The organism is Streptomyces sp. NPDC102451 (genome assembly GCF_044765485.1).
Lineage (GTDB): Bacteria > Actinomycetota > Actinomycetes > Streptomycetales > Streptomycetaceae > Streptomyces.
The window spans coordinates 1-55,770 of record NZ_JBIWKD010000003.1 but is presented as its reverse complement, the minus strand read 5'-3'; the positions used below and the strand labels follow the sequence as shown (position 1 = coordinate 55,770).

The 55,770-nt window shown below is 71.6% G+C and carries 56 protein-coding genes (1 of these 56 only partly in view); 29 read left to right on the top strand and 27 right to left on the bottom strand.

The genetic code is table 11. The annotated features are described in order from the left end of the window. The 3 genes in view from ACIRD8_RS07205 to ACIRD8_RS07195 are tightly spaced (at most 50 nt apart) and all read left to right on the top strand, a layout consistent with a single transcriptional unit that may run on beyond the window. Positions 1-500, top strand: partial view of a hypothetical protein gene (locus tag ACIRD8_RS07205; RefSeq protein WP_403987446.1) — the 3' end only. Its footprint begins 784 nt before the window's first position; the window shows 500 of its 1,284 coding nt (coding positions 785-1,284); its start codon lies off the left edge, out of view; the stop codon is at positions 498-500. Further along, on the top strand, positions 497-2,854 hold the full coding sequence (locus ACIRD8_RS07200) for a polysaccharide pyruvyl transferase family protein (protein ID WP_403987443.1): 2,358 nt from the start codon (positions 497-499) through the stop codon (positions 2,852-2,854). Before ACIRD8_RS07205 ends, ACIRD8_RS07200 begins: the two co-directional genes overlap by 4 nt. Before the next feature lie 50 nt (positions 2,855-2,904). After that, positions 2,905-4,005, top strand: a complete 1,101-nt coding sequence (locus ACIRD8_RS07195) for an acyltransferase (RefSeq protein WP_403987440.1) — start codon at positions 2,905-2,907, stop codon at positions 4,003-4,005. Positions 4,006-4,015: 10 nt separating this feature from the next. On the opposite strand, the gene ACIRD8_RS07190 is transcribed toward ACIRD8_RS07195, so the two are convergent. Both ACIRD8_RS07190 and ACIRD8_RS07185 read right to left on the bottom strand, forming a co-directional pair. Then, positions 4,016-5,347, bottom strand: coding sequence for a polysialyltransferase family glycosyltransferase (locus ACIRD8_RS07190; protein ID WP_403987437.1), 1,332 nt, complete (start codon positions 5,345-5,347; stop codon positions 4,016-4,018). Beyond that, a complete protein-coding gene (locus tag ACIRD8_RS07185; protein ID WP_403987434.1) occupies positions 5,344-6,327 on the bottom strand; it encodes a glycosyltransferase family 2 protein in 984 nt (327 codons plus the stop codon). Before ACIRD8_RS07185 ends, ACIRD8_RS07190 begins: the two co-directional genes overlap by 4 nt. Before the next feature lie 208 nt (positions 6,328-6,535). Here ACIRD8_RS07185 and ACIRD8_RS07180 point away from each other — a divergent pair, with 208 nt between their 5' ends. The 5 genes from ACIRD8_RS07180 to ACIRD8_RS07160 all read left to right on the top strand — a co-directional run bounded on the left by ACIRD8_RS07180 (position 6,536) and on the right by ACIRD8_RS07160 (position 11,536). After that, positions 6,536-7,921, top strand: a complete 1,386-nt coding sequence (locus ACIRD8_RS07180) for a DUF6716 putative glycosyltransferase (RefSeq protein WP_403987431.1) — start codon at positions 6,536-6,538, stop codon at positions 7,919-7,921. A 20-nt stretch (positions 7,922-7,941) separates the two neighbouring features. Beyond that, entirely contained in the window at positions 7,942-9,192 is a 1,251-nt protein-coding gene (locus ACIRD8_RS07175) for a cytidylyltransferase domain-containing protein (RefSeq protein ID WP_403987428.1), read from the top strand. Positions 9,193-9,204: 12 nt separating this feature from the next. Then, complete coding sequence (locus tag ACIRD8_RS07170; RefSeq protein WP_403987425.1) at positions 9,205-10,152, top strand: N-acetylneuraminate synthase family protein; 948 nt, start codon at positions 9,205-9,207, stop codon at positions 10,150-10,152. 11 nt (positions 10,153-10,163) lie between these two features. Beyond that, on the top strand, positions 10,164-11,204 hold the full coding sequence (locus tag ACIRD8_RS07165) for a hypothetical protein (RefSeq protein WP_403987422.1): 1,041 nt from the start codon (positions 10,164-10,166) through the stop codon (positions 11,202-11,204). Between the two features lie 89 nt (positions 11,205-11,293). Further along, complete coding sequence (locus ACIRD8_RS07160; RefSeq protein ID WP_403987420.1) at positions 11,294-11,536, top strand: hypothetical protein; 243 nt, start codon at positions 11,294-11,296, stop codon at positions 11,534-11,536. A 168-nt stretch (positions 11,537-11,704) separates the two neighbouring features. Here the strand turns inward: ACIRD8_RS07160 and ACIRD8_RS07155 are convergent, their stop codons facing one another. The 3 genes from ACIRD8_RS07155 to ACIRD8_RS07145 all read right to left on the bottom strand — a co-directional run bounded on the left by ACIRD8_RS07155 (position 11,705) and on the right by ACIRD8_RS07145 (position 13,864). Then, a complete protein-coding gene (locus ACIRD8_RS07155) occupies positions 11,705-12,523 on the bottom strand; it encodes an SGNH/GDSL hydrolase family protein (protein ID WP_403987417.1) in 819 nt (272 codons plus the stop codon). Then, a complete protein-coding gene (locus tag ACIRD8_RS07150; protein WP_403987414.1) occupies positions 12,510-13,079 on the bottom strand; it encodes a PadR family transcriptional regulator in 570 nt (189 codons plus the stop codon). The genes ACIRD8_RS07155 and ACIRD8_RS07150 overlap by 14 nt, the downstream gene beginning before the upstream one ends. 104 nt (positions 13,080-13,183) lie before the next feature. Continuing rightward, entirely contained in the window at positions 13,184-13,864 is a 681-nt protein-coding gene (locus tag ACIRD8_RS07145; RefSeq protein WP_403987412.1) for a macro domain-containing protein, read from the bottom strand. A 216-nt stretch (positions 13,865-14,080) separates the two neighbouring features. On the opposite strand from ACIRD8_RS07145, the gene ACIRD8_RS07140 reads away from it, so the two are divergent. From ACIRD8_RS07140 to ACIRD8_RS07090, 11 genes are all read left to right on the top strand, one after another. Continuing rightward, positions 14,081-15,697, top strand: coding sequence for an ADP-ribosyltransferase domain-containing protein (locus ACIRD8_RS07140; RefSeq protein WP_403987410.1), 1,617 nt, complete (start codon positions 14,081-14,083; stop codon positions 15,695-15,697). Positions 15,698-16,142: 445 nt separating this feature from the next. After that, the gene (locus tag ACIRD8_RS07135) at positions 16,143-17,153 is read left to right on the top strand and encodes a MarR family transcriptional regulator (RefSeq protein ID WP_403987408.1); all 1,011 of its coding nucleotides are present in this window, start codon (positions 16,143-16,145) and stop codon (positions 17,151-17,153) included. A gap of 153 nt (positions 17,154-17,306) precedes the next feature. Further along, positions 17,307-18,521 (top strand): amidohydrolase, encoded by a 1,215-nt coding sequence (locus ACIRD8_RS07130; protein ID WP_403987406.1) that lies wholly within the window; start codon positions 17,307-17,309, stop codon positions 18,519-18,521. Positions 18,522-18,727: 206 nt separating this feature from the next. Further along, positions 18,728-19,768 (top strand): BMP family protein, encoded by a 1,041-nt coding sequence (locus tag ACIRD8_RS07125; protein ID WP_403987404.1) that lies wholly within the window; start codon positions 18,728-18,730, stop codon positions 19,766-19,768. 253 nt (positions 19,769-20,021) lie between these two features. Next, positions 20,022-21,647 carry an ABC transporter ATP-binding protein gene (locus ACIRD8_RS07120; protein ID WP_403988673.1) on the top strand — a complete coding sequence of 542 codons (1,626 nt, stop codon included), beginning with the start codon at positions 20,022-20,024 and terminating at the stop codon, positions 21,645-21,647. After that, positions 21,644-22,759, top strand: coding sequence for an ABC transporter permease (locus ACIRD8_RS07115; protein ID WP_403987402.1), 1,116 nt, complete (start codon positions 21,644-21,646; stop codon positions 22,757-22,759). Before ACIRD8_RS07120 ends, ACIRD8_RS07115 begins: the two co-directional genes overlap by 4 nt. Beyond that, positions 22,756-24,045, top strand: coding sequence for an ABC transporter permease (locus ACIRD8_RS07110; protein ID WP_403987400.1), 1,290 nt, complete (start codon positions 22,756-22,758; stop codon positions 24,043-24,045). Before ACIRD8_RS07115 ends, ACIRD8_RS07110 begins: the two co-directional genes overlap by 4 nt. Further along, on the top strand, positions 24,042-24,443 hold the full coding sequence (locus ACIRD8_RS07105; RefSeq protein ID WP_403987397.1) for a cytidine deaminase: 402 nt from the start codon (positions 24,042-24,044) through the stop codon (positions 24,441-24,443). Before ACIRD8_RS07110 ends, ACIRD8_RS07105 begins: the two co-directional genes overlap by 4 nt. A gap of 136 nt (positions 24,444-24,579) precedes the next feature. Continuing rightward, positions 24,580-25,857, top strand: coding sequence for a thymidine phosphorylase (locus ACIRD8_RS07100; RefSeq protein WP_403987394.1), 1,278 nt, complete (start codon positions 24,580-24,582; stop codon positions 25,855-25,857). Positions 25,858-25,955: 98 nt separating this feature from the next. Continuing rightward, entirely contained in the window at positions 25,956-26,546 is a 591-nt protein-coding gene (locus tag ACIRD8_RS07095) for a Uma2 family endonuclease (RefSeq protein WP_403987391.1), read from the top strand. A gap of 20 nt (positions 26,547-26,566) precedes the next feature. Beyond that, on the top strand, positions 26,567-26,908 hold the full coding sequence (locus ACIRD8_RS07090) for an STAS domain-containing protein (protein WP_403987388.1): 342 nt from the start codon (positions 26,567-26,569) through the stop codon (positions 26,906-26,908). Between the two features lie 136 nt (positions 26,909-27,044). Here the strand turns inward: ACIRD8_RS07090 and ACIRD8_RS07085 are convergent, their stop codons facing one another. The 3 genes from ACIRD8_RS07085 to ACIRD8_RS07075 form a co-directional block, all read right to left on the bottom strand. Next, complete coding sequence (locus ACIRD8_RS07085) at positions 27,045-28,031, bottom strand: sigma-70 family RNA polymerase sigma factor (RefSeq protein WP_403987386.1); 987 nt, start codon at positions 28,029-28,031, stop codon at positions 27,045-27,047. Between the two features lie 97 nt (positions 28,032-28,128). Next, positions 28,129-28,845 carry a L,D-transpeptidase family protein gene (locus ACIRD8_RS07080; protein ID WP_403987383.1) on the bottom strand — a complete coding sequence of 239 codons (717 nt, stop codon included), beginning with the start codon at positions 28,843-28,845 and terminating at the stop codon, positions 28,129-28,131. Positions 28,846-28,934: 89 nt separating this feature from the next. Continuing rightward, a complete protein-coding gene (locus ACIRD8_RS07075) occupies positions 28,935-30,263 on the bottom strand; it encodes an MFS transporter (protein ID WP_403987380.1) in 1,329 nt (442 codons plus the stop codon). Between the two features lie 62 nt (positions 30,264-30,325). Here ACIRD8_RS07075 and ACIRD8_RS07070 point away from each other — a divergent pair, with 62 nt between their 5' ends. Continuing rightward, positions 30,326-31,279, top strand: a complete 954-nt coding sequence (locus tag ACIRD8_RS07070) for a LysR family transcriptional regulator (protein ID WP_403987377.1) — start codon at positions 30,326-30,328, stop codon at positions 31,277-31,279. A 16-nt stretch (positions 31,280-31,295) separates the two neighbouring features. Here the strand turns inward: ACIRD8_RS07070 and ACIRD8_RS07065 are convergent, their stop codons facing one another. Beyond that, positions 31,296-32,054: an alpha/beta hydrolase gene (locus ACIRD8_RS07065; RefSeq protein WP_403987374.1), complete on the bottom strand. Its 759-nt coding sequence runs from the start codon at positions 32,052-32,054 to the stop codon at positions 31,296-31,298. A gap of 103 nt (positions 32,055-32,157) precedes the next feature. On the opposite strand from ACIRD8_RS07065, the gene ACIRD8_RS07060 reads away from it, so the two are divergent. Together ACIRD8_RS07060 and ACIRD8_RS07055 are read left to right on the top strand one after the other, a co-directional pair. Then, positions 32,158-33,312, top strand: coding sequence for an adenosine deaminase (locus tag ACIRD8_RS07060; RefSeq protein ID WP_403987371.1), 1,155 nt, complete (start codon positions 32,158-32,160; stop codon positions 33,310-33,312). Between the two features lie 134 nt (positions 33,313-33,446). Next, complete coding sequence (locus tag ACIRD8_RS07055; RefSeq protein ID WP_403987368.1) at positions 33,447-33,746, top strand: hypothetical protein; 300 nt, start codon at positions 33,447-33,449, stop codon at positions 33,744-33,746. Positions 33,747-33,823: 77 nt separating this feature from the next. Here ACIRD8_RS07055 and ACIRD8_RS07050 read toward each other — a convergent pair whose 3' ends face one another. The 5 genes from ACIRD8_RS07050 to afsQ1 form a co-directional block, all read right to left on the bottom strand. Next, positions 33,824-34,027: a PspC domain-containing protein gene (locus ACIRD8_RS07050; protein ID WP_403987365.1), complete on the bottom strand. Its 204-nt coding sequence runs from the start codon at positions 34,025-34,027 to the stop codon at positions 33,824-33,826. Between the two features lie 92 nt (positions 34,028-34,119). Beyond that, positions 34,120-34,689: a VanZ family protein gene (locus tag ACIRD8_RS07045; protein ID WP_403987362.1), complete on the bottom strand. Its 570-nt coding sequence runs from the start codon at positions 34,687-34,689 to the stop codon at positions 34,120-34,122. Positions 34,690-34,795: 106 nt separating this feature from the next. Continuing rightward, complete coding sequence (locus ACIRD8_RS07040) at positions 34,796-35,440, bottom strand: hypothetical protein (protein WP_403988671.1); 645 nt, start codon at positions 35,438-35,440, stop codon at positions 34,796-34,798. Further along, the gene (locus ACIRD8_RS07035) at positions 35,440-36,975 is read right to left on the bottom strand and encodes an ATP-binding protein (RefSeq protein WP_403987359.1); all 1,536 of its coding nucleotides are present in this window, start codon (positions 36,973-36,975) and stop codon (positions 35,440-35,442) included. Before ACIRD8_RS07035 ends, ACIRD8_RS07040 begins: the two co-directional genes overlap by 1 nt. Beyond that, the gene (gene afsQ1 / locus ACIRD8_RS07030; protein WP_015578482.1) at positions 36,972-37,649 is read right to left on the bottom strand and encodes a two-component system response regulator AfsQ1; all 678 of its coding nucleotides are present in this window, start codon (positions 37,647-37,649) and stop codon (positions 36,972-36,974) included. Before afsQ1 ends, ACIRD8_RS07035 begins: the two co-directional genes overlap by 4 nt. A gap of 181 nt (positions 37,650-37,830) precedes the next feature. Here afsQ1 and ACIRD8_RS07025 point away from each other — a divergent pair, with 181 nt between their 5' ends. After that, a complete protein-coding gene (locus ACIRD8_RS07025) occupies positions 37,831-38,577 on the top strand; it encodes a SigE family RNA polymerase sigma factor (protein WP_403987356.1) in 747 nt (248 codons plus the stop codon). A gap of 190 nt (positions 38,578-38,767) precedes the next feature. Here ACIRD8_RS07025 and ACIRD8_RS07020 read toward each other — a convergent pair whose 3' ends face one another. Next, entirely contained in the window at positions 38,768-39,472 is a 705-nt protein-coding gene (locus tag ACIRD8_RS07020) for a uridine kinase (protein ID WP_403987353.1), read from the bottom strand. A 63-nt stretch (positions 39,473-39,535) separates the two neighbouring features. Here ACIRD8_RS07020 and ACIRD8_RS07015 point away from each other — a divergent pair, with 63 nt between their 5' ends. Next, positions 39,536-39,961: a hypothetical protein gene (locus tag ACIRD8_RS07015; protein ID WP_403987350.1), complete on the top strand. Its 426-nt coding sequence runs from the start codon at positions 39,536-39,538 to the stop codon at positions 39,959-39,961. A gap of 60 nt (positions 39,962-40,021) precedes the next feature. On the opposite strand, the gene ACIRD8_RS07010 is transcribed toward ACIRD8_RS07015, so the two are convergent. The 3 genes from ACIRD8_RS07010 to deoC are packed head-to-tail and all read right to left on the bottom strand — an operon-like array spanning position 40,022 to position 43,301. Continuing rightward, positions 40,022-40,918, bottom strand: coding sequence for an aldehyde dehydrogenase family protein (locus tag ACIRD8_RS07010; RefSeq protein WP_403987347.1), 897 nt, complete (start codon positions 40,916-40,918; stop codon positions 40,022-40,024). Further along, on the bottom strand, positions 40,911-42,347 hold the full coding sequence (locus ACIRD8_RS07005; RefSeq protein WP_403987344.1) for an aldehyde dehydrogenase family protein: 1,437 nt from the start codon (positions 42,345-42,347) through the stop codon (positions 40,911-40,913). The genes ACIRD8_RS07010 and ACIRD8_RS07005 overlap by 8 nt, the downstream gene beginning before the upstream one ends. A 6-nt stretch (positions 42,348-42,353) precedes the next feature. After that, a complete protein-coding gene (deoC, locus tag ACIRD8_RS07000; protein WP_403988670.1) occupies positions 42,354-43,301 on the bottom strand; it encodes a deoxyribose-phosphate aldolase in 948 nt (315 codons plus the stop codon). Between the two features lie 125 nt (positions 43,302-43,426). On the opposite strand from deoC, the gene ACIRD8_RS06995 reads away from it, so the two are divergent. Then, positions 43,427-44,065 (top strand): PH domain-containing protein, encoded by a 639-nt coding sequence (locus tag ACIRD8_RS06995; protein ID WP_403987341.1) that lies wholly within the window; start codon positions 43,427-43,429, stop codon positions 44,063-44,065. A gap of 62 nt (positions 44,066-44,127) precedes the next feature. Here the strand turns inward: ACIRD8_RS06995 and ACIRD8_RS06990 are convergent, their stop codons facing one another. From ACIRD8_RS06990 to ACIRD8_RS06980, 3 genes are read right to left on the bottom strand one after another with little or no spacing between them, the layout of a single operon-like run. Continuing rightward, entirely contained in the window at positions 44,128-44,523 is a 396-nt protein-coding gene (locus tag ACIRD8_RS06990) for a GNAT family N-acetyltransferase (protein WP_403987338.1), read from the bottom strand. A 15-nt stretch (positions 44,524-44,538) separates the two neighbouring features. Further along, entirely contained in the window at positions 44,539-44,754 is a 216-nt protein-coding gene (locus tag ACIRD8_RS06985) for a DUF397 domain-containing protein (protein WP_403987335.1), read from the bottom strand. Positions 44,755-44,757: 3 nt separating this feature from the next. Continuing rightward, positions 44,758-45,621 (bottom strand): helix-turn-helix domain-containing protein, encoded by an 864-nt coding sequence (locus tag ACIRD8_RS06980; RefSeq protein WP_403987332.1) that lies wholly within the window; start codon positions 45,619-45,621, stop codon positions 44,758-44,760. A 228-nt stretch (positions 45,622-45,849) separates the two neighbouring features. Between ACIRD8_RS06980 and ACIRD8_RS06975 the strand changes: the two genes are divergently transcribed. After that, positions 45,850-46,374, top strand: a complete 525-nt coding sequence (locus ACIRD8_RS06975) for an ATP-binding protein (protein ID WP_403987329.1) — start codon at positions 45,850-45,852, stop codon at positions 46,372-46,374. Between the two features lie 67 nt (positions 46,375-46,441). Beyond that, positions 46,442-47,629, top strand: a complete 1,188-nt coding sequence (locus tag ACIRD8_RS06970) for a cell wall protein (RefSeq protein ID WP_403987327.1) — start codon at positions 46,442-46,444, stop codon at positions 47,627-47,629. Positions 47,630-47,711: 82 nt separating this feature from the next. Here the strand turns inward: ACIRD8_RS06970 and ACIRD8_RS06965 are convergent, their stop codons facing one another. The 4 genes from ACIRD8_RS06965 to ACIRD8_RS06950 all read right to left on the bottom strand — a co-directional run bounded on the left by ACIRD8_RS06965 (position 47,712) and on the right by ACIRD8_RS06950 (position 51,556). Further along, positions 47,712-47,996 (bottom strand): hypothetical protein, encoded by a 285-nt coding sequence (locus ACIRD8_RS06965; protein ID WP_403987324.1) that lies wholly within the window; start codon positions 47,994-47,996, stop codon positions 47,712-47,714. 72 nt (positions 47,997-48,068) lie between these two features. Beyond that, positions 48,069-49,709: a phospho-sugar mutase gene (locus tag ACIRD8_RS06960; protein ID WP_403987321.1), complete on the bottom strand. Its 1,641-nt coding sequence runs from the start codon at positions 49,707-49,709 to the stop codon at positions 48,069-48,071. A 479-nt stretch (positions 49,710-50,188) separates the two neighbouring features. Beyond that, positions 50,189-51,013 (bottom strand): purine-nucleoside phosphorylase, encoded by an 825-nt coding sequence (locus tag ACIRD8_RS06955; protein ID WP_403987318.1) that lies wholly within the window; start codon positions 51,011-51,013, stop codon positions 50,189-50,191. Between the two features lie 105 nt (positions 51,014-51,118). After that, a complete protein-coding gene (locus ACIRD8_RS06950; protein ID WP_033297850.1) occupies positions 51,119-51,556 on the bottom strand; it encodes a gamma-glutamylcyclotransferase in 438 nt (145 codons plus the stop codon). A 251-nt stretch (positions 51,557-51,807) separates the two neighbouring features. On the opposite strand from ACIRD8_RS06950, the gene ACIRD8_RS06945 reads away from it, so the two are divergent. Next, entirely contained in the window at positions 51,808-53,247 is a 1,440-nt protein-coding gene (locus ACIRD8_RS06945; protein ID WP_403987315.1) for an NAD(P)H-quinone dehydrogenase, read from the top strand. 122 nt (positions 53,248-53,369) lie between these two features. Beyond that, entirely contained in the window at positions 53,370-54,335 is a 966-nt protein-coding gene (locus tag ACIRD8_RS06940) for a DeoR/GlpR family DNA-binding transcription regulator (protein ID WP_403987312.1), read from the top strand. 43 nt (positions 54,336-54,378) lie between these two features. On the opposite strand, the gene ACIRD8_RS06935 is transcribed toward ACIRD8_RS06940, so the two are convergent. Both ACIRD8_RS06935 and ACIRD8_RS06930 read right to left on the bottom strand, forming a co-directional pair. Continuing rightward, complete coding sequence (locus tag ACIRD8_RS06935; RefSeq protein ID WP_403987309.1) at positions 54,379-54,966, bottom strand: TetR/AcrR family transcriptional regulator; 588 nt, start codon at positions 54,964-54,966, stop codon at positions 54,379-54,381. Between the two features lie 96 nt (positions 54,967-55,062). After that, positions 55,063-55,770 (bottom strand): biotin/lipoyl-containing protein (locus ACIRD8_RS06930; protein ID WP_403987305.1); only part of this gene is annotated, 708 nt, incomplete at its 5' end.

Genomic DNA, 55,770 nt, shown 5'->3' with positions numbered 1-55,770 from the left:
GGATCACCGACGAGGAACGCGACCCAGGGAGCCCGCTCGGCAAGCTGATCGACGGATACGACCTGGTGGTGCGCTGCGACGCCCTCCCGGCGACCGCCCCGCGCACCGACCTGCACGCGGTCACGCTGGGCGGGGACGCTCCCTGGACGGGACCCGTCTGGCACCGGAAGGCCGGCACCCGGTTGGTCTTCGGCGACCCGCTGCCGCAGTGGCGCAGGTCGCTGCGCGCGCGTCTCGTCGCCGGCGCGCAGGACCACATCGGTGACGCCTCGCTGCGGCATCCACTGGACGATCCGGCGCTGCTCGGCGAGGACGGCTGGGGACCGGGGACCAGCACCGCCTTCACCCTGCTCAGGCTCCTGGACTTCCTGGACGCGGCCGGCCGCCTGGACCTCATCGGCTTCGGACTGCCGGGGCAGCTGCTGCCGCGCGAGCGCGCATGGGTCACGGGCCGCGCGACACACGAGGACGAGACCGAGATGAGGACCGCGCTCCGATGAACACCTCCGCCGCCGCCCCCGCCCCCGACGACCGGCGCGCCGTCACCGGCAAGCGGCGGATCGCCTTCGCCGCCTACGCCGACGAGGACCGGATGCCCGGCCTCCTGGTGCTGCTGCGCAGCCTCGCGCTGGCGGACCCGGCCGTCTGCGAGGACTTCCTCCTCCTGCACCCCGGGCTCCCCGACTCCGCGTTCGACGCCGCCCGCCGGCTGCACCCGCGGCTCGTCCCGCGTACGGTCGAGAGCCGCCTCGACGTCTTCCGGGCCACCGGCTACGACACGGTCGTCGCGCTCGCCCCCGGGATGGTCGTCCTCGGCTCGCTCCAGCCGCTGCTGGCCCTCCGCACCGGGGTGGCCGCCGTGCCGAGGCCCGGCCCCGACGGCGTACGGCCCGTGCGGGACGGCGGGCTGCTGGTGATCCAGCACCAGGACGTGACCGAGGCCGTACGGGACGCCCTGGCCGCGGGTGAGGACGCGGTGGACCGCGCACTGGACGAGGCGGGCGTACTCGAACCGCTCGGCTCCCGTTACGACGTGCCGGCCGGCCCGCTCCACGACGACACCCCCGTACCCGGGAGCACCGTCGTCCTGCGCTTCGCCGAGTACGCCGCCCCCGGCACCCCGGCGCGCGAGGCGCGTGCACGCTACGAACTGGACGACGAGGAGTTCCGCGCCGCCTACTGCGCCCTGCCCGGCCCCAAACACCCCGAACTGCTCCTGCACTGCGCCCTGCCGTTCCCCGAAGGGGGGCGTGCGCCGGTGGACCTGGTCCGCCAGGTCGCGGAGGTGCACCGGCAGCAGGGGCGCTACGACGAGGCCGTCGCCCTGCTGACCGCCGCCGTGGCGGACCGGCCCGACCTGCCGCGCTGCCACGAGACGCTGGGCATCAGCCTGATGGCCCTGTCCCGCCACGAGGAGGCCGAGACCCATCTCCTCCTGGCCACCGTGTCACCGGACTTCGCGGCCCGCGCCTACGGCCAGCTCGCCCGGCTCGCCTGGCTGCGGGGCCGGACCGCGGACGCGCACGCGTACGCCCGCGAAGGGATCGACGCCGACCCCACCGACGGCAACTGCCACGCCTGGTACGCCCGTACGCGCCCTGCTGCGGCCCGCGCCACCGGCACCCCGGGCGAACAGCTCGCCCATGTCGCCCTGTTCGCCGACGGGAAGGAGAACGCGGGCGACAAGGTGCTCCCCGAAGCCGTACGCAGGTGCTTCGGCCCCGACACCGGCCCCGCCCGCTGGCACGAACGGCACGTCCACCGGCTGGTCGACGAACCCGCCCTGGAGGAGCTGAACTCCCGGCGCGGCATCGTCGTCGGCGGGGGCGGGCTCTTCCTCCCGGACACCGCGCCCAACAGCAACAGCGGCTGGCAGTGGAACATCCCCGACGACGTCCTGGCCCGGATCACGGCCCCGCTCGCCGTGTTCGCGGTCGGCTACAACGTCTTCGACGGCCAGCGCTACCGCCGGGAGCGCTTCGCGGCGAGCCTCACCGCCCTGGTCGGGAAGTCGGCCTTCTTCGGACTGCGTAACCAGGGTTCGGTGGAGCGGGTCAGGGAACTCCTGCCGGAGGAGCTGCGGGACCGGGTGCGCTACCAGCCCTGCCCCACGACCGTGGCCCGCCACCTCGACCCCCGCCCGGACGACCTCCCGGGCGGCCCGGACGGCGGCCCGGACGGCGGCCCGGACCGGGACGACACCGTGCTGATCAACTGCGCCTACGACCGTGCGGGGCTGCGCTTCGGCCACGACTACGGCCACTTCCTGGCCGAGACGGCCGCCGCCGTACGCGCCATCGGCGAGCGCGCCGAGGTCCGTTACGCGGCCCATATGCCGGCCGACGAGAAGTTCGTCCACGATCTGCGCCGGGAACACGGCACAGCCCTCCCGGTGGAGCCCCTGTACCTCTTCTCCAACGACCGCATCCGTGAGCTCTACCGGCGCACGCGCCTGGTGATCGGCATGCGCGGGCACGCGGGAATGATCCCCTTCGGCTGCGGCACGCCCGTCATCAGCCTGGTCTCGCACCCCAAACTCGCCTACTTCCTCGCCGACATCGACCGCCCCGACTGGGGCCTGTCCGTCCACGACAGGTCGCTCGGTGCCCGTCTCGCCGAGCGGGCGGCTGCCGTGCTGGACGACCACCGGGCAGCCGTGGCCGACGTGCACGGCCGGCAGGAGCACCTGTGGTCGGTCACCCGCGCCAACCTCGCCGAACTCCGGGACGTCTTCGGGCTGCCGGACCCCTTCGCCGGACGCCCCGGCCCGCACGTTCCCGCCCTGCACGTTCCCGGCCCCCGGGCCGCCGAGCCGGCACGGGGCCTTCACCTGCCCGACACCCGGACGAAGTGACTGTTCACCTGACCGGAGTTCACCCGGGGCCCGCCCGTTCATAGCCTTCGATGACCATGCCTTCCTCTGTCTCCCCGGCCGGCCCGCCCGCCCCAGCGCAGTCCCCGGAGCCCGCCCCCGAACCCCGCCCGCACCGCGAACACCGGTACGACATCGATCTGATCCGGCTGCTCTGCTCCGTCGGCGTGATCCTCTGCCACACGGGCTCCGCCTTCGTGAACACGGCGGGTCGCGAGGCCGCGAACGGGCCAGGCACCTACTGGGCGGGTCTCGCCGCCGACTCGGCGGGCCGCTTCGCCGTACCGCTGTTCTTCGCGATCGCCGGCTGGGTCGTCCTCGTCGGCGCCCCGGTCCGGGACGGCCGGCAGCTGTGGCGGCGGATCGTCCGCATCGTGGTGCCGCTCGCCGTGTGGACGGTGCTCTACGTGGCATGGGGCCGGCTGCGCGGCACCAACGACGCGCCCGCCGGAGAGCTGACCCTCGACGCGCTGTTCGCCTCGGTGCGCCCGGCCTACCACCTCTGGTACCTGTACGCCTACATCCCCGTGATCATGCTCCTGGCCTTCGCGGCCCTGGTGAAGTCGGGCAAGCGCCCCTGGGGCCTGGGCATCGCGCTCCTCGTCCTGGGCGCCGCGCCGGGCGTGTTCGGCGACCTGGCCGAGGTGACGGGCCTGGAACTGCCGCGCTTCGGATGGGGCTTCGGCCCGTACCAGCTGATCTACGCCGTCCTCGGCGCTCTGCTCCTCGCGCTGCCCGCGGGCACCTTCGGCAGGCGGACCCTGTGGTGGCTGCTCCCGGCGGGCGCGTCCCTGGCCGCGATCGTCGCGTACCAGCACGAGGTGCACTACGCCATTCCGTACGCGAGCATCCTGGTGGCCCTCTTCAGCGGCGGCGTGCTGCTCTCCCTGCACCGGCTGCGCGTCCCGGACCGCCTGCGTCCGGCGCTGACCCGGCTGGCGGGCGCGTCGTTCGGGGCGTACATGATCCACGTGCTGGTGCTGGGCGTCCTCACCGACGTACTGGTCGACGCCGACCTCACGCTGCCCGTGGCGGCGGCCCTGGCCCTCGCCGTCACCGCCGCCACGACGGCCCTGTCCTTCGGTGCCGCGCTGCTGTGGACCCGCCTCGGGCTGACGCGGCTGCTGGGCTGAGCCCCGGCGCTCAGCGCCGCTTCAACGCCCGCGCGCGCCGTGCGAGCCGGCGCAGTGCGGCGTTCCGGCGTACGAAGGCGAGACGGGCGGGGACGACGCCGGGGAGGGCCAGGGAGCCGAGGCGGCGGCGCTTGAAGTATCGCCAGGTCCGGGCGTTCAGACGGGTGGAGAGATAGCGCTCGGCGGCCGGGCGGAGATCCGGGCGGACGCGTGGCTGCATGGCGAAGGCGACCGCGGGCAGCAGACCGCCGAGGGCGCCGGCCACCGAGGCCTCGGTCAGTACCGGCCGGTCCGCCACGGCGGCGGGGTCGGCCAGGTCGGGCAGCAGGGCGTCGACGACGGTGACCGGGATCCTCGCCGGGTGCTCGTACGGGGTGAGGCGCTCCAGGAGGGTGCCGGTCCCGGCCCTGGCGACCGGCAGACCGTAGTACAGGGCGGCGGTGAGCAGGGCCGTCGAGAAGGTGCCGACGACGAGCGCGGGGCGCAGCCGTTCATGGAGGACCTCGGCCAGGACCGGGGCGCCGGGGTCCTGCACGGTCAGCTCGACCCCGAGGCGCGCGGCTTCCGCCCGCAGGTCCCGGGTGGCGGGCGCGGGGCCGCCCGGGTGGGGCTGGAGCACGAGGTGGGTGTGGCCGAGGGCGGCCGTGCCTCGGACCATCCGCAGGTGCAGCTCCGCCTCCTCGGCGGCGGGGAGCGCCCCGGGCCCGGAGAGCAGCAGCAGTGCGGCTCCCTGCGGGGCCTCCGACTCCGGTGCCTCCGAGGCCAGTTCACCGTAGACCTTCAGCAGGGCCGGAGCGGGCAGCGGGCGGGCCACGGCGTCGGACTCGCCCAGCAGGAGCGGTGCCAGGCCGGGGAGCAGGTCCGGGTGGAGCAGCTGCCGGACGCGGGTGCCGATCAGCGGCGGGACCTTTCCCCCGGTCGGGCCGTAGCCGGTCAGCCCGTCCGCGTACACGGTCACCGGTCCGCCGGTGAAGATCTGGGCGACGGCCTGGGCGGGGGCGGTGTGCGGGGACTCCAGGGCCAGCTCGACCTCCTCGTCCCCGAGGCCCCAGGCGCGCCGCAGGTGCCGTTCCCACAGGGGTACGTCGTCGGCGCGGGGGGTCCAGGCGCTCGGGTGCAGCGGGAAGACGGCGTCGTTCCACGAGAGCACCTCGTCGAAGCGGGTGCGCAGCCGTGCGAACCCCGGCATCGCCTCGACGGGGACCGCGGCCTCGGGGATCGCGGTGGTGTCACAGAGCAGCAGGACGCGGCGGCCGGAGTCCTCGAAGCACCCCGAGTCGAGCGCCGCGGCGAGCACGGCCGTGCCGTGGAGGCCGGAGGCGACGAAGATCTGGACGGTCACGCGGCAGTCGCTCCCTCGGTGGTGGCGGGCCGGCGGCGCAGCCTGCGCAGCACGGTCGCCCGTTCGGTGTCCATGGAGTCCAGGACGTCGTCGAGCACGCGCCGGGGCATGCCTCTGAGCGCCGCCGCACCGAGTGATTTCAGGGTGCGGGCCACGGCCGGTTCGAATTTCTCGACGGAACCGATGTGATGGGAAATGACGGCGCAATAGGTCCGTACCGCTTTCGGCATCAGGATGGCCGCGTCACGGTCCGCGGCGGTATCCGCGATCACCTGGTCGTAGGCCCGGATGAAATCCAGCTGGCGTTCGTCGCCGATCTGGGTGAGGGAGGACGCGACCCCCCGCCGGTAGAAATGGCTCAGCGTTCCCAGGACCGCGAAGGATTCCGCCTCCCGGTGCAGCCGCCAGATCCACGGCCGGTCCTCGGCGGTGCGCAGTCCGTCCGTGAAATGCAGCAGCCCCCGGTCCAGCAGGCCGCGGTGGTAGAGCCCCGCCCAGGCGAACGCGTAGTCCACCGACGTCGTCCGGTCGGCGGGCAGGATCGCGCCCCGGGGGTCGCTCACCACCCCGCGCGGGCCGTGCGGCACGCGGCGCACCGTGCGCGCCGTGCCGGTGACCTGGACGTGGTCCGTGCGTACGAACGCGCAGCCCAGGGCCTCCGTACGGGCGAGCAGAGCGGCGTAGTGGCCGGGTGCGAGCCAGTCGTCACCGTCCAGGAAGGCGATGTACTCGCCGCGGGCCGCGTCCAGACCTGTGTTGCGGGCGGTGGCCAGACCGGCGTTGCGCTCGTGTCTGCGGACCACCACCCCCTCGATGTCGTCCTGGGCCCGGCGCAGGAGCTCCGCCGTCCCGTCGGTCGAGCAGTCGTCGACGAGGATGAACTCGAAGTCCTCGCGGGTATTGGCCCGCAGGCTTCTGAGCGTGTCGGGGGCGTATGCCTGGACGTTGTAGAACGGCACGATGACGGAGAGCTTAACCACCCGCATCACGCTAGGGGCGGCCCCGGCATTTGCCCTGACCCCCGCCCGTACGGAAAGTGAACGGCACACGGCGGAAAAGTGAACCCGCCCGCATTCGTGGCCGATTCACCCGTCCGGGGAGCGGAATCCCCAAGCGTCGACCGGCTGTTAACCATCTGTTGCCACCGCGTTGGGCCGCGGATCGAAATGGCTTCCTAACTTTTACGACGTGCCCCCTCGTACCGATGACGCGGCCTCTCCGGCCGCCACCCCAGCAGCCGGCCGTGCGGCGCTCCGCATAGCCGTGCTCGCCGACTCCGATACCCGGTGGAAATGGGGCGCGCTCACCGCGCGCCGCCTCTCCGGTTCCACGGAGGCAGACACGGCGGAGCGCCCCGTCGAGATCAGTGGACTGCTGCTGCGCGGCCGGGCCACCCCGACCCCCCGCCAGCTCGCCGAGGTCGGCGAGGTCGGGATCGACACCCGCCGGGTGCGCGAGGTGACCGCGGTCGAGTTCCTGCACACGGTGCGGGACGAGGCGTACGACGTCGTCGTCCTCGCCCTCGTCGGCGGCGCCGTCCAGGCGGTGCTGCACGGCCTGGCCGCACTGGACCTGCCCCGAAGGCCCGTCGTCGTCACCGGTTATGTCGGGGTCGTCTACGAGAAGCTCGCCGACGGGCTCCTGCTGCGCCACGGCGCGGACATCGTCCTCGCCAACTCCCGCCACGACGGGGAGCGTTTCCGCGCGGTCTACGAAGGGGTCGGCGCCGACGCCTCGGCCGTCACCGAGGCCGCCCTGCCGTTCCTCGGCGGCGAGCCCCACCGGCCCCAGGAGGGCCGCGACACCGTCGTGTTCGCCGCCCAGCCCTCCGTGCCGGCGTCCCGCGCCGACCGCATGTACCTGCTGCGCCGGCTCGTCGAGCACGCCCGGCTGCACCCGGGCCGCGAGGTGCTGCTGAAGCTGCGCTCCAAGCCGGGCGAGCACACCACGCACATCGAGGAGCTGCCCTACCAGCGGCTCGCGGAGCGGATCCCCGGCGGCCTGCCGCCCAACTTCAGTCTCGTGTACGGACACATGGGCGAGGTCCTGGACCGCACGGACCTGCTGGTCACGGTGTCCTCGACCGCCGCGCTGGAGTCCCTGCACCGGCGGATCCCGACCGCGGTCCTCTCCGACCTCGGCGTACGCGAGGCCCTCGGCAACCACCACTTCATCGGCTCGGGGCTCATCACGTCCTGGGACCACCTCGACGGCGGCTTCCGCCCCGAGCCCGACGCGACGTGGCTCGCGGGCCAGGGAGTCGCCGCCGACGGGACGTACGGGGCGGCCTACGACACCGCCCGCGCCCGGGTCGCCGCGCTGCTCGCCGCCGGGCCGCTTCCCCGCCTCGCCCCCTACTACACGCCCGCCACCGCGCCCGGATATCTCCCCGGCATCCTCGCCCGCCACCACCTGGGCCCCGACGGCCACCCGCTTCCGGGCGCCGTCGCACCCAGGGAGCCGGGCCGGGTCCGGGGCGCGGTCCGCGACACCGTACGCAACGCGGCGCGCGGCGCCTACCGCCACGGCGTCCAGCGGGTCGCCCCCGTGATCCGGCGGATGGGCGAGCTGTGACCACCACGTCAGGAGCAACCATGACCCCGCCCCCCACCGTGCTCGCCGTGATCCCCGCCCGCGGCGGATCCAAGGGCGTGCCCGCGAAGAACCTCGCCCGGGTCGGCGGCGTACCGCTCGTCGCCCGCGCCGTCCGCGCCTGCCTCGCCTCGCCCGAGGTCACGGACGTCGTCGTCACCACAGACGACCCGGCCATCGCCGCCGCGGCCAGGTCCGCGGCGGAGGCGCTGGGGGAGGGCCCCCGGCTGCACTGTGTGCAGCGTCCCGCCGCCATAGCCGGTGACACGGCCACCAGCGAGGACGCGGTCCTGCACGCCCTGCACACCTACGAGACGACGGCGGCCGGCCGGAAGACGGACGTGGTGCTGCTGGTGCAGTGCACGAGCCCCTTCATCACCCGCGAGGACATCGACGGCGTCGCCACCGCGGTCTCCCGCGGCGGCGCCGACACCGCCGTCACCGTCGCCCCCTTCCACGGCTTCGTGTGGCGCGACGGCAGCGCGGTCGAGGACGACACCTACGGCGTCAACCACGACAAGGCCGTACGCCCCCGCCGCCAGGACCGGCCCCGGGACTACCTGGAGACCGGCGCCGCGTACGCCATGCACGTCGAGGGCTTCCGGACCCACCGCCACCGCTTCTTCGGCCACACCGCGCTCGTGCCCACCGACCCCGCCCGGGTCCTGGAGGTCGACGACCCGCACGACCTGGCCCGCGCCCGCGCCCTCGCGCCGCTGCTGGACCCCTCGCCGTACCCCACCCGGGCGGACATCGACGCCGTCGTCCTCGACTTCGACGGCACGCAGACCGACGACCGCGTCCTCATCGACTCCGACGGCCGCGAGATCGTCTCCGTGCACCGCGGCGACGGCCTCGGCATCGCCGCCCTGCGCCGGGCCGGCGTACCGCTGCTGATCCTTTCCACGGAACAGAACCCGGTCGTCGCCGCCCGCGCCCGCAAGCTCCAGGTCCCGGTCCTGCACGGCATCGACCGCAAGGACCTGGCACTCAAGCAGTGGTGCGAGGAGCAGTCCATCGCTCCCGACCGCGTGCTCTACGTCGGCAACGACGTCAACGACCTGGCGTGCTTCGGCCTGGCGGGCTGGCCCGTCGCCGTGGCGAGCGCCCACGACTCGGTGCGCGCCGCCGCGCGCGCCGTGACCACCAACCCCGGCGGCTCCGGCGCCATCCGCGAGATCGCGGCCTGGCTCCTGGGCCCCACCCTCACCCTCTCCACCTCCACCGAAACGACCCACACCCCCACCACGTAAGGAAGCACCACCATGAGCAGCACCTCCCGCCTGCGCACGTTCGGCACCCGCACCGCCGGCCCCGGCCACCCCGTCTACGTCACCGGCGAGATCGGCATCAACCACAACGGCGACCTCGACAACGCCCTCGCGCTGATCGACGCGGCCGCCGAAGCCGGCTGTGACGCGGTCAAGTTCCAGAAGCGCACCCCGGAGATCTGCACCCCGCGCGACCAGTGGGACATCGAGCGCGACACCCCCTGGGGCCGGATGACGTACATCGACTACCGCCACCGCGTCGAGTTCGGCGAGGCCGAGTACACCGCCATCTCCGAGCACTGCGCCAAGCGCGGCATCGACTGGTTCGCCTCCCCGTGGGACACCGAGGCCGTCGCCTTCCTGGAGAAGTTCGACGTCCCCGCGCACAAGGTCGCCTCCGCCTCCCTCACGGACGACGAGCTGCTCCGCGCGCTGCGCGCCACCGGCCGCACCGTCATCCTCTCCACCGGGATGTCCACGCCGAAGCAGATCCGGCACGCGGTCGAGGTCCTCGGCAGCGACAACATCCTGCTCTGCCACGCCACCTCGACGTACCCGGCGAAGGCCGAGGAGCTCAACCTGCGGGTCATCAACACCCTGCAGCAGGAGTACCCGAACGTCCCGATCGGCTACAGCGGCCACGAGACCGGCCTCCAGACGACCCTCGCCGCCGTCGCGCTGGGCGCCGCGTTCGTCGAGCGCCACATCACCCTCGACCGCGCCATGTGGGGCTCCGACCAGGCGGCCTCCGTCGAGCCGCAGGGCCTCACGCGCCTTGTCCGCGACATCCGCACCATCGAGGCGTCGCTCGGCGACGGGGTCAAGAAGGTGTACGAGTCGGAGCTCGGCCCGATGAAGAAGCTCCGCCGGGTCGCGGGCGTCGTCGCCGAGTCCGAGTCCACGTCCGCGAACGCGCCGGCCGCCGAGCCGGTCGCGGTCTGACGGGCCGACCGGTGAACCTCGCCTTCGTCGAGAGCCCGGTCCAGCTCCTGAACGTCCTGGAGTGGACCCACACCCGGGGAGGACCCGACACCACCGTCGTCGTCCTCCCCCCGGTCGACCCGATGTCGCGCGGACAGCTGCGCAGGATGGCGGAGCTGGCCCGCGACGAGGGCATCACCGTCCGCTGGCAGGAGGCGCGCGGGGAGACCGGCGCGCCTCTGAAGGCCCTGCGGGCGCTGACCGGCCTGATCCGCAAGGCCGACCGCATCGTCATCGGGGACCCCTTCTCCCGGTACGTGCAACTGCTCCTGACCCTGGTCCGCGCCCGTCGGCTCACGGTCGTCGACGACGGCACGGCCACCATGGAGTTCGTCGCCCAACTGGCGCGCGGCGAACGCCTGGTGCGCTGGCACCGCCGGGGGAGCGGCGGCCCGCGCGAGCTGCTCCTGGCCCCGGTCACCACCGCGGCCCGCCGCAGCTTCACCCCGTCGGCGTCCCGCACGGTCGAGGTGTTCACCGCGATGCCGGTGGAGGCCCCGGCCGGCATCGAGGTCACGGCGAACACCTTCGCCTGGACCCGGGAGCGCTTCGGGCCGCCGCTCATCACCAAGGGCGCCGACCTGGTCGGCACCTCCCTGGTGGAGACGGGCGTGGTCGACCCCGTCCCGTACGCGGAGGCGGTCTCCTCGCTGGCCCGTACCCACGGTGCGACCCGCTACTTCGCCCACCGCCGTGAGTCCGCGGACAAGCTCCACGCCCTGGAAGCCGCCACCGGCCTGGAGATCGTCCGGCCCGACCTGCCGCTGGAACTCATCGCCCGCAGAGGCCCCATCGGCCACACGGTCCTGAGCTTCCCGTCCACCGTGGTCCACACCCTCCCGCTGGCCCTGGCGGGCACGGGCGTCAAGGTCGCGGTGTGCGACATAGAGCCGGAATGGCTGCGCGACACGGCGTCCCCGCGCGCCCAGGGCTTCCTGAGCGGGGTCACGGAGACGGCCAAGGACGTTCAACGGCTTGCACCTTGGCGGGTCACGGCGGCCACGGAGGGGTGAGACCCGAGGGGTGCGGCGCGTCCACAGCGGGTCGGCCCCCACCCGCGCCGGCACGCGGCCGGTGCGGGCGCTCACGGTCCTCGCCCCTGTTGCCGCTCACCCTGGTGGCCCTCGTGTTCGGCGGCGGTGGCGGCGGTGGTGACTACCCGCGCGGTCCCCGCCGCATCAAGTGGCGTTCCGGCGGACAGGTCCCACTGGAGTTCAAGTCGTCCGGGAATACGGTCCATCTGCACGCACCGCACCTGGACTGGCGTGTCGGAGCCGCCCTCGCCGCCCTCGTCCCCTCCTTCGACGGCTGGATCGGCGCCCCCTGGGACAGCAGGAAGGACTGACGGGCCGGGGCGGCGTCGCCTCTACCGGGCGGCGTTCCGCCAGATGGTCAGGTCTCCGTGGAGGAAGGCGATCTCCGGCAGGGCGGTGGACTTCGTCTGGAACACCCGGTCATGGGGTCTCCCCCGATGACCGGGCCCGGGGGAGGCCGGGAGGAAGGGCCGCTGCCCCTACGTCAGCTGCTGCTGCCCGGAGTCCGCGGGGGAGTCGGGTATGGCGCGCAGAGGCTGCAGCAGAGGGCGTTTCGCGGTGCGGCCGTCGCCGGAGGACCGGCCGCGCAGACGGCGCCCGAGCCAGGGGCCGAGGAACGCGGCGGCCCAGCGCACTTCGGCACCCGCGGCCTGCCACCGCGAAGGAAGCGGCTGTTCCGGCAGGGGACGGGTCCAGGCGTCGTCGCTTCCGGGCAGCTGGATGGCCTGGGCGACGGCGGCGGCGATCCGCTCGTGGCCGAGGGGGCTGGTGTGGAGCCGGTCCGTACTCCACAGACGTGGATCTGCGGCGGCGGCGTGCAGGTCGATCTCGGCGACCGCGACCCCATGACGGGCGGCCGCGGCGCGGATGCGGTCATTGAGTTCGAACACCCGGCCCCGGACCGGCCGGGCAAGGGGCGCGATCTTCCCCACGTCGGGGAATGTCATCGTCGCCACCCGGGCCCCGGCGGCCGTGAGCTCGGCGAACATCTCCTCCAGGTGCCCGGCCACCTCCGCGGCGTCGAACCGGGGCCGGAGCACGTCGTTGACCCCGGCGACGACGGTGGCCAGATCGGGCCGCAGGGCCAGGGCGGGCCCCAGCTGCTCGGCGTGGACCTGGCCCGCGACACGGCCGCGCACGGCCAGGTTCGCGTACTGGAGACCGGGGTCGACCGCTGCGAGCTGCTCGGCGAGCCGGTCGGCCCAGCCGCGCAGTCCGACGGTGTCGTCCCCGTCGCCGACACCCTCGGTCTGACTGTCGCCCAGGGCGACATAGCGCACGTATTCACCGCTCGGCACGGGTGGACTGCCTTTCCTTGAGGACGGATGCGATCCGCAGGCACCAGTCCCGGTGCTCCTGCTCGAAGGACAGCCCGCGCAGGCACGTCAGATACGGTCCGATCCGCTCGCCGTGGCGGAGGAACTCCTCCTCCGCCACATCACCGCGGAGCTGCCGCAGGAGAGTGCCGAGAAGCTCGATCTTGCCCTCGGCCGCTGACGCCCGCTCCTCCAGCTGGGCGATCACGGACGCCGTGCCGACGCGGTCGGCGGCCTGCACCTTGACGAGCAGATCGTCGCGGATGAACGAGGGCTTCGACGCGGCTGCGGCGAAGTCCTCCAGCTCGGCGCGACCGGCATCGGTGACCTGGAACAGGCGTTTGTTGGGCCGGGTCTCCTGGACCACCTGCCGGCCAGCGATCAGCCCGTCCTTCTCCAGCTTGGTCAGCTCGGCGTACAGCTGCTGCGGCAGGGCGTGCCAGAAGTTCGCGACGCCGATGTCGAACGCCTTCGCCAACTGGTACCCGCTGTACTCACCGTCCAGCAGCGCCGCCAGCACCGCATGTCGCAGGGCCATGGAGGCACCCCCTTCCCTCTCCCGGTCGCATCATACTCAAGAATATGACTAATCAAATCCTTGAGTACGTGTACAAGGGGAAGGGGTGCGCGGGCCCCCTCCCGTCAGCGACGGACCGCGCCCCTCCCGGCCGGGTCGATACGGACCCGCTCCGTGACCGGTGCGGCCTCCAGGTCGTCCAGCTGCGCGACGATCGTGCTGCGCAGGTCGTCGAAGTCCTCGAAGCTGTGGTCGTTGAACAGGGTGTAGCCCGTCCACATCAGGTTGGCGCACACCCGCGCCGGCACCCGGCCCGTACGGGCACCCATGCCGACCAGGGCCACCGACCGGATGCTCCCCGGCGCCTCACTGTTCTGCCGGTGGATCGCCTGGAACGCGGCGGCGCAGGCCAGGGCCACATTCAGGGTCTCGCTCACGTTCTGCGAGGACCCCTCCATCGTCGGCGTCGATATGAGGAACTTCGGGTTGACCGCCCCGGACGGCACGCACACCGCGCTCCCGACCGGAAGGCTCCCGCCGAACCCGTCGCGGATCGCCCGCTGGACGCGCAGCTGGATCCCGGCGCCGAGGTGCCGCTTGATCGCCGCGTCGGTGCCACCGTCCATACGCCCCCGGGAGTTGGTCGGACCGACCCAGGCGTCCACCTTCTCGTCGAGGATCGATCCCTTGCGGATCTCGACCTCAGGGGTGTCGGCGAACGCGGCCCGCCACGCCTCCACGACGTCGGTGCTGAGGTCGGTCAGGACCACCCGGACAGGCGGCGGCTGCATGCGGTTCGCGGTCATCGTCCACTCCGATCGAGAGGTGGTTCCTCCACTGCTCAGGACGCTACAGCGCACCACTGACAACGCCTCAGGACGCGGCAGCAGTTGGGTGGCCCCGTTGTCAGTGGCGGGGGATACAACTCGTCATGTGCGGGTCCACGGTGCATACGGCGCCGGCCCCGGCCCCGAGCACACCTCTGCCCTCAGCACGGACCGACACCGCGGAGCGCCTCCACCATGAGCGATGCCACCACCCCGGCCCAGCCCGACCCGAACGACCCGCTGGCCCTCGCCGAACTCTTCGAGGGCGGCGGCGAACCATGGCTCCCGCTGCTGAAGCCGGTCATCGAAGCGCGGTCGGACGCGGCCGAGTTCATCGGACCGGCCCGGGGCCCGGGAGTCGTTCCCGTGCGCGAGCTGACCTTCCAGGCGCTCAAGCCGCACCCGCCGCACAAGTGGAAGGTCGTCGTCTTCGGCCAGAACCCCTACCCGCGGCCGGAGAGCGCCACCGGCATCGCGATGTTCGACAACACCTTCCACGACTGGAAGGACAGCCAGTTCGGCCGCGTCGTCAGCATCCGCTGCATCATCAAGGCAGCGGCGATGTGGAAGTACGGCATACCGAAGAAGACCCCGATCGCCGACGTACGCGCGCTCCTGAAGAAGCAGGACACCGTCCAGCCGCCGGAGTGGTTCCAGGCGATGCTCACGCAGGGCGTGCTGCTGCTGAACGCGGCACTCACCGCCAGCAGTGACGGGGCGATGGCCACCGACCAGCACACCAGGTTCTGGCGCCCGGCGGTCGAGCGGATCGTCGAGGAGATCCTCAAGGCCAAGCAGAACGCCGAGGAGGAGGACCGCTACGTCGTCTTCGCCTGGTGGGGCGCGCACGCGCGCAGCCTGAAGAACGTCGTCCTGCGGCTCCAGAAGAAGTACCCGGACGTCGAGGTACGGCACATCGACCACCCCAACCCCGCAGCGCAGGGCGACATCTTCTGCGAGGGCGAGCACTTCGGGACGGTCAACGCCGCCCTCACCTCGCTCGGCGCCGACGAGATCGACTGGCTGCCCAGCAAGGGATGGAACACGCCCGAGGAAGGGACCGGCGGGGCCGACGACGGGGTCGCCGACCGGATGGGCGCGTTCATCGCGTCGACCATGGAGCTCCATCAGCTCTATCTGGACCGGCTCGCGGGCGTCAAGGATGAGGGCCTCGTCCTGCCCGCGATCACCGGGGTCTTCGACACCCCGCTCCTGGAGTTCCAGGAGGCCGTGGGGCCGGTCGTCTCCCTGCTGGCCGGCATCGACCGGCACGTGGAGCGGTCGTACGAGTTCGGGAAGAGGCGTGCGGACGAGGTGGCGGGCGAGCTGTCGGCCGACGCCGTCGCCGCCCTCCACCTCTACACCTGCGAGTCCGCGTTCTACCGGGAGATCAACGCGGTCCTGCGCTCCCCGGACCGGACGAAGGTCGTCCCGTACCTCCCCTATCTGCGGCTGCTGTTCTCGGCCGTCTCCCGACTCCCCGCCCGCACCGCGCCGTTGTGGCGCGGGGTGTCGCTGGACCTGCGCGCGCAGTACCCGATGGGCCGGACGGTGACCTGGTGGGGCGTGTCCTCGTGCACGTCCGAGGTCGGCGTCGCGCGGTCGTTCCTCGGCAGCCGGGGCAAGCGGACGCTCTTCGAAGTGACCCCCGCCCGGGCGGTGGGCATCCGCCGCTTCTCCGCCTTCACGGGCGAGGAGGAATTCATCCTGTCGCCCGGTACGCAGCTGAAGGTGACGGCCGTCAAGGCCGAACGCGGCGGCCTGTGCACGGTGAAGCTGACCGAACTGGAGGAGCAGACGCTGGTGTCCTGAGCATGCGCAGGCCGTGCCGGACGATCCACACCCCGATCCCGAAAGCCCCGGCCCCGAGCCCCGCGCCCGAAGCTCGACCCCCGACCCCCGACCCCCGACCCTCGAGACCCGGGCTCCGGGACTCGGCCGTCGAGCGTCGGGACGGGCGGTTCACTCGTTCGGAGGTATGTGGGCGGGTGCGGGCCCGACGCTTGAGCTTCGGGATCCAGGGGTCGGGGTTCGAGGGCCGGGACCCGAGACGTGTAGTCAACCGGTAGGGAAAAGAAGGGTGGGAAAGAACCTCCCCACCCTCCCGGACCTGTCACGGCCAGCAAGTATGACTAATCGTGACCAGCTTGCGGCGCAGCGTCGCGAGTGCTTACGGTGCCCACAACTGAACGACCCCGACGTGGTGTTGGACGCACCGTGCCGGGGTCTCACCCCAAGATCGAAGAGGCCCGATCTCGTGGCTACCCAGCACATTAGCTCCGCCCTCCACGCCCCCGCACCCTCCTCCCGCCCGTACGCGAAGGCCAACCCGGGCTACGGCAAGCGCTCCACACCCGGCCAACGCCCGCCCCGACGGGACGATTTCGCCCTGCTGCCGGAGCGTGAGCGCTACGTCGCCGGATATGTCGACCACCTACCCGACGGGGCGGCCATGGACATCAAGTCCCTGGCCAAGTCCCTCCCGCTGTACGGACAGATGGCCGTCGGCAGTGCGCTGAGGGCCTTGGCGGTGGCCGGACACCTGCGCCATGTGCGGTGCCCCGCGGACGCCGGTGGCGGCCAGATCCGCTGGATCACCCGCACCTACTGGTCCCGTACGGCCCGCGACAACGAGTGGTGGACCGCATTCCTCAGCGGCGCACCAGCAGCCCTGGCCACCCCGGCAGCCCCGGCCGTTCCGCAGCAGCGGACCCAGGAGCCCGAGCCGGCACCCGCACCGGAAGTGCCCCAGGCACCCCCGCAGGCACCCCCACAGGCAGCCCCGCAGCCGGCCCCGGACGGCGCCCCCTCGCCCGCCTACCTCGCCCTCGCCCAGCTCGGCCGGGCCGATGCCCGCCTCGCTCTCTCCGCCGCCGACTGCACCGCGCTGGAGGAGGCTGCCGCTGCCTGGCTCGCGCGGGGCGTGACCGCCGACTACCTGACCCAGGCGCTCACGGCAGGGCTCCCGGAGGCCGTCGACTCGCCGGTCGGATTCCTCAGGCGCCGGCTCCGCGACAAGCTCCCGCCCCTGCTGCCCGCCACGCCCGCCCCGGACGTGCGCGCGCCCGAGCGCCGTCCCATGGTCGAGTGCGCGGAGTGCCGCGCCCCCGGCCGTCCCGAGGCACTCCCCGACGGCCTCTGCGGCTCCTGCCGCGCTGCCGGACCGGCAGGATCAGGAACCGACACCCCGGCCACCCCCGAGCCGCCCGCCGAACGCGATGTCGCGGCCTACGTGGGCACCCTCCGCGACCTGCTCAGGCTGCCATGAGAGCCGGGACACGCGGAAGCTGCGGTGAGCGAAGGAGCATACCCACCTCAACCCCGCGTCACACGCCGCAACGCCACCTTTTGTTCCGCTGAGCGGCTGAACTTTTGTTGATCTGTGGCCAGTTGCGGGTACCAGGGGCCTACCCTTGACTGGGTGAACCAGTTGAAGTCCCGTGCGCCCCACGCCGAGGCCGTCCTGCCCGGCACCCTGCCCGACGACCTGCGTGCCGAGCTCATCGCCTTCCGCCGTGATCTGCACATGCACCCCGAGCTCGGCAACCAGGAGTTCCGTACCACCGCGGCCATCAAGGCCAGGCTGGAGAAGGCGGGGCTGGAGCCACAGGTGCTGCCCGGCGGCACGGGACTCGTCTGTGACGTGGGGGAGTGGGACGGCGTGACGCCGATGCTGGCGCTGCGCGGCGACATCGACGCCCTGCCGATCCCGGACACCAAGGAGGGCGTCTCCTACCGGTCCACCGTGCCCGACCGGGCGCACGCCTGCGGGCACGACGTCCATACGAGCTGCGTCCTGGGTGCGGGGCTCGTGCTGAGCGATCTGGACCGGCAGGGGCTGCTGCCCCGCCCGGTGCGGCTGCTGTTCCAGCCCGCCGAGGAGGTGCTGCCCGGCGGCGCCGCCGACGCGGTGGCGGCCGGGGTGCTGGAAGGCGTGGGGCGGATCATCGGGGTGCACTGCGACCCCAAGGTCGACGTGGGCAAGGTCGGGCTCCGGATCGGGCCGATCACCTCGGCCTGCGACCGCCTGGAGGTCTCGCTCGACGGCCCCGGCGGGCACACCGCCCGGCCGCACCTCACCACCGACCTGGTCACCGCCGCTGCCCGGATCGCCACCGACGTACCCGCGCTGCTCGCCCGCCGCGTCGACGCGCGCGCCGGCCTCGCGGTCACCTGGGGCCGGCTCCAGACCGGCCACGCCCCCAACGTCATCCCGCAGCACGCCGAACTGTCGGGGACGGTGCGCTGCCTCGATCTGGACAGCTGGCGTCAGGCGCCCGACCTGGTGCAGGAGGCGATCGACGAGGTGGCCGGAATGTACCGGGCCAAGACGGTCATCGACTACGTCCGTGGTGTGCCGCCCGTGGTGAACGAGGCCGAGACGATCGGCCTGCTCGACGCCGCGATGACCATCCGGCGCGGATCGTATGCGATCGAGGACACCGAGCAGAGCCTGGGCGGCGAGGACTTCTCCTGGTACCTGGAGAAGATCCCCGGCGCCATGGCCAGGCTCGGTGTCCGGGCGCCCGGTGACACCCGTGGACTTGACCTGCACCGGGGCAACTTCGACGTGGACGAGGAAGCGATCACGGTCGGCGTGGAACTGTTCACCGCGGCCGCCCTGCTGGACGCCTGACGGCACCGGGGACCGGAGGCCACCGACACCGAAGTGGCCAGGTGTTCCCGGCTGGTAACGGCTCGTAACCGGACAGGACACCTCCTGTTCGCGACGATCCGATAACGGCTTCCGTAGGGGTCCTTATCTGACATCTACGCGCGTTACGATCGCCGCGAAACCAGCGCCGGAAGAGGCGCTTCGGTCAGGTTTGAAGGAGCCTTCCCTTGCGCCGCGTATCCAAGATCGCTGCTGCGTGTACCGTCTCCGCGGCTCTCGCCTTCACCGCTACCGCCTGTGGTGAATCGTCCACCGAGAGCACCGGTTCCGACAAGGACCAGATGAAGATCGGCATGGCCTACGACGTCGGCGGCCGTGGCGACAACTCGTTCAACGACTCCGCCGCCCGTGGTCTGGACAAGGCCAAGAAGGAGTTCGGCGCCGAGGCGAAGGAGCTCACCGCCAAGAGCGGCGAGACCCCGGCCGACCGTGAGCAGCGCCTCGCGTCGCTCGCCGAGGGCGGCTACAACCCGGTGATCGGCGTCGGTTTCGCCTACCAGGCCGCGCTCGAGAAGGTGGCCAAGGCCCACCCCGAGACCACGTTCGGTCTGATCGACTCGGTCTCCGAGTCGAAGAACGTGGCCTCCATCGTCTTCACCGAGGAGCAGGGCTCCTACCTCGCCGGTGTCGCGGCGGCGCTGAAGTCCAAGGACGGCCAGGTCGGCTTCATCGGCGGTGTCGACCTTCCGCTGATCAAGAAGTTCGCGGCCGGCTTCCAGCAGGGCGTCACGGACACGAACCCGAAGGCCAAGGTCCAGATCCAGTACCTGACCACCGGCTCGGACCTGTCCGGTTTCGGCAGCCCGGACAAGGGTGAGGCCGCTGCCAAGGGCATGCTGGACAAGGGCGCCGACGTGATCTTCGCCGCCGCGGGCGGTTCCGGCGCCGGTGCGATCGAGGCCGTGGCCGGCAAGAAGGGCGCCTGGTCCATCGGCGTCGACTCCGACCAGGCCAAGGACCCGGCCCTGTCGAAGTACGCCGACACGATCATGACCTCGGTCGTGAAGAACGTCGACAGCGGCGTCTACGACCTGGTGAAGTCCGTCAAGGACGGCAAGCCGCTCAGTGGTACGCAGACCTACGCCCTGGCCGAGGACGGCGTCAGCCTGACCACCACGGGTGACCACCTCAAGGACATCCAGGCCAAGATCGACGAGGCCAAGAAGAAGATCGCCGACGGCTCGATCAAGGTCAAGACCACGACCTGACCGGCCCGCCGAAGTCGGGGTCCGCAGGGGCGGTTTCCGCCGCTCCCTGCGGACCCCGATTCACGTGTACCGCCGGGCCGGCCCCTCGGTACGGGTCGGTATCGTGCCCTTGGTCCGCCACCTGTCGCCGGGTGGCCAACGATTCGGTGGCGCTACGCGCGTAGTGCCCGCCGAGCGCGGTATTTTTCGCCACCGGTCCCCGCGCTGTGTCCGTACATCGCCCGCCCTCCGCTCCTGCCAAGGAGAGTGCGCCATCAAAGCGTCCAGCAGTCCTCATGCCGTAGAGCTCCGCGGCATCACCAAACGATTCCCCGGCGTCGTGGCCAACCACGACATCGACATCACGGTGAGCCGTGGCACCGTCCATGCCCTCGTCGGCGAGAACGGCGCCGGCAAGTCCACCCTGATGAAGATCCTTTACGGGATGCAGAAGCCGGACGAGGGCACCATCTCGGTGGATGGTGAACAGGTCTCGTTCAGCAGCCCGGGCGACGCCATCGACCGCGGTATCGGCATGGTGCACCAGCACTTCATGCTCGCCGACTACCTCACGGTGCTGGAGAACGTCGTCCTCGGCTCCGAGAAGCTGCACGGCATCGGGGACAGGGCGCGGAAGAAGATCAGGGAGATCTCCGACGCGTACGGCCTGGGCATCCGCCCCGACGCCGTCGTCGAGGACCTCGGGGTCGCCGACCGCCAGCGGGTGGAGATCCTCAAGGTCCTCTACCGCGGCGCCCGCACCCTGATCCTCGACGAGCCGACCGCGGTCCTCGTGCCGCAGGAGGTCGACGCCCTCTTCGACAACCTGCGTGAGCTCAAGGCGGAGGGCCTCACCGTCATCTTCATCTCCCACAAGCTGGGCGAGGTGCTGTCGGTCGCGGACGAGATCACCGTGATCCGGCGGGGCACGACCGTGGGCACCGCCGACCCCGCCAACACCACCAGCAAGCAGCTGGCGGAGCTGATGGTGGGCAGCGAACTCCCTTCGCCCGAGACCCGGGAGTCCACCGTCACGGACACACCGATGCTGGCCGTGGAGGAGCTGCGGCTGACGGCCACGGACCCCGACGGCGTGGTGCGAGCCGTGCTCGACGGCATCACCTTCACGATCCACAAGGGCGAAGTGCTCGGCATCGCGGGCGTCGAGGGCAACGGCCAGTCCGAACTCGTCGACGCCATCATGGGCATGCGCACCCTCGACAAGGGCTCGCTCACGCTCGACGGCGCGGACATCTCCCGTGCGGCCACGCGCAAGCGCCGCGAGGACGGCATGGCCGTGATCCCCGAGGACCGGCACCGGCACGGTCTTCTCCTGGACGCGCCGCTCTGGGAGAACCGCATGCTGGGTCACGTCACCGAGCGGCCCAACAGCAAGGGCGCCTTCCTCGACCTCAAGGCCGCGCGCGCCGACACGGAGCGGATCGTGCGCGAGTACGACGTCCGCACCCCCGGCATCGAGGTCACCGCCGCCTCGCTCTCCGGCGGCAACCAGCAGAAGCTGATCGTCGGCCGCGAGATGAGCCACAACCCCAAGCTGCTGATCGCCGCGCACCCCACCCGGGGCGTGGACGTCGGCGCACAGGCGCAGATCTGGGACCAGATCCGCGAAGCACGCCACGAGGGCCTCGCGGTCCTGCTGATCTCCGCCGACCTCGACGAGCTCATCGGGCTCTCCGACACGCTGCGCGTCATGTACCGAGGCAAGCTCGTGGCCGACGCCGACCCGGCGACCGTCACCCCCGAGGAGCTCGGCTCCGCGATGACCGGCGCGGCCGCCGGCCACCTGGAGGCGCCGGGTGCCACGGGTGCCACGGCCGCCGGTGACACCGTGGCCGACGGCTCCGAGACCGACCCCCGGGACGGGGGAGAGGACCGATGAAGAAGTTCGACAAGGAGCGGCTGCTCCTGGGGATCGCCGCCCCGCTGCTCGCCATCGTGGTCGCCTTCCTGGTGACCGCCCTGGTGCTCGCCGCCACCGGCAAGGAACCGTTCAGCGCCTTCGGCATCATGTTCGACTACGGACTGAAGTCGGACAGCCAGGTCTACATCCTCAACAAGGGGACGACCTACTACCTCGCGGGTCTCGCGGTCGCCGTCGGCTTCCGCATGAACCTCTTCAACATCGGAGTCGACGGCCAGTACCGCCTCGCCGCGTTCTTCGCCGCCGCACTCGGCGGGGCCCTGACGTTGCCGGGCGCCCTCCAGATCCCGCTGATCATCCTCACCGCGATGATCGTCGGAGCGATGTGGGCCGGTATCGCCGGCCTCCTCAAGGTCACCCGCGGAGTCAGCGAGGTCGTCTCGACGATCATGCTGAACTCCATCGCGACGGCCATCATCGGCTACCTCCTGCAGCAGGGCCGGCTGGGCCACCTCGACAAGGCGGGCACGAAGGTGTCCACCACCCCGATCCCGGAGTCCTCGCACTTCTTCGAGTTCCCGACCACGCCGACGCCCGTCTGGGGCTTCATCGTGATCGCGGTCGTCGCGGGTGTCGCCTACTGGTTCGCGCTCTCCCGCACCCGGTTCGGCTTCGATCTCCGTACGGTCGGACAGTCCGGCTCGGCGGCCGAGGCCAGCGGTGTCGACGTCAAGAAGATGGTCGTCACGTCCATGCTGATCTCCGGCGGTATGGCCGGCCTGATCGGTATGCCGACGCTGCTCAACGACAGCTACGAGTACAGCGGCGACTTCCCGGTCGGCATCGGCTTCACCGGAATCGCCATCGCGCTCCTCGGCCGTAACCACCCCATCGGCATCGCGCTCGGCGCGCTGCTCTGGGGCTTCCTGGAACGCGGTACGGGCAAGCTCGAATTCGAGGGCTACGACAAGGAGATCGTCGGCGTCATCCAGGGCGTCATCGTCCTCTGCGTCGTCATCGCCTACGAAGTCGTCCGCCGGTACGGCCTCAAGCGCCAGCAGAGCAAGGTCGGCGCGGAACTCGCCGCCAAGGCCGCACGTAACTCCGACCAGCAGGAGGTGTCGGCGTGAGCGCCACGGCGACTTCCACCCCGCCGCCCGCGGCCCCCAGGGTCTCCGGCGGCAAGGGCGGCCGCACCCGCTTCAGTTTTCCCGTCGTACTGCTGATCATCGCGGGTGCCCTGCTCGCGCTGTCCGCCGTACGGACCATCACCGGGGCCCAGGACGTCACTTCGGCCGGCCAGATCAGTGCCGCCCTCGCGATGGCCGTGCCGATCGGGCTCGCCGGTCTCGGCGGGCTCTGGTCCGAGCGGGCCGGCGTGGTCAACATCGGCCTCGAAGGCATGATGATCCTCGGCACCTTCTTCGGTGCCTGGGCCGGCTGGCAGACCGACCCGTGGATCGGCGTCCTCGCCGGAGTCGTGGGCGGCATGCTCGGCGGTCTGCTGCACGCCTTCGCGACCGTCACGTTCGGCGTCGACCACATCATCTCCGGTATCGCCATCAACATCCTGGCCCTCGGCTTCACGACCTACCTGGCCAAGCTGTGGTTCAACACCGGTGACGCGGCCGAGAAGGGCGGCAGCCCCAAGCAGTCGCCGCCCGCCGACAGCATCACGCAGGTCACGGTGCCCGGTCTCTCGGACTGGCTGCACTCGCTGGAGAAGCACCACTGGTTCTTCGTCTCCGACTTCGCGGGCATTCTCGGCGGACTCGTCACCAACGTCTCGCTGCTGACCCTGGTGGCCGTGGCGCTGTTCGCGGGCACGTTCTTCGTCCTGTGGAAGACCTCGTTCGGCCTGCGGCTGCGCTCCTGCGGCGAGAACCCCGTGGCCGCCGAGTCCCTCGGCGTAAACGTCTACCTCTACAAGTACGTCGCCGTGATCGTCTCCGGAGGCCTGGCCGGCCTCGGCGGCGCCTTCCTCTCCCTGGTCACCTCGCACATCTACAACGAGGGCCAGACCGGAGGCCGCGGATACATCGGCCTCGCCGCGATGATCTTCGGCAACTGGCGGCCCGGCGGACTCGCCATGGGCGCGGGCCTGTTCGGCTTCGCCGACGCCCTCCAGCTGCGCAACGGCGGTGAGTCCGTCCACGCGCTGCTCCTCCTGCTCGTGGTGATGCTCGCCGGCCTCGCGGCCTGGAAGCTCTACCGCAAGCGCTTCGTGCCCGGTGTCATCAGCGCGGTCATCGCCGCCGCGGTGCTGGTCTGGTACCTCGCCACCGACACCGTGCCCACCGAGTTCGTCAGCGCCACCCCGTACGTCGTCACCCTGCTCGTGCTCTCGCTCTCCGCGCAGCGCCTGCGGATGCCGAAGGCGGACGGCATGCGCTACCGGAAGGGGCAGGGGAAGTGACGGACAGCGCGGCCCCCGTCGACTGGGACGCGCTGCGCGAGGCCGCCCGGGACGCCATGTCCCGGGCGTACGCCCCGTATTCGGGCTACCCGGTCGGGGTGGCGGCCCTCGTCGACGACGGCCGCATGATCACCGGATGCAACGTCGAGAACGCCTCGTACGGCATCAGCCTCTGCGCCGAGTGCGGGCTGGTCTCGCATCTCGCCGCCACGGGCGGCGGCCGGCTGACCCACTTCACCTGCGTGGACGGCACGGGCGCCGTGCTCGTGCCGTGCGGCCGGTGCCGGCAGCTGCTGCACGAGTTCGGGGGGCCCGGCCTCGTCCTGGAGACCCCGGACGGCTTCCGTACGCTCGACGAGATGCTGCCGCAGGCCTTCGGGCCGCAGCACCTGGGGTAGTACCCCGCCGCCGCGTTCCCCCGCCGGGCCCGACCGGCCCGCCCGGGGAACGCGGCGGCGGAACGTTCCCTCTCTATGCGCGTAGAGTCAACAGGACTCTCTCGCCCACCCATCCGGCCGGAAGGACTCCCATCCCATGGACGCCATCTCCGTCATCCGCACCAAGCGGGACCGAGGCGAGCTCAGCCCCGAGCAGATCGACTGGGTCATCGACGCGTACACCCGCGGCGAGGTCGCCGACGAGCAGATGTCCGCACTGGCCATGGCGATCCTGCTCAACGGCATGAACCGCACCGAGATCGCCCGCTGGACCGCCGCGATGATCGCCTCCGGCGAGCGGATGGACTTCGGCGCGCTCTCCCGCCCCACCACCGACAAGCACTCCACCGGAGGCGTCGGCGACAAGATCACCCTGCCGCTCGCCCCGCTGGTCGCCGCCTGCGGCGCCGCCGTGCCGCAGCTCAGCGGCCGGGGCCTCGGCCACACCGGCGGCACCCTCGACAAGCTGGAGTCCATCCCCGGCTGGCGCGCCCACCTCTCCAACGCCGAGATGCTGGACGTCCTGGACACCACCGGCGCGGTGATCTGCGCGGCCGGCGACGGGCTCGCCCCCGCCGACAAGAAGCTGTACGCGCTGCGCGACGTCACCGGCACCGTCGAGGCGATCCCGCTGATCGCCAGCTCGATCATGTCCAAGAAGATCGCCGAGGGCACCGGGGCGCTCGTCCTGGACGTCAAGGTCGGCTCCGGCGCCTTCATGAAGACGATCGAGGACGCCCGCGAACTGGCCTCCACCATGGTCGCGTTGGGCACCGACAGCGGTGTACGGACGGTGGCGCTGCTCACCGACATGGCGATCCCGCTCGGCCTGACCGCGGGCAACGCCCTGGAGGTGCGCGAGTCCGTCGAGGTCCTCGCCGGGGGCGGCCCGCAGGACGTCATCGACCTGACCCTGGCACTCGCCCGCGAGATGCTCGACGCCGCCGGGCTCAAGGACGCCGACCCGGAGAAGGCCCTGGCCGACGGCTCCGCCATGGACGTGTGGCGCCGCATGATCTCCGCCCAGGGCGGCGACCCGGACGCCGCGCTCCCCGTCGCCCGCGAGCAGCACGTGATCAGCGCCCCGTCCTCGGGCGTGCTGACCCGGCTGGACGCGTACGACATCGGCGTCGCCGCCTGGCGCCTCGGCGCGGGCCGCGCGCGCAAGGAGGACCCGGTGCAGGCCGGTGCGGGCGTCGAACTGCACGCCAAGCCGGGCGACACGGTGACCGAGGGCCAGCCGCTGCTGACCCTGCACACGGACACCCCCGAGAAGTTCGAGTACGCCCTGAAGGCCCTGCCCGGCTCGTACGACATCGCCCCGGCGGGCACGCCCTTCACCGCCACGCCGGTGGTGCGGGAACGTATCGCCTGACCTGCGGCTTTCCCTTTCGGGTGAACGGGACCGGTGGACCACCACCGGTCCCGTTCGGCATGCTGGACTCGGTGACGCACCGATAAGAGGAGACCGCCATGAGCGCACTCACTGTCGATCCCGGGCCGGGCCATGGCCAGGACTGGGACGACCTCGTCCGGATCTGGGAGGAGACGGACGCACCCGAGGGCTGCAAGGTGGAGATCATCGAGGGGATCGTCACCGTGTCGCCACCGCCGTCCAAGGACCACAACACCACTGCGGAGCTGCTTCAGCGCAAGCTGTACTCCGTCATCCCGGAGGACTGGGGGATCTACCAGACCCTCGGCGTCTCCGTGCCAGGGCGGGCGGGCGTCTACATCCCTGATCTCGTCGTTGTGCCGCGCGCGGTGGCCACCGGGCCGGGGAACCGCGTGCCCGCCGAAGAGGCCCTGCTCGTCGTCGAGATCACCTCGCAGGCCAACGCCAACCACGACCGCGTGAAGAAGGCCGATGGATACGCGAAAGCCGGCGTCGAGCTCTTCCTGCTGCTGGATCCCTGGCACTCGGGCCGCCCGACGGCCACGCTCTACGGTGATCCCGCCCACGGCACCTACCGGGTTCTCGAAGCGGTCGAATACGGCGGCAAACTCACCCTCCCCGAGCCGTTCAAGCTGGAAGTGGACACCGGGATCTTCCCCGTCAGCTGAGACCCGCCCCGCCCCGGCCGATGAGTTTCGGGGGTTCCGTCGGTCTCCCTGGTGTGGATGCCGTGACCCCGTACGCCCTCGTCCTCACCGGCCGGATCACCCGCGCCGATGTGCCGGGCCTCTGCGCCCGGCTGGAGGCGCTGCTCGCCCGCGCTCCCGGGGCCGCCGGGGTGGACTGCGACGTGGGCGGTGTCGTGCGCCCCGATCTCGCCCTGGTCGAGGCGATAGCCCGGCTGGGGCTCGTCGCGCGCAGGGGCGGCGCGGAGCTGCGGCTGCGCAACGTCCCGGCCGAACTCGGGGCGCTGCTCGACCTGGTGGGGCTGGCCGAGGTCGTCGGAAACCTCAGGCCCGCCCCGGAATGAACGGCGCTCAGCGGGCCGTGGCGCGGTCACGCACCACGAAGGTGGAGCAGTAGACCTGCCTTGCCCAGCCACAGCGTCGCCGCCCAGCCACCCGCCACCAACAGGGCCCAGCCGATCACCACCGGACCTCTCACCGTCACGCGTCGGCATCCAGATGGCCGGGGAGCCCGAACAGCGGGAACCAGCGCGGGGTGTCCAGGAAGCAGTGCATCCCCGTGATGGCACCGTCCGAGATGTCGATGACCTGCACCGCCCACGGCACGAAGCCCGGCCCGTCCGGATCCGGCTTGTAGTGCGCGAAGGCCGGCGTCCCGTTGGCCCGGGTCGCCACCAGCCGGGAGCCCGCGCAGCTCGCACCGATGCTGAGCATGAAGCCGGTGATGTCGTCGTGCCCCTGGAGCCAGAGGTCGAACGGCGGCATGGTCATCACGGCGTCCTCATGGAGCAGCGCCGTCAGCGCCGCCATGTCGTACCCCTCGAACGCCGCCACATAGCGGTCCAGCAGCTTGCGCTGCTCGTCGTCCAGCGGATTCGAGGTGTCCGGCGCCGCGCTCTCCGTGTCGGAGAGCGTCGCCCGGGCACGCTGCAGGGCGCTGTTGACCGAGGCGACCGTGGTGTCGAGCAGCTCGGCGACCTCGCTCGCCCTCCACGCCAGGACCTCGCGGAGGATCAGCACCGCCCGCTGCTTGGGCGGCAGATGCTGGAGCGCGGCGACGAACGCGAGGCGCACCGACTCACGGGCCACGGCCGCCTCCGCCGGGTCGGCCACCGAGGGCAGGATGCGCCCGTCCGGCATGGGCTCCAGCCAGGTGTTCTCCGGGAGCGGGTTCAGCGCGGCCTGGGCCAGCGGCGTCGGGCCGGTCAGATCCACCGGCCTGGCCCGCTTCCTGCCCGCGTTCAGCATGTCCAGGCAGACGTTCGTCGCGATGCGGTACAGCCAGGAGCGCAGCGAGGAACGGCCCTCGAACTTGTCGAAGTTGCGCCAGGCACGCACCAGCGTGTCCTGGACCGCGTCCTCCGCCTCGAAGGCCGAGCCGAGCATCCGGTAGCAGTAACCGGTCAGCTCGACCCGGTGTCCCTCCAGACGGCTGTCGATGTCAGCCGTCGCTGTCTGATCACTCATCGCTCCACCCCTGTTGCGCTGTGACACCGCTCACTCAGCACTGTGGAAGCTACCGCAGGGCACTGACAACCGGGGCGGTAAGCATGGAAACCGCTGCTCAGGTGCCGGGCTTGCGTCCGTAGACGTAGACGTCGTCGCCGTTCTTCAACAGGTTCCAGTATGACTTCGCGTCCCCCGGGCGCATGTTGACGCAGCCCGCCGACCCCGGGTTGTTGTACATGGACTTGGTGACCGAGTGGAACGCCTGACCGCCGTCGAAGAACTGGGCGTACGGCATGCGGACGTCGTAGAGCGTCGACCAGTGGTCGATGTTGCGCCAGTAGATCTTCTTCGCGCCGGTCCGCGTCTCCGCGCCGTTACGGCCCGTGCGCACCGGCACCGGGCCGAACTTCAGCTTGGACCCGTCCTGGATCCAGCTCAGCTGCCTGGTCAGGTCGACGCACGCGATGCGCCCCTTGTTCGTGGGGCACTTCTTCGCCTTGTTCGGGGTCTTACCCGCGGCCTTCTGCGCGTTGATCGTCTTCATCGTGCGCCAGGTGACCGGGCCCGCGTACCCGATGGCCGGGGTGATCCCCTTCCCCACCTGGAACGAGCGGATGGCCTTGCAGTCGGCCACCGACTGCTTACCGTCGGCCGTCCGCCCCAGCCACTTCTCCACCTGCTTCTGGTACGGCCCCTTCGCCGCCGTGCAGGACGCCGCCTGGGCGGCCGTCCCGGTGCCCAGGACGATGGCCGGTGCGGCCACCAGACCTGCGACGGACAGCACGGCCCCGCGCCGCACCCCTGCGCCGCGTATCTTCCCCATGATTCCCATGTACGCCTGCTCCCCTTCGCGTCGTCCGCGGTGTGTGACTCCGCTTGTTGGACGTGCGTCGGGGAGCAGCGGTTGTGCGGGGGCAGGTCTCAGTTCGGCACGGCTGCCGGGGACGCGGCGCGGAGCCGCTCCGTCCGGGCCGCCCGCGACCCGAACAGGGTGATCGACAGGACGCCGAGGACCGCCAGGACCCCCAGCACGACCGTGCCGGCCCAGCCTCCCGCGTGGAAGGCGACGGCGCCGAGCGTGCCGCCCGCGCTGGAGCCCAGGTAGTACGCGGACTGGTAGAGCGCCGAGGCCTGGGCGCGGCCCGACGTCGCCGTACGGCTCACCGAGGACGAGGCGACCGCGTGCCCGGCGAAGAAGCCGGCCGTGATCAGGACGAGCCCGGCCAGGACGGCCGCCAGCTGGTCGGCCAGCGAGAGCAGCAGGCCCGCGGCCGTCGTGGAGACGGCGAGGTAGAGCGCGCCCCGGCGGCCCAGCCGTGCGACCAGCCGGCCCGCGGCGGCCGAGGAGACCGTACCGACGAGGTAGACCAGGAAGACCGAACCGACGATGCCCTGGGGGAGGCCGAAGGGCGCCTCGACGAGCCGGTAGCCGATCACCGTGTAGACCGCGCCGAACACCGTCATGAACAGGGCGCCGATCGCGTACAGCCGGCGCAGCAGCGGGTTGGAGAGGTGGCCGGTGACGGTCCTGGCCAGGGCCTTCGGGTTGAGCGAGGCCGGGCTGAAGTGCCGGGCCTGGGGGATCATGAGGTGGAAGACCACCGCGCAGGCCACGGCGAGCAGCCCGATCGCGCCGAGCGCCATCCGCCAGCCCCACAGCTGGGCGACCCAGCCGGCGAGGATGCGGCCGCTCATGCCGCCGATGCTGTTGCCCGCCACGAACAGGCCGATCGCGGCCACCAGGGCCTTGGGCCGTACCTCCTCGGCCAGATACGCCATCGCGGACGCGGGCAGCCCCGCCAGGGCCGCTCCCTGGACCGCGCGCAGCGCGATCAGCCAGCCGAGCGACGGAGCGAAGGGCACCAGCAGCCCGATCACCACGGCCACCGCCAGCGAGGCCGTCATCATCTGGCGCCGCCCGAAGCGCTCGGAGAGAGCGCTCAGCGGCAGGACACACAGGGCCAGGGCGCCCGTCGCCGCGGAGACCGTCCAGCTCGCCTGGCCGGCCGTCGCGCCGAAGGACGCGGAGACGGAGGGCAGCAGGGCCTGGGTGGAGTAGAGGAGGGCGAAGGTCGCGATCCCCGCCGCGAAGAGCGCGAAGCTCATCCGGCGGTAGCCGGGACCACCGGGTGCGAGGCGGTCCGGGGCGGCCGCGGAGACGGCGGCGGTGGCCGGAGGGACGACGGCGGCGGATGACGGAACGGCGGCGTCCAGCACGATGGTGGACGCCCCGGTACTGGCAGGAGGCATACGGCGAACGTAGACCGCGAGGTTTCATGCGTCCAATGCATGAAACCCTCATAATCGTTCCCATGGTGCATCAATACAGCTCACAGCCACGGCTGTCACCGAGCAGTTACGAAGAAGACATCCGGGCCGTGCTCGCGCCACGCCTCGCGTACTTCGAGGCGGTGGCCCGGCACGAGCACGTCACCCGGGCCGCGCACGAGCTGGGCGTCCCGCAGTCCACGCTGTCCCGGGCCATGGTGAGGCTGGAACAGGACCTGGGCGTCGCCCTGTTCGCCCGCCGGGGCCGCACCGTCTCGCTCACCCCCGCCGGCCGCACCTTCCTCGGCTCGGCCGAACGCGCGCTGGCCGAGGTGGAGAAGGCCGCCGACTCCGTACGCGCCGACGCCGACCCCACGGCGGGCAAGGTCGCCTTCGGCTTCCTGCACACCATGGGCTCCGAGACCGTGCCCGCCCTGATCCGCGCCTTCCGCGTCGACCACCCCCGGGTCCGGTTCCAGCTCGTCCAGAACTACGGCGAGGCGATGATCGAACGGCTGCGGGCGGGCGGCCTCGACCTCTGCCTCACCTCGCCCGTCCCCGACGCCCCGGACCTCGTCGCCCGCCGCCTCGACGAGCAGCGGCTGCGCCTGGTGGTCCCCGACGACCACCGGCTGGCGGGCCGCCGGCGCATCCGCCTCGCCGAGGCCGCCGACGAAACGTTCGTCACCCTCGAACCCGGCTACGGGCTGCGGCGGATCACCGACGACCTCTGCGCCGAAGCCGGATTCACCCCGCGGATCGCGTTCGAGGGCGAGGAGGCGGAGACGCTGCGCGGCCTGGTCGCCGCCGGCCTCGGGGTGGCGCTGCTGCCGCCGCCCGCCGTCGCCCGCCCCGGCGTGGTCGAGCTGACGGTCACGGCGCCGCGCGCGGCCCGCGAGATCGGGGTCGCCTGGCTGGACGGCCACCCCGACACCCCGCCGGTGGCCGCCTTCAAGCGCTTCCTGCTGTCACGCCGGGGCAGCCTGCTGCCGGACTGAGCCCGCCGGCAGGCGCTCAGTGCCGCAGCGAACGGCCGAACCCCGCCGCCAGCGGCATCCGCAGCCCCAGCGGCGGCGGAGCGGCGAACGCGTCGGCGACCGGGCGCGCGTACGACCGGGCGAACAGCGATCCCCGTACGAAGTCCGAAGCCAGCGCCATCACCTCGGACCGGTGCTGGCGCAGGGCGTGCCCGTCCGAGTGGACCTCGAAGCGGCAGGTGTCCCGGTTGGACTTCTTGGCCCGCTCGGCCAGCCGGTAGGAGAGCTCCGGATCGGTCCGCGCGTCGTTCGTACCGTGCACGATCAGGACCCGGCGGCCCGCCAGATGCCTCACCGGTTCGGGTTCGGGATCCGTGCCCTCCGGGAGCCAGGGGGCCATCGCCAGGACGGAGTTGACGGCGGCGTGCCCGGCGCCGCGCAGGGCCGCCCGGCCACCCATGCCGTGACCGACCAGGCACACGGGGATGTCCCCGTAGCGGCGTACGACCTCGTCGGCCGCCCAGTGGGCGTCGGCCGCCGGATCCGCGCCGGAGTTCCAGCCCCGGGTGCGGTAGCGCACGACGTGCACCGCGAGCCCGTCGTCCCGGCCGCCGCGGGCCAGGGTCCGGGCGAACGGCAGCTGCGCCGCGTACGAAAGGGTGGAGGGACGGCGCCGCGAGTCGGTCTCGCCGTCCGGGAGCAGCAGGACGACGCCGCTGACCTCGGGTGCTGCTCCGGCCGTGAGAACGGCCCGTCCCAGCCTGGCGGCAGGCAGGGGAAGTGCGCGCTGTGGCATGACAGAACAGTGTCAGAAGGCCAGGTGTATTCCACCCGGCTTCGCGGTCACTGTTACGCATCGGCGGCCAGCGCTCTACGCGCGTAGGCGCTACAGTGCCCCAATGACGAGCCAGACCCTGAACGTCCCCGGTCCCGACCAGATCCGCCGTGCGCCCAAGGTGCTCCTCCACGACCATCTCGACGGTGGGCTGCGCCCCGGCACCATCGTCGAGCTGGCCCTGGAGCAGGGCTACGACGCGCTGCCCGAGACGGAGCCCGACAAGCTCGGCGTCTGGTTCCGCGAGGCCGCCGACTCCGGTTCGCTGGAGCGCTATCTGGAGACGTTCGCCCACACCTGCGCCGTCATGCAGACCCGTGACGCGCTGTTCCGGGTGGCCATGGAGTGCGCCGAGGACCTCGCCGAGGACGGTGTCGTCTACGCCGAGGTGCGCTACGCGCCCGAGCAACACCTCACCGCCGGCCTGACCCTCGAAGAGGTCGTCGAGGCGGTCAACGAGGGATTCCGTGAGGGTGAGCGCCGCGCCCGCGCCGCCGGCCACCGCATCCGCGTCGGCGCCCTCCTCACCGCGATGCGGCACGCCGCCCGCGCGCTGGAGATCGCCGAACTCGCCAACCGCTACCGCGACCTCGGTGTCGTCGGCTTCGACATCGCGGGCGCCGAGGCGGGCTACCCGCCCACCCGCCACCTGGACGCCTTCGAGTACCTCAAGCGGGAGAACAACCACTTCACCATCCACGCGGGCGAGGCCTTCGGCCTGCCGTCGATCTGGCAGGCCCTGCAGTGGTGCGGCGCGGACCGGCTCGGCCACGGCGTCCGCATCATCGACGACATCGAGATCGCCGACGACGGCAGCGTGACACTGGGGCGCCTCGCCTCGTACGTACGCGACAAGCGGATCCCGCTGGAGCTCTGCCCGACCTCCAACCTCCAGACCGGCGCCGCGGCCTCGTATGCGGAGCACCCCATCGGGCTGCTCCGGAAGCTGCATTTCCGCGCCACCGTCAATACGGACAACAGGCTGATGAGCGGGACGAGCATGAGCGGAGAATTCGAGCGGCTGACCGAGACTTTCGGATACACGCTCGACGACATGCAGTGGTTCACAGTCAATGCGATGAAATCAGCGTTCATTCCTTTCGATGAACGTTTGGCGATGATCAACGACGTCGTGAAGCCCGGGTACGCGGAGCTGAAATCCGAGTGGCTCTTCCGTCAGACGGCTGTGACCAGTGGGTCTTCGTCCCTCGCGGGCTGAGTGAACGAAAAGCGAAACGGCCGGGAGCGCCATCTCCCGGCCGTTTTTCGTGTCTCGGCATGTTTGCGGGAGGAGCGCGGGGATGACTACGTTGCAGAGCCGCTCACATCCCCTTCCCCAAGGATGAATTTCACATGAAGCAGTCTGCTGTCAGGACCCTCGGTGTCGCCGCTCTCGGTGCCGCTTTCGCCGCCGCCGGCGCGGGCAGTGCCTCCGCCGTCGCCCTGCCCGTCGACGCCGCCGCGGCCGCCTTGCCCGCCGGTGTCGCGCTCGACTCCGTCAGCGACGCGCTGCCCGTCGTGGAGCAGGCGACCGGCGGACTCTTCGACCAGCAGAAGCAGCGCGGAGGCAGCGAGCTCACGGCGCCCGGCACCAACCTGCTCGGCGGCCTGCCCGCGGGCGGCCTCACCGGTGCCCTGCCGTTCGGCGGCTGATCACCGCACACGCATGTGGGGCGCACACCCGGACCGGGTGTGCGCCCCACAGGTGCTTCTCCCCGTGGTCCGGACGGTCACCAGGCCGTCGCGGCCGGGCTCTTCTCCGACGGCAGCAGGACCCACAGCGCCAGGTAGAGCAGGAACTGAGGGCCGGGGAGCAGGCAGGAGACGAGGAAGATGATGCGCATCGTCCCTGCGGAGGTGCCGAAGCGCCGTGCCAGCGCTGCGCACACTCCACCGATCATGCGTCCTTCACGCGGGCGGGCAAGTGCGGCCATGGTGGGCTCCTTCGCGAACCGTTTCGGGGAGCAGCTCCGTCGTGCCCCCGGTACCTCCATGGTGGCCCCGGTGAGGAGGACAAAACATCGCTCTACGGTGCGATACCGACCCTGGTAATCGTCGGGGTGGACCCCTGAGGGACCTCACCCCGGGACGACAGCGCCCCGATCCTGGACAGGTCGCCGGCCCCCGCCCGGTTGCCCCTGCGCAGCCGCGACCGCGACAGCGGGACGACCAGCAGATGCGCCAGCGCGACACCCGTGGTGTTCAGCAGCAGCGAGTCCACGTCGACGACCTGGCCGGGCACCCCCGTCTGCGCCAGCTCGATGGCCATCGACATCAGCGCGCCCGCCGCGACCGTACGGGCCAGCGAGGCCCACGGGGAGACCAGCAGCCTGCCCCCGGCCATCGGCAGCAGTATGCCCAGCGGTGCCAGCAGCAGAAGACCCTCACCGATGCGGCGCACCGCCTCGGCGGGGCCCAGGGCCAGGTCCGCCCTGATCCCGGCGAACGGCTGGAAGTTCGCGGCGGTCACCCAGGGCACGTCCAGCGGGCGCAGCGTCAGCCAGCAGACGAACAGAAGATGCGCGAGGAGGAGGAATACCCCCGCCGCACGGAAGCGGATGACGGCCGGGCCGTCCGAACTGTGACGCACGTGCACCAAGACGCCACGACCGGCAGGATCGGTTCCGTCCGGTTCCGGGAAGCTCTGTGACGAGCGGCACGGCTGCCCCGGCACCCGAGGGACGCGGGGCGGCCCCGGAACCTCAGGACAGCCCGACCGCACCCAGCGTGGGTACCTCACCGGGCAGACTCTTCGTCTCCGAGGTGCACAGATACCCCCGCGGGGCGTAGTTGCCGGGACCGCCGAGCAGCACCGACCCCCCGGAGCCGAGCGACTCGCTCTCCGCGTACGAACACACCACCTGCGCCAGCGCCTCCGCCGGCAGGTCGTCCGGCTGCTCGCTGAGGCGCAGCGTGCCCTCCGGGTCGCCCTTGTGGGCATCGGTGACCCGCAGCGCCGCCGGGACATCGGTCGAGAAACCAGCACGCCGCTCGGCGGCGTCCGGGTCCCGCTGCAGCTCGGCGAGGAGCGCCTGCGCGATCAGCAGGCGACCGGACCGCGACTCGTCGACCGCGACCGAGCGTTCCACCGTCACCAGCTGCGAGGCGCAGACCAGATAGACCCGTACGGAGACGTTCCCCGGCGGCGGCGCGGTCGCCTCCGCCGACGCCGTCCGGCACGGCATCCGGGACGGGGCCGCCCCGGCGTCGACCGGCACCGACGTGGAGCGGATGCCGCAGCCCCCGGCCAGCGCCGCACAGGCCACCACGGCGGCCAGCGCCGCGACGGCCCGGCGCGGCCCCCGCCGGCCCCTGTGCGGTGCGCCGTAAGCCCGCTCGCTGCGCATCACGTGGCGTCGCCCTTCTCGTCACGGTCCGGGTCGTCGTCCGGCCCCTGGGACCCGCTCAGCCGCTCCGCGTCACGGGGGAGCCGCAGCACGAACACCGCGCCCTCGCCGTCCGGCAGGTTCGAGGCCGTGATGTCACCGCCGTGGATGTGCGCGTTCTCCACCGCGATCGACAGGCCGAGCCCACTGCCCTCGGAGCGCGGGCGGGAGGCGCTCGCCTTGTAGAAGCGGTCGAACACGTGGGGCAGGACCTCCTCGGGGATGCCGGGGCCGTGGTCGCGTACCTCGATGACCAGGTCGTCCTCGTCGGTCCGTACGGACACCCGGACCGGTGACCCGCCGTGCTTGAGCGCGTTGCCGATCAGATTCGCCAGGATCACGTCGAGCCGGCGCGGATCGAGCCGCACCATGATGCCGCGCTCCGCGTCCAGATCGACCGCGTCCAGCCAGGCGCGGGCGTCGATGCAGGCGGTCACCTGGTCGGCGACGTCGACCGTGTCCAGGACGAGGCGGGCCGTACCGGCGTCGAAGCGGGTGACCTCCATGAGGTTCTCGACCAGGTCGTTCAGCCGCCGGGTCTCGCTCACCACCAGGTGCACCGCCGGAGCGATCATCGGGTCCAGGCTGTCCGCCTCGTCCTCCAGCACCTCGGCGACCGCCGTGATCGCGGTCAGCGGGGTGCGCAGCTCGTGCGACATGTCGGCGACGAACCTGCGGCTCGACTCCTCCCGCGCGCTCATGTCCGCGACCTTCTTCTCCAGGGAGCTCGCGGCCTTGTTGAACGTATGGGAGAGATCGGCGAGTTCATCGGTGCCGGAGACCACGAGACGGGTGTCGAGCTTGCCCTCGCCGAGTTTGCGGGCCGCGTCGCCGAGCCGCTGCACCGGCCGCAGCACCGTCGTCGCCGCCGCCTGGGCGAGGAGGGCCGAGCCGACGAGGGCCAGCGCGGTGGCGATCCCCAGGGACCAGGCCAGCGAGTTGAGGTCCTCGCGCTCCGGATCGAGCGACTTCAGCATGTACCCGGCGGGACCACCGCCGATGATCTTCGTCCCGGCCACCAGGTACGGGGTGCCGCCCAGCGTCGTACGCTGCCAGAACAGGTGGTACTCAAAGGTGTTGGCGGACGTCAGCGGCTGCTTCTTGTTCACCTGCTTCTGCAGCGAGGCGGGCACATCGGCCTTGGTGAAGGCGTCGAGGTCGGAGGACCCGGTGACGGGTTTGCCCTCGCGGGTGCCTATCAGTAGCACGTGGTAACCCGGGCCGCTGCTGGCCATCTGCTCGGCGGCGTCCCGCAGATCGACCGCCGTCGGCTGCAACGGCAGCGAGGCCGCCTGGTTCTGCATCTGGCGGCGGAAGTCGCCGAGCGCCGTGTCCTGCGTACGCGTCAGGACCGCCTCGCGGTTGAGCCAGTACGCGATGCCCGACGCGGACACCGCCGCCGTCAGGGCCACCAGCACGAACACGATCAGCAGCCGCAGCCGCAGGCTGGTCCAGCGAAGACCCGCGAGTATGGAACGCTTCGCGGAATCGCTCACTGAGGCGAGTCCAGCCGGTAACCCACGCCCCGCACGGTACGGATCAGGGTCGGCGAGGACGGCACGTCCTCCACCTTCGCCCGCAGCCGCTGCACACAGGCGTCCACCAGACGCGAGTCACCGAGATAGTCGTGCTCCCACACCAGGCGCAGCAACTGCTGCCGGGACAGCGCCTGTCCCGGCCGGCGGCTCAGCTCCAGCAGGAGTCGCAGCTCGGTCGGCGTGAGCTGCAGGTCCTCCCCGTTCTTCGTGACGGTCATCGCCGAACGGTCGATGACGACACTCCCGAACGTCGCGGAGTCGGTGGACTCCCTCTCCCCACGGCGCAGGACCGCGCGGATACGGGCGTCGAGCACCCGGCCCTGTACGGGTTTCACCACATAGTCGTCCGCGCCGGACTCCAGTCCCACCACGACGTCGATGTCGTCGCTGCGCGCGGTCAGCAGAATGATCGGCAGTTGGTCGGTGCGCCGGATACGCCGGCACACCTCGAACCCGTCGATCCCGGGCAGCATCACATCCAGCACGACCAGGTCCGGCCGCTGCTCCCGGAGCAGCTCCAGGCCGTCCTCTCCCGTCGCCGCGGTGGCCACACGGTGGCCCTGGCGTGACAGCGAGAGTTCGAGGGCCGTGCGGATGGCGTCATCGTCCTCGATCAGCAACAGGAAAGGCACAGGGGCCATTCTGGCCCATGGTGGTGCCACGTTTCGACAATCCCCCCGACTTGATCCGCCGACTTGAGTCCCGACATGCCCTGTGACAGCCCTGTGACAGTCGGGGGACAGCGCCATGAAACTGCCCCGGCAAGCTCGTTGGCAGACGGAACGAACGGACTCCACCGATGGGGGGCGCCAGATGAACGCACTGCACAGCACCACCTCAAGCGCAGTTGTCACGCGCCTTCACGACGTCGGGCGGAGCCCGGAGAAGTCCGGCGTCGGGGGACGGGGGCGCGCACGTGGCGCCGGGCGTCAGCATGCGTCGTACCTGACGATGGTCGACGCGACCGCGGGGGAAAACGGGGGAAGCGCGTACGGGGAGGGCTCGGGGGAGCGGAAGCCCCTGGACCGGCAGGAGGACGCCGAAGCGGCGTTCACCGCCTACGTCCGGGAGCGCCGTGCCTCCCTGTACGCGACCGCCTACCACCTGACCGGCGACCGGTTCGAGGCCGAGGACCTGCTGCAGAGCGCCCTCTTCTCGACGTACCGGGCGTGGGACAGGATCAGCGACAAGGCGGCCGTCGGCGGATACCTCCGCCGCACCATGACCAACCTGCACATCAGTGCGTGGCGCAGGCGCAAGCTCAGCGAATACCCGACCGAGGAGCTGCCGGAGACGGCGGGCGACACGGACGCGATGCGCGGCACGGAACTGCGGGCGGTGCTCTGGCAGGCGCTCGCACGGCTGCCGGAACTCCAGCGCACGATGCTGGTCCTCCGCTACTACGAGGGCCGCACGGACCCGGAGATCGCGTCGATCCTCGACATCAGTGTCGGCACGGTGAAGTCGAGCATCTGGCGGTCGCTCCGCCGGCTGCGCGAGGACGAGGTCCTCAGCTTCGGCCGTGACGAGGAGGAGTCCTTCGGCGAGCTGGTGGCCTGAGGTCTACGGGGGGCACGGGGGAAACGGGGTCCGGGGGGGACCACGGGGGAAACGGGGTCCGGGGGGACCACGGGGGAAAAGGCCGCGGCTTCGGGGGAGGCGGCGGTACGGGGGAGAGCGCAGCGGGGGCGGACAGGCCGGGGGGTCCTGTCCGCCCCCGCCGCGTTTTGCCGGTCCCGTGCTCCGGTTGCTAGTTCGGCACCCGGCTGCGCGGGGCCCGGCAGCGGCCCGCCGCGGCGTCGGCCAGTCTGCCCAGGGCCTCCTGCTTGGCGCAGGGGTACGCGCCCAGTGCCGCCTGGCGGGCCACGATGCGGCGTTCGGCGCGCATCAGGCGCCAGCCGCGGCGCAGCAGGAACGGCACCGACTTGCGGCCCTCCCGCAGGTCCCGCACCAGTCGGCGGCGGAACGTCGTCGACGGCCGGCCGCGCAGGCACAGCGCGTCGGCGAGCAGGCCCAGGTCCTGGCAGCGCTCCACGATGTCGGCCGCGAAGATGCCCTCCGCGACGAAGAGCGGCGTGCGCTCGATGTCGAGCGTCTCGCGGCCCGTCCGTGAGCTCGTGGCGATGTCGTACAGGGGAACGGACGTACGCCCCGTGCGGCACAGCTCCGCTATGGCCGCGACCGCACTGTCCGCGTCCCAGGAGAGCGCCGAGTCCCAGTCGATGTCCGCGCTGCCGGTGACCCGGGGCAGTGTCGGATCGTTCGCCTCTTTGTAGAAGTCGTCGAGGCGTAGCACCGGGAGACCGCTGCGGGCCGCGAGGGACGACTTGCCGGAGCCGGACGGACCGGCGAGCAGCACGACGCGCGTGGGGATCGGTTGGGAACTCACAGAACAGAAGTGTGAGGCATTGACCCGCGAAGGGGATCCCCGGGAGGGCCTGTTGGTATCCAGCATCACACCTCAATTACTCTGCGCGCACGGATGATTACTCGACACGTCCCGATCAGGTGGGAAAACATGGCACGTCATGCACTGTCCAAGCCCCGGCACCGCGCTCTGCTGCGCGCCGGGCTGACCCTCACCGCGCTGGGCGCGGCGATCGGCGCGGGAGGCGCGGCCGCTCAGGCCGCTCCGCTGCCCGCCCCGCCCGCGACCGGCGCGGACACCGCGGACAGCACTCTCGCGGCGGTCGGCGACGCGGCCGCGCCCGCGCTGACCAGCGCGCTCGGATACGGGCTCGCCGGGGCCGTCAAGCCCGTCACGGACCTTCAGATCGACCCGCTGGCCGGCACCGGCGTGGACCCGCTGGACAACGCGGTGGGGACGCAGGTCGCCGACTTCAAGCCGGTCACCACGGCGCTGGTCACCGACCCGGTGACCAGCGGCGCCTCGCTCGGTGATCTGCCCGTGGCCGGGGAGGCGACCGCCCTGGTCACCGGCTGAACCGACGGGTGACATGGGTGTGGGGCCGCCCGGAGGCGGCCCCACACCCATGCGTGGAGGTCAGTACGAGGAGCCCGAGGCGCCGAGGGCGCCCGTGGGGTGCCAGACGGTCTTCGTCTCCAGGAAGGCCGTCAGGCGGTGCGTGCCGGGATCGGCCGACCAGTCCTCGCCGTCCACAGCCTGTGGACGGCGTACCCGCTTCAGATTGTCGGCCGCGGCGATCTCCAGCTCCTTGGCCAGAGCGGCGTCGGCGCCGGTGAGGTCGAGGGCGTTGACGTCCTGGTGGGCGGCGAGCGGGGCCGCCAGCTCCGCCGTGACGCCCGACAGGATGTTCACCACACCGCCGGGCAGGTCGGAGGTGGCCAGCACCTCGCCCAGCGAGAGCGCGGGCAGCGGTGCGCCGGCCGAGGCGATCACGACGGCGGTGTTCCCCGTGGCGATCACCGGGGCGACCACCGACACCAGGCCCAGGAACGACGACTCCTGCGGCGCCAGGACCGCGACCACACCCGTGGGCTCCGGGGTGGAGAGGTTGAAGAACGGGCCCGCCACCGGGTTCGCCCCGCCCACGACCTGGCCGATCTTGTCGGTCCAGCCCGCGTACCAGACCCACCGGTCGACCGCCGCGTCGACGACGGCCGCCGCCTTGGACTTCGACAGCCCTTCGGCGTCCGCCACCTCCCGTACGAACTGCTCCCGGCGGCCCTCCAGCATCTCCGCGACGCGGTAGAGGATCTGCCCGCGGTTGTACGCGGTCGCGCCCGACCAGCCGCCGAAGGCCTTGCGCGCGGCCACGACCGCGTCCCGCGCGTCCTTGCGGGAGGACTGCGGGGCGTTCGCCAGCCACTTGCCCTTGGAGTCGGTCACCTCGTACACCCGGCCGCTCTCGGAGCGGGGGAACTTGCCCCCGACGTACAGCTTGTAGGTCTTGAAGACGCTCAGTCGCCCGTCAGACATCGAGGTAGGCCTCCAGACCGTGACGGCCGCCCTCGCGGCCGAAGCCCGACTCCTTGTATCCGCCGAACGGCGAGGTCGGGTCGAACTTGTTGAACGTATTGGCCCAGATGACGCCCGCACGGAGCTTGTTCGCCACTGCGAGGATGCGGGAGCCCTTCTCCGTCCAGATGCCGGCGGAGAGGCCGTACTGGCTGTTGTTGGCCTTCGCGACGGCCTCGTCCGGCGTACGGAAGGTCAGCACCGACAGCACCGGGCCGAAGATCTCGTCGCGGGCGACGGTGTGCGCCTGGGTGACACCGGTGAAGAGGGTCGGCGCGAACCAGTAACCGGCGGAGGGGAGTTCGCACGGAGCGGACCACCGCTCGGCGCCCTCCGCCTCACCGGTCTCGACGAGCGCGCTGATCCGGGCGAGCTGCTCCGCGGAGTTGATCGCGCCGATGTCGGTGTTCTTGTCCAGCGGGTCGCCGAGGCGCAGTGTGGACAGCCGGCGCTTGAGGGCGTGCAGCACCTCGTCGTGCACCGACTCCTGTACGAGGAGCCGGGAGCCCGCGCAGCAGACCTGGCCCTGGTTGAAGAAGATGCCCGTGACGATGCCCTCGACGGCCTGGTCGACCGGGGCGTCGTCGAAGACGATGTTCGCGCCCTTGCCGCCCAGTTCGAGCGTGGCCTTCTTGTCCGTGCCCGCGATCTGCCGGGCGATCGCCTTGCCGACGGCGGTCGAACCGGTGAAGGCGACCTTGTTCACGTCGGGGTGCTCGACGAGCGCGGAGCCCGCGTCGCCGTAACCGGTCAGGATGTTGACGACACCCTTGGGCAGGCCCGCCTGGCGGCAGATGTCCGCGAAGAACAGCGCGGAGAGCGGCGTCGTCTCCGCCGGCTTCAGCACCACCGTGTTGCCGGTGGCGAGCGCCGGGGCGATCTTCCAGGCCAGCATCAGGAGCGGGAAGTTCCACGGGATGATCTGGCCGGCCACACCCAGCGGGCGCGGGTTCGCGCCGTACCCCGCGTGGTCCAGCTTGTCGGCCCAGCCCGCGTAGTAGAAGAAGTGCGCGGCGACCAGCGGGAGGTCCGCGTCGCGGGTCTCCTTGATCGGCTTGCCGTTGTCCAGGGTCTCCAGGACGGCCAGTTCGCGCGAGCGCTCCTGGATGATCCGGGCGATCCGGAAGAGGTACTTGGCGCGCTCGGAGCCGGGCAGCGCCGACCACTTCTCGAACGCCCTGCGGGCCGCCTTCACCGCGCGGTCCACGTCCTCGGCGCCCGCCTGCGCGACCTCGGAGAGCACCTCCTCGGTGGACGGGCTGACGGTTTTGAAGACCTTGCCGTCGGCGGCCTCGGTGAACTCGCCGTCGATGAACAGGCCGTACGAGGGGGCGATGTCGACGACGGAGCGGGACTCCGGAGCCGGTGCGTATTCGAATGCAGATGCCATGGCGTATCAGTCCACCGTCACGTAATCGGGGCCGGAGTAACGGCCGGTGCTGAGCTTCTGGCGCTGCATCAGCAGGTCGTTCAGCAGGCTGGAGGCGCCGAAGCGGAACCAGTGGTTGTCCAGCCAGTCCTCGCCCGCGGTCTCGTTCACCAGGACGAGGAACTTGACCGCGTCCTTGGTGGTACGGATGCCGCCCGCGGGCTTCACACCGATCTGTACGCCCGTCTGCTCCCGGAAGTCACGCACGGCCTCCAGCATCAGCAGGGTGTTCGCCGGGGTGGCGTTGGTGCCGACCTTGCCGGTCGACGTCTTGATGAAGTCCGCCCCCGCCAGCATCCCGAGCCAGGAGGCCCGCCGGATGTTGTCGTACGTGGACAGCTCACCGGTCTCGAAGATCACCTTCAGCCGCGCGGAGCCGCACTCGGCCTTCACGGCGACGATCTCCTCGTACACCTTGAGGTAGCGGCCGGAGAGGAACGCGCCGCGGTCGATCACCATGTCGATCTCGTCGGCCCCGGCCGCCACGGCGTCGCGTACGTCCGCGAGCTTGACGTCCAGCGCGGCGCGTCCGGCGGGGAAGGCCGTCGCCACGGACGCCACCTTCACCCCGGAGCCGGCCAGCGCGGCGACGGCGGTCGCCGCCATGTCGGGGTACACGCAGACCGCGGCGGTGCGCGGGGTCGTGCGGTCGGTCGGATCGGGGTTGACGGCCTTCGCGGCGAGAGCCCGGACCTTGCCCGGGGTGTCCGCGCCTTCCAGCGTCGTCAGGTCGATCATCGAGATGGCGAGATCGATCGCGTACGCCTTGGCGGTCGTCTTGATCGAACGGGTGCCGAGGGAGGCCGCGCGCGCTTCGAGGCCGACGGTGTCGACGCCGGGCAGCCCGTGCAGGAAGCGGCGCAGCGCACTGTCGGAACCCGTCGCGTCGGCGAATGCGGAGGCAGTGAGGGGCATGGTCACCACATGAGCATATCTACGCGCGTAGCGACCTGTACAGGGGGCTCCCCCTTTCCGTGCCTCCCACGGGCCGTGCAAGGCCGCGCCGCGTCCCCCGTACCGCTTCAGGCAGAATCGGGACCATGACGAGCCCCACACCCCCCGCCGAGCCCGCCCACGCCGACCGGACCTACCGGTCGGGCGCCGGGCTGGTCAGCGGCGCGCTGCTGATCCTGCTGGTCGGCTGGATCGGCGGCGACGCGGTGGTCCAGGGCACGGGACGGGTGCCGTGGCTGGCGCTGGCCGCGCTGCTGACGGTGATCCCGCTGATCGTGGCCTTCACGCTGCGGCCGGCCGTGTTCGCCGACGAGGAGCGGATCCGGATCCGCAACCCGTTCCGCACGATCGTGCTGCCCTGGACGGACGTCTCCAGCGTGCGCGCCGCGTACTCCAGCGAGATCTTCACCCACGGCGGCGACAAGTACCAGCTGTGGGCGGTCCCGGTCTCGCTCCGCGAGCGCAAGCGGGCGGCCAGGAAGGCCACCCAGCAGGCGCACGACGACCCGTACGGCCGGACCTCGGCGCACGCTGACGTCCGCGACTCCCAGGCCCGCGCGGCCGCCGCCGACCAGACGGTGAGCGACCTGCGGGAGCTCGCCGAGGGCGCCACCGCGCGCAAGGAGGGGGCCACGACCACGGCGTCGGTCCGCTGGGCCTACGAGGTGATCGCCCCGGCCGTGGTCGGCGCGGTGCTGCTCGTGGTGCTGCTCGCGATCGGCTGAGGCTGGGGGCGTCTCGACGCCGGACCGCAACCGTGGTGTGGTCACGACCTTCGCCGGGGTGTTCAGAGGGCGAGCAGTCCCGCGTCGGTCGGCTTGAAACCGCAGGCGTCGAAGTAGAACGCTTGCAAGTGGTCCTCGAAGTCGACGTGCAGCCATGCGCAACGGGCCGTGCGGGCACCTCGGGCGGCCGTGTGCACGAGCTCGGTGCCCACTCCGGCTCCGCGGAAGTCCTCGGCCACCATGGTGTCCAGGACGAATGCGTGGTCGCCGCCGTCCCAGGCGACGTTGACGAAACCGACGAGTTCGCCGTCCTGCCGAGCGCAGACCCATCCGAGGCTGTGACGGTGCGTACGGGCGAGCCAGTCGATCGCCTCGGGCGGGTGCTCGAAGCTCTGCGCGTGGAGGGCGTTGACCCTCTCGTTGTCGAAGTTGCCTCGCCACTCGTATGTGATCGTCACGGCCGCATCGTAGTGTCAGCCGGTGGCGTCGAACTCGCCTTTGTGTGCACCGTCCATGAAGCAGCGCCATACGTGTGCCGTGACGACGAAGGGTGGGTTGTCCAGGTCCTCGTTGTCCCGGATGGCAACCCGCCCGTCGGTGAGGAACGCGACCTCCAGGCAGCCGTTGGCGCTTTCCGAGGCGCGAGCCTTGCGCCATATGGCGCCTTCTGTGCCGGGGTTGGCGACCATGGGTTACTTCTCCTCCAGGAGGGCACGCAGGAACCGGATCGATCCGTGCTCTGCATCCAGCGCCGCGCCGCGAAGCTGGCCGAAGAGCTGATCGAATCGGCGGGTGTCGTGAGGCTTCTGCATGTACAAGTTACCCGCAGGCGTATCCAGGTACGCGACGGTCGGTTCGCCCGGGTCCGGGAAGTCCAGGAGGGTGAAGCCACCGTTCATCGCGCCATGTGCCCCTCTGTCATAGGGCAGCACTTGCAGCGTCACGTTGGGCAGGTTCTCGGCCACCTGGAGCAGGTGCTGCAGCTGAGTGCGCATGGCGGCCGGCCCACCGACCGGACGTCGCAGGCTTGTCTCGTCCAACACGACAGTCAGCTGCACTGGTTCGGGGACGCGGGCCAGCACCTTCTGTCGTTCCAAGCGTACGGACACCAACCTGTCGATGACGTCGGCTGATGCTGTCGGCCGGCCAGGAAGGATGACCGCTCGCGCGTAGTCCTCCGTCTGTACCAGGCTGTGGACCATTCCTAGGGCGAAGACCCGGAGAGTCGCGGCATCCGATTCCAGGCCGATGTAGGTGTCCAGGCCGGGAGGAAGCGTTCCCTCGTAACCGGTCCACCACCCTTGTTCGGGCGCCTCCTTGAGCATCCTGAGGTAGGAGTCGCGCTCCGATTCCGGAGTCCCGTAGGCCTCCAGAAGCCCCTTCAGCTCGATGATCTGCACCGCACGCGCACCCGTTTCGATGCGGCTGATCGTCGAATCGGATCGCTGGATCTGCGTTCCGGCTTCCTCGATGGTGAGCCCCGCGTTCTCGCGCAGTTTCCGCAGCTCCCTCCCGAGTCGACGACGCTGCACAACTGGCCCCTGCGGCTTGCTCATAGTGACCTCCTCATCGGTATCGAGACCAATCGTGCCGGAGTGCCGGGAGCCGATTGAGCCCCGAGCCCAGCGTTCACTCGATCGTGCTGAATCTTCAGCGTGAAGTTGCAGGAAGAATCTTCTGGGCTCCAGCATCGGCATTGCCGTCCAATGACGACAGGCCGCGAAGTATGCGCGTTCGTTGTGGATGGGCCGGATCACTCCATCGCTTGGAGAGGGGCTTGTCGTATGCACATCCCGCCCGCCGAAGACCTTCGGCTCGTTCCCCCGTACGGACTCGACGCCCGGCTCGTCATAGGGCCCGTCGTGACGGGGCGGCGGGTGGTCGTGCCGTTGGTGGGCGACGACCCGGCCGGTGCGGGGGTGGCCCGGCGTGCGGTTCGGCGGCAGTTCGCCCTGTGGCGCGCACCTGAGGAGCAGGCCGACGACCTGGTGCTGATCGTCAGCGAACTGGTCGCCAACGCGTTGACGCACTCCGTCGCGCGCGTCGAATCATGCCCGTTGCGGGTGTGGGTAGTTGCCGGGCGTCACCCCGGAGCCGTACTGGTCGCGGTCGTGGACAGCGGCGCGTACGACGCGCGCCGACTGCGCCCCAGGCCCGCCGACGACTCGGCCACCCACGGACGAGGACTGCGCATCGTCGCGGAACTGAGCGATCGCTGGGGCCACTTCGCGCATCCGCAGGGCACGTGCGTATGGGCGGCGCGCGACCTGTGCGGGCATGCGTCCCAGGGTCCCGTCAGCGGTACCTGAGCACTCCCGTCCCCACCTCCGCGCGCCACGGCCGTGCTGCCGTGGCGCGCCCTGTTCCAGGACTGTGATGCGTCCACCTTCCGGCGCGGCCGAGTGCCGCGCCTCTCAGTCATGCCCTCGAACCGAGTGGGCCCCCGTTTCCCGCCCCTTCCAGGAGGCTGCCACCACCCTGTCCCGGCACGCGGAACCTCGTGCCTGGTTACGTGTCGTCGGCTGGCTGGTCGACAAAGCCCGGCTGCATCCCCGCGCGTCCGCGACGACGCTCGCTGTCGCCGGTGACCTGGCGGCCCGCATGGACTACACCGACGGCACGGTCCTCTATGACCTGGCCGGCACGGCCCGCCGCTGCGGGGTGTCGACCGCCACCGTGAAGCGGCACGTCCGCGTGTTGCGGGAGCTCGGGGCGCTGGCCTGGGTACGCCACGGGTCCAGGCGCAATCTGCGGCTGCCCGGCCGGTCGTACGCGGGCACGGCGACGATCTACGCGGCGACGATCCCGCCCGAGTTCGACGAGGCGAGGGGGCACCGGCTGAGCGGGGCCGGGTACGGTGCGCGGGTCGTCGGGGTGACCGAGGTCGGGCGCCGGGCGGGTGTGCGCTCCGACCGCCCTGTCCGTAACGCCCCTGCGAGGGGCAAGGGCCGGTCCGCTCGTGCACCCCAATCTCCTGGGCTGTGCCCCCGCGTACGTAAAGGTCAGATGAGTGGTGGGTTGAAAGACACCTCGCCCCGCCGCAGCGCGGGGCAGGTCGCCCGCGACGTACAGGTGGCCCAGGGGGTGCGGCCCCTCGTGGGGTGGACGCAGCGGGAGGGCCTGCGCCGCCTCGCCTACGCGCTGCGCCCGCTGATCGACCAGGGCCTCGGCGTCGAGGACATCGCAGCCGAACTGCACGCCTGGTATCTCGACTGGCGCCCGGCGTCCCCGGCCGCGTACATCACCGCGCGGCTCCGTGACCGGGGCATGCGGGAGGCGCACGGGCCAGATCATCACGGTGTGCCGACACCGGAGTTCACCGCTTCTGCGGACCGCGTGCGCGGTGCGAGGGCGGGGCATGCTGTCGTCGGCGAGCCGCTGACCATCGAAGGCCTGAGCCGGGCCGAAGTCGTCGATCTCCGCTCGGCGGCGGCGGCCGATCCGGGCCTGGTGCTCGCGGCCGTCGACGTACTCGGCGAGGACCAGGCGCGGCGGCTCTACACCCAGCGTCTGGTCCGGCAGGCCCGAAGCCTGGCCCGGTCCGTCGTTCCAGGACCACGCTGACGGCGCAGCCAGGGGCAGCCGCACTGGTGCAGCACCTCGTGCCCTTCAGCCAGGGCAGCTGCGGCGCTCGTGTCCAGCGTCATCACGCGGCGGTACCCCGGGCGGCTCGCACTTTCTCTGCCGCGATCCGACAGATGTTGCTCAGTACGTCGGGGCCTTGATCGAATTCCTCGTCAGCCAGATCGATGCCCATGTTCCGGCGGGCCGCCGCACGGTCGGCCTGCAGCCGCCCTGCGATCTGGGCCTCGGTGAGCACCTGCGCGGCGAGCTGCTGAACGAGCCGGCCCAGCGTGAGGCCCCGCTCGGCAGCCAGCGCGGCGAGATGGTCACGGGTCTCTCGTGGTACCTGAATGCTGGTGGTCGCCATGGCGAAAACATAGTCATTCCACGGTGCCGCGTGCGGTGGGTTCGCCCGGAGCTCCCACCGCACAGCAGCCCCTCAGATCCCCGCCGCAGCCGCCAGGTCCCGCTTGATGCCCGCCAGCAGTTCCGCGCCCTTCGCGCGGGCCTCGGGGAGCCCGGCCGCGTCGGCCACCGGGACCACGACCTCCAGGTAGCACTTGAGCTTGGGCTCGGTGCCGCTCGGGCGGACGATCACCCTGGCCCCCGTGAGGTGGTAGCGCAGGCCGTCCGTCGGGGGCAGCGCGTCCGTGCCCTGCGAGAGGTCCTCCGCCGAGGTGACGGGGAGGTCCGCGAGGGCGGTCGGGGGAGTCTCGCGCAGGCGCTGCATGGCGTTCGCGATGACCGTCAGGTCCTCGACCCGGACCGACAGCTGGTCCGTGGCGTGCAGGCCGTGTTCCAGTGCGAGGTCGTCGAGCAGGTCGAGGAGGGTGCGGCCCTTCTCCTTGAGTACGGAGGCGAGTTCGGCGATCAGCAGCGCGGCCGTGATGCCGTCCTTGTCGCGGACCCCGTCCGGGTCCACGCAGTAGCCCAGCGCCTCCTCGTACCCGTAACGCAGGCCCTCGACGCGGGCGATCCACTTGAAGCCCGTCAGGGTCTCCTCGTGGCTCAGGCCCGCCTTCTCCGCGATCCGGCCGAGCAGGGAGGACGAGACGATCGACTCGGCGAAGACGCCGGTGGCGCCACGGTCCACCAGGTGGGCGGCGAGCAGCGCGCCGACCTCGTCGCCGCGCAGCATCCGCCAGCCGCCCTCGGCCGAGGCGTCCGGCACGGCGACGGCGCAGCGGTCGGCGTCCGGGTCGTTGGCGATGACGATGTCCGGATCCGTACGGCGCGCGGTCGCGAACGCGAGATCCATGGCGCCGGGCTCCTCCGGGTTGGGGAAGGCCACGGTGGGGAACGCAGGGTCCGGGTCAGCCTGTTCGGCCACGAGCACGGGCTCGGGGAAACCGGCCCGGGCGAACGCGGCCGTCAGGACCGAGGCGCCGACGCCGTGCATCGCCGTGTACACGGTCCGCGCGGTACGGGGCGAACCCGGACTGAGGACGGCGTCCGTACGGGCCAGATACGCGGCCAGGACCTCGTCGCCGAGGATCTCCCAGCCCGACTCCGGGCGCGGTACGCCGTCGAGCGGGCCGACCGCCGCGATCGCCGCGGCGATCTCCGTGTCGGCCGGGGGCACGATCTGCGAGCCGTCGCCGAGGTAGACCTTGTAGCCGTTGTCGCGCGGCGGGTTGTGGCTCGCCGTGACCTCCACGCCCGCTACGGCTCCCAGGTGCCGTATGGCGTACGCGAGGACGGGGGTCGGCAGGGGGCGCGGGAGAACGGCCGCGCGCAGGCCCGCGCCGGTCATCACGGCCGCGGTGTCGCGGGCGAAGTCGGCGGACTTGTAGCGGGCGTCGTAGCCGATGACGACGAGGCCGCCGGCCTGTCCCTGTGCCTTCAGGTACGCGGCGAGGCCGGCGGCCGCGCGGACGACGACGGAGCGGTTCATGCGCATCGGGCCGGCGCCGATCTCGCCGCGCAGGCCGGCCGTGCCGAACTGGAGCGTGCCCGCGAAACGCTCGGCGAGCGCGGTGAGGTCACCGGCGTCGATGAGTCCGGCGAGCTCCGCGCGGGTGTCGGGGTCCGGGTCCTCGGCGAGCCAGGTCCTGGCCTGCGTGATGAGGTCCTGCTGCACGGTGTCCGCCTTTCGGGGGGCTTGGGGTGCGTGTGTCGCTGCGCGGGGCTGTCGGGGGCTCTGCCCCCGGGCCCCTGCGCCTCAATTGCCGGCGGGGCTTGATGGGGTGGCCCGGTGTCTTGGGAGGGGCGGGGCTCCGGCGCGGGTTTTCGGGGGCTCTGCCCCCGGGCCCCCGCGCCTCAAACGCCGGCGAGGCTTGAATTGGCCGCCCTGCGCCTCAAACGCCGGCGAGGCTTGAATTGGCCGCCCTGCGCCTCAAACGCCGGCGAGGCTTGAATTGGCCGCCCCGCGACTCAAACGCCGGCGAGGCTGGATGCGGCCTCATGCGCCGGTGGGGCTGAAGTTGGTCCCCCTGCGCTTCAGGAGTCGGCGGGGGTGGGATGCGAGTCGGGCTGGGCCCTGTCAAGCCCCTCCGGCGTTTGAGGAGCGGGGGTGCGGGGGCGGAGCCCCCGCTGGCCCGGCGAGGCTTGAATCGGCCGCTAGATCCGGTCCAGCACCCGGGCCAGGAGTGCGCCCATCCGGGTCGCCGAGTCGAGGCCCGCCTGGAGGACCTCCTCGTGGTTGAGGGGCTCGCCGCTCAGGCCCGCCGCGAGGTTGGTGACCAGGGAGATGCCCAGCACCTCCGCGCCCGCCTCCCGGGCCGCGATGGCCTCCAGGACGGTGGACATGCCGACCAGGTCGCCGCCCATGACCCGGACCATGCCGATCTCGGCCGGGGTCTCGTAGTGCGGGCCGGGGAACTGCACGTACACGCCCTCTTCGAGCGTCCCGTCGATCTCCTTGCACAGGGCGCGCAGCCGCGGCGAGTACAGGTCGGTCAGGTCGACGAAGTTCGCGCCCACGATCGGCGAGGCCGCCGTGAGGTTGATGTGGTCGCTGATGAGGACCGGCTGGCCGGGCCGCATGCCCTCGCGGAGGCCGCCGCACCCGTTCGTCAGGATGACGGTCCCGCAGCCCGCCGCGACCGCCGTACGGACGCCGTGCGCCACCGCCGCGACGCCGCGGCCCTCGTAGTAGTGCGTGCGGCCCAGGAAGACCAGGGCGCGCTTCTCGCCGATCCGGTACGAGCGGACCGTGCCGCCGTGGCCCTCCACGGCCGGTGCCGGGAAGCCGGGCAGCGCGGTGACCGGGAACTCGGCCTCCGGGATGCCGAGCGCATCGCCGGCGGGGGCCCACCCGGAGCCCATCACGAGAGCGACGTCGTGGGTATCGGCGCCGGTCAGCTCGCGCAGGCGGGCGGCGGCGTCGGCAGCGGCGGCGTACGGGTCGCCCTGGATGTGGTCCGGAATAACAGATGCGTTCACGCGGATGAGGGTAACCGCTGATTCCCTACGCGCGTAGATGTGTCCGGCGAGAGTCTGGCCGGTCGCATTCGTACGTTCGTACAGAAGGGGTCCGGAGGGCGCCGCTCAGCAGGGGCGTTTGCGAAGGTTCATCACATAGTCGTGCGGCGCGCCCGCGGACTCGGCGGCGTCCGCCACCTCGCCCAGGTAGCGCGCCGAGGGCAGCCCGCCCTCGTAGCCGTTGAGGACGTACATCCAGGCCGGCTCCTCGCCGTCCAGCGTGTGCACCCGCACCCGCATGCGCCGGTAGATGTCGAGGCCGACACCCTCCCAGCGGTCCATGGAGTCCTCGTCCATCGGCGCCAGGTCGTAGAGCGCGACGAACACCTGGGAACGGGGCGCCTCCACCACCGTGGCCAGCGCGCCCTCCCAGCCCATCTGCTCCCCGCCGAACGTCAGCCGCCAGCCGTTGAGCCAGCCCGTGCCGCGCAGCGGGGAGTGCGGTGCGCGGCGCGTCATCAGCCGCGCGTCGAGGTTGCCGGCGTACGCGGCGTAGAGCGACATGGGGTCGAGGGTACGGGAGGTGACGGCGAGCGTGCCGGTTCCGGCGAGGAAGACGCCCGGTCGTGGGTCGCCCGCGGGGGCCGGTGGCCGTGGCCCGGCCAGGCCCGTTCCCGTATGGAGGGCCCCGGGGCGAAGCAGCTTGGCGCGTGCGGGACAATGAATTACGTACTGCATACGCCGGGGCGATCCCCCGGACCCCCGGCCGGGGCGGCAGACGGCCGTGGGATGACACCACGCGAGGCGGACTTTTCGTGACCCGGATCGTGATCATCGGCGGCGGCCCCGGCGGCTACGAGGCGGCACTGGTCGGCGCCCAGCTCGGCGCGGAGGTGACCGTCGTCGACTGCGACGGCCTCGGCGGCGCGTCGGTGCTCACCGACTGCGTGCCCTCCAAGACCCTGATCGCGACGGCCGAGGTGATGACCACCTTCGACTCCTCGTACGAGGAACTCGGCATCATCGTCGCCGACGACACCCCGCACATAGAGCAGGCCGCCCGGGTCGTCGGGGTCGACCTCGGCAAGGTCAACCGGCGTGTCAAGCGCCTCGCGCTCGCCCAGTCCCACGACATCACCGCCTCCGTCACCCGCGCCGGTGCCAGGGTCATGCGCGGCCGCGGCCGGCTGGAGGGCCTCCAGGCCGCCGACGGGTCCCGCCAGGTCGTGGTGACCGCCGCCGACGGCACCGAGGAGCGGCTCACGGCCGACGCGGTGCTGATCGCGACCGGCGGCCACCCCCGGGAGATCCCGGACGCCCAGCCCGACGGTGAGCGCATCCTGAACTGGACCCAGGTCTACGACCTGGACGAGCTCCCCGAGGAGCTCATCGTGGTCGGCTCGGGCGTCACCGGCGCCGAGTTCGCCGGTGCCTACCAGGCGCTCGGCTCGCGCGTGACCCTCGTCTCCTCCCGCGACCGGGTGCTCCCGGGCGAGGACCCGGACGCGGCCGCCGTCCTGGAGGACGTCTTCCGGCGCCGCGGCATGAACGTCATGGCCCGCTCCCGCGCCCAGTCCGCCAAGCGCGTCGGGGACCGTGTCGAGGTCACGCTCGCCGACGGCCGCGTCATCTCCGGCACGCACTGCCTGATGGCGGTCGGCGCGATCCCCAACACCGCGGGCATGGGTTTGGAGGAGTCCGGGGTCCAGCTCAAGGAGTCCGGGCACATCCGGACCGACCGGGTCTCCCGCACCAGCGCCCCCGGTGTGTACGCCGCCGGTGACGTCACCGGGATCTTCGCGCTGGCCTCGGTCGCGGCGATGCAGGGCCGGATCGCGATGTACCACTTCCTCGGCGACGCGGTGCAGCCGCTGAACCTGAAGACGGTCTCCGCGAACGTCTTCACCGACCCCGAGATCGCCACCGTCGGTTACAGCCAGGCCGACGTCGACTCCGGCAAGATCGACGCCCGTGTCGTGAAGCTGCCGCTGCTGCGCAACCCGCGCGCCAAGATGCAGGGCATCCGGGACGGCTTCGTCAAGATCTTCTGCCGGCCCGGCACCGGCATCGTGGTCGGCGGCTGCGTCGTCGCCCCGAGGGCCAGCGAGCTGATCCACCCGATCTCGCTCGCCGTGGACAACAACCTGACGGTGGAGCAGATCGCCAACGCGTTCACCGTGTACCCGTCCCTCTCCGGCTCGATCGCCGAAGTGGCACGGCAGTTGCACACCCGTAAGACCGCCGGCGAGGCGTAGCACCGACCGTTCCGACATGGGCGAGGCCCCCTATATCACCAGGGGGCCCTGTCCATGTACAACTTCTGTTATTCGGCGCAAACTGCTGAAAAGCAACCTACGGCCAGGTTACTGTCAGTTTCGTGTTCGCTGCAGAACGTCGTCAATTGATCCTCGAAATGGTGCGCGCCAACGGGGCGGTATCGCTCCGTGAGCTCGCCCGCGTCGTCCAGACCTCCGAAGTGACCGTACGGCGGGACGTGCGGGCACTGGAGGCAGAAGGACTCCTCGACCGCCGGCACGGCGGTGCGGTCTTGCCGGGCGGTTTTACGCGGGAGTCCGGCTTTCCGCAGAAATCCCATCTCTCCACCGCGGAGAAGACGGCCATCGCCGACCTGGCGGCCGGGCTGGTCGGTGAAGGCGAGGCCATCGTGGTCGGCGCCGGAACGACCACGCAGGAGCTGGCCCGCCGGCTCGCGCGGGTGCCCGGTCTGACGGTGGTCACCAACTCGCTGCTGGTCGCCCAGGCGTTGGCCCATGCCAACCGGGTGGAAGTGGTGATGACGGGCGGCACCCTGCGCGGGAGCAACTACGCGCTCGTCGGCAGCGGTGCCGAGCAGTCCCTCCAGGGGCTGCGGGTGAGCCGGGCCTTCCTCTCCGGGAGCGGGCTGACCGCGGAGCGCGGGCTGTCCACGTCCAACATGCTCTCGGCGAGCGTGGACCGGGCGCTGGTGCAGGCCGCGGCCGAGGTGGTGGTCCTCGCCGACCATACGAAGCTCGGCTCCGACACCATGTTCCAGACGGTGCCCACGGAACTGATCACCCGTCTGGTGACGGACGAGCCACCGGCTCACGACGAGCGGGCGGCCACGGAGCTCCAGGCCCTGGCCGACCAGGGGGTGGAGATCACCGTCGCGGGCCCCGACGCCGATTCCGGGGCCGAGCCGCTGCCGCCGGGACGGCAGGCACGGCAGGAGATGCCGCTGCCGGGCCAGCGGCGCACCCAGGGCGGTCACGGAGGGCCGGGAGGGCTCGGTCCGCAGCTGCGGAGCGCCGCCGCGCTGGCGGAGGGGCCGGTGGGCCGGGTCGCGGACCTGCGGCGCCGGTAACGACAGGGGAGCGGGGCCGGCCCTCAGACCGAGGGATCGGCCTTCAGGGCGCGGGATCGGCCTTCAGGCCGCGGAGCGTCAGCCGTAGCAGCCGGTCGGCCAGAGCAGGGTCGACCGGGGTCTGTTCCGCCGCCAGCGCGATCGCGTTCGTCAGTTGCAGGAGGTCGTCGATCGACACGTCCGCCCGCACGGAGCCGCTCGACTGCGCCCGCGTCAGCAGCCGGTCGCCGGCTTGACGGAGCGGCACATGGCAGGACGTCAGGGCGGAGGTCTCGTCCCCCGGAGCCGACATGAGCGCCTGCGCCAGCCCGCGGTACTCACCCGCGTGGGTCACGATGGCCCCCAGCCACTCCACCAGCGCGGTGCACGGCTTGTCGGACCGGGCCAGTTCGTGGGAGCGGGCGAGCAGTGCGGTCAGGGCCTCCTGGAACACCGCGTTCATCAGGGCCTGGCGGTTCGGGAAGTGCCGGTAGAGCGTGCCGATGCCGACGCCTGCCCGCCGGGCGATGTCCTCCAGCGAGGCATCCGTGCCCTGGGCGGCGAAGGACGTACGGGCCTCACCCAGCAGCCGGTCGTAGTTGCGGCGCGCGTCGGCGCGCATCGGCCGGGCCGGCGTCGGTGCCGTACTCATCGTCCTCACCCCTCCTCCTGGTGTCCGCTCCGCGTCACAAGGATGCCACTGGGGGCCCGGCGGTCGCCGGGCCCCCAGTGGCAGGAGAACGCGTACTCAGTCCTTGATCTCGCAGATCGCGGCGCCGGACGACACCGAGGTGCCGACCTCCGCCGCCAGACCCTTCACCGTGCCGGAGCGGTGGGCGTTGAGGGGCTGTTCCATCTTCATCGCTTCGAGGACGACGATGAGGTCGCCTTCCTTGACCTCCTGGCCCTCTTCCACGGCGATCTTGACGATGGTGCCCTGCATCGGGGAGGCGAGGGTGTCGCCGGACGCCGCCGAGCCGGACTTCTTCGCAGCGCGGCGCTTGGGCTTGGCACCGGCCGCCAGGCCCGTACGTGCCAGGCTCATGCCGAGCGAGGAGGGCAGGGAGACCTCGAGGCGCTTGCCGCCGACCTCGACGACGACGGTCTCGCGGCCGGCTTCCTCATCCGTGTCCTGGTCGGCCGGGACGGCGTAGGGCTTGATGTCGTTGACGAACTCGGTCTCGATCCACCGGGTGTGGATGGTGAACGGGTCCGCGGTGAACGCCGGGTCGGCCACGACCGCACGGTGGAAGGGGATGGCGGTGGCCATGCCCTCGACCTGGAACTCGGCCAGGGCGCGCCCGGCGCGCTGCAGTGCCTGTTCGCGGGTCGCACCGGTCACCACGAGCTTGGCCAGGAGCGAGTCCCAGGCGGGGCCGATGACGCTGCCGGACTCGACGCCCGCGTCGAGGCGGACTCCGGGGCCGGTGGGCGGGGCGAACAGGGTCACGGTGCC

Bases quoted from the DNA above. Each gene is read 5' to 3' on its own strand.
- ACIRD8_RS07200 (WP_403987443.1), top strand. From the start codon at position 497: ATGAACACCTCCGCCGCCGCCCCCGCCCCCGACGACCGGCGCGCCGTC.
- ACIRD8_RS07195 (WP_403987440.1), top strand. From the start codon at position 2,905: ATGACCATGCCTTCCTCTGTCTCCCCGGCCGGCCCGCCCGCCCCAGCG.
- ACIRD8_RS07175 (WP_403987428.1), top strand. From the start codon at position 7,942: ATGACCCCGCCCCCCACCGTGCTCGCCGTGATCCCCGCCCGCGGCGGA.
- ACIRD8_RS07170 (WP_403987425.1), top strand. From the start codon at position 9,205: ATGAGCAGCACCTCCCGCCTGCGCACGTTCGGCACCCGCACCGCCGGC.
- ACIRD8_RS07150 (WP_403987414.1), bottom strand. From the start codon at position 13,079: ATGGCCCTGCGACATGCGGTGCTGGCGGCGCTGCTGGACGGTGAGTAC.
- ACIRD8_RS07145 (WP_403987412.1), bottom strand. From the start codon at position 13,864: ATGACCGCGAACCGCATGCAGCCGCCGCCTGTCCGGGTGGTCCTGACC.
- ACIRD8_RS07140 (WP_403987410.1), top strand. From the start codon at position 14,081: ATGAGCGATGCCACCACCCCGGCCCAGCCCGACCCGAACGACCCGCTG.
- ACIRD8_RS07115 (WP_403987402.1), top strand. From the start codon at position 21,644: ATGAAGAAGTTCGACAAGGAGCGGCTGCTCCTGGGGATCGCCGCCCCG.
- ACIRD8_RS07100 (WP_403987394.1), top strand. From the start codon at position 24,580: ATGGACGCCATCTCCGTCATCCGCACCAAGCGGGACCGAGGCGAGCTC.
- ACIRD8_RS07095 (WP_403987391.1), top strand. From the start codon at position 25,956: ATGAGCGCACTCACTGTCGATCCCGGGCCGGGCCATGGCCAGGACTGG.
- ACIRD8_RS07090 (WP_403987388.1), top strand. From the start codon at position 26,567: ATGAGTTTCGGGGGTTCCGTCGGTCTCCCTGGTGTGGATGCCGTGACC.
- ACIRD8_RS07085 (WP_403987386.1), bottom strand. From the start codon at position 28,031: ATGAGTGATCAGACAGCGACGGCTGACATCGACAGCCGTCTGGAGGGA.
- ACIRD8_RS07080 (WP_403987383.1), bottom strand. From the start codon at position 28,845: ATGGGAATCATGGGGAAGATACGCGGCGCAGGGGTGCGGCGCGGGGCC.
- ACIRD8_RS07075 (WP_403987380.1), bottom strand. From the start codon at position 30,263: ATGCCTCCTGCCAGTACCGGGGCGTCCACCATCGTGCTGGACGCCGCC.
- ACIRD8_RS07070 (WP_403987377.1), top strand. From the start codon at position 30,326: ATGGTGCATCAATACAGCTCACAGCCACGGCTGTCACCGAGCAGTTAC.
- ACIRD8_RS07065 (WP_403987374.1), bottom strand. From the start codon at position 32,054: ATGCCACAGCGCGCACTTCCCCTGCCTGCCGCCAGGCTGGGACGGGCC.
- ACIRD8_RS07060 (WP_403987371.1), top strand. From the start codon at position 32,158: ATGACGAGCCAGACCCTGAACGTCCCCGGTCCCGACCAGATCCGCCGT.
- ACIRD8_RS07055 (WP_403987368.1), top strand. From the start codon at position 33,447: ATGAAGCAGTCTGCTGTCAGGACCCTCGGTGTCGCCGCTCTCGGTGCC.
- ACIRD8_RS07050 (WP_403987365.1), bottom strand. From the start codon at position 34,027: ATGGCCGCACTTGCCCGCCCGCGTGAAGGACGCATGATCGGTGGAGTG.
- ACIRD8_RS07040 (WP_403988671.1), bottom strand. From the start codon at position 35,440: ATGCGCAGCGAGCGGGCTTACGGCGCACCGCACAGGGGCCGGCGGGGG.
- ACIRD8_RS07025 (WP_403987356.1), top strand. From the start codon at position 37,831: ATGAACGCACTGCACAGCACCACCTCAAGCGCAGTTGTCACGCGCCTT.
- ACIRD8_RS07020 (WP_403987353.1), bottom strand. From the start codon at position 39,472: ATGCTGGATACCAACAGGCCCTCCCGGGGATCCCCTTCGCGGGTCAAT.
- ACIRD8_RS07015 (WP_403987350.1), top strand. From the start codon at position 39,536: ATGGCACGTCATGCACTGTCCAAGCCCCGGCACCGCGCTCTGCTGCGC.
- ACIRD8_RS07010 (WP_403987347.1), bottom strand. From the start codon at position 40,918: ATGTCTGACGGGCGACTGAGCGTCTTCAAGACCTACAAGCTGTACGTC.
- ACIRD8_RS07005 (WP_403987344.1), bottom strand. From the start codon at position 42,347: ATGGCATCTGCATTCGAATACGCACCGGCTCCGGAGTCCCGCTCCGTC.
- deoC (WP_403988670.1), bottom strand. From the start codon at position 43,301: ATGCCCCTCACTGCCTCCGCATTCGCCGACGCGACGGGTTCCGACAGT.
- ACIRD8_RS06995 (WP_403987341.1), top strand. From the start codon at position 43,427: ATGACGAGCCCCACACCCCCCGCCGAGCCCGCCCACGCCGACCGGACC.
- ACIRD8_RS06985 (WP_403987335.1), bottom strand. From the start codon at position 44,754: ATGGTCGCCAACCCCGGCACAGAAGGCGCCATATGGCGCAAGGCTCGC.
- ACIRD8_RS06980 (WP_403987332.1), bottom strand. From the start codon at position 45,621: ATGAGCAAGCCGCAGGGGCCAGTTGTGCAGCGTCGTCGACTCGGGAGG.
- ACIRD8_RS06975 (WP_403987329.1), top strand. From the start codon at position 45,850: ATGCACATCCCGCCCGCCGAAGACCTTCGGCTCGTTCCCCCGTACGGA.
- ACIRD8_RS06970 (WP_403987327.1), top strand. From the start codon at position 46,442: ATGCGTCCACCTTCCGGCGCGGCCGAGTGCCGCGCCTCTCAGTCATGC.
- ACIRD8_RS06965 (WP_403987324.1), bottom strand. From the start codon at position 47,996: ATGGCGACCACCAGCATTCAGGTACCACGAGAGACCCGTGACCATCTC.
- ACIRD8_RS06950 (WP_033297850.1), bottom strand. From the start codon at position 51,556: ATGTCGCTCTACGCCGCGTACGCCGGCAACCTCGACGCGCGGCTGATG.
- ACIRD8_RS06935 (WP_403987309.1), bottom strand. From the start codon at position 54,966: ATGAGTACGGCACCGACGCCGGCCCGGCCGATGCGCGCCGACGCGCGC.